The following is a 57,671-nucleotide window of genomic DNA, read 5'->3' as shown; positions in this document are numbered from 1 at the left end:
TAAGAGCAACCTTTCTTATGCTGCAATTAATTTAGCTAATTTATATATTGAATTTAACCCAGATAAGGCCAGAGAATATGCGCAGATAGCCAACAAAGCGAGTCTGGAGACCGGTGATCCTATTCATATTGCTTCTTCTTTTGGGATTTTGGCTGAACTGGCTATACAGGATAAGAATTACGATTTAGCAAAATCATATTTTCTGAAAGCTTCCATGGAAATCGGAAAAAGCCCGGTAAGGGATCATAATATTGAATTGTCTATTCTCGAATCTTTATCCCGAATCAGCGAAGAACAGGGTAATTACAAAGAAGCTCTTACTTATTATAAAAGTTATGTAGATAAATACAAAAGTGTTTACGATCAGGAAAAGCTGGATATTACCAAAAGATTGGAGTCTCAGTTTGAAAAAGAACGACAGGAGCAGAAGTATATAAAACTACAGCTGGAAAGTGATAAAAAAGCACAGCAGATTAAGCTTATCAATATTCTTAGGGCACAGCGTGAACAGGTCTATAATAACCTAAAACTGGTAGAAGAAAACCAGCGTGAACGTTTAAAGTTTTCAGAACTGGAGTCTGAGAAAAAAGAACAGCAGCTTCGTTTAGCTAAATTAGAAACCCGACAAAAGAACAACGATATCAACAGTTATAAAAAGCTATTGGCATTCAAAGAAAAGATCAATACCTATTATATAGTTTTTATTTTCATTTTCATTGTCTTGATTTTCTTATTGCTGTATGCTTATAAACAACGTGTAAAATCTATTAAACAGAGGGATGAACTGCATGCCCTGGCCATGGAAAAAGAGAAACAGAACTCTAAAATATCCACGCTTACGGCATTGCTGGAAGGGCAGGAGCAGGAGCGTGGCCGTCTAGCCCGCGATCTTCATGACGGATTAGGTGGACTGCTTTCAGGAACTAAACTTCAGTTATCTATTTTAGATCCTCATCAGTCTGAAAATATAGAGGAAGGTATTTCAAAATCAATCAGTCAGATTGATGGTGCTGTAGAAGAGTTGAGACGTGTTGCTCATAATTTAATGCCAGATTTATTAATGAAATACGGTTTGGCCGCAGCTATTCAGGAATTTGCTTCCCGTATGTCCAACAGTGCATTAAATATTCATACAGAATTTATCAATTACAGCAATTCCATATCAGAAGAAAAGCAACTGCTTATCTATAGAGTCATTCAGGAACTGGTGAATAATGCCATTAAACATGCTAAAGCCTCTGAAATTATTATTCAGATCAGTGAAGAGGAAAATGTATTAAACCTTACTGTAGAAGATGATGGTAAAGGTTTTGATCTTGCCAACTTAGACTTTAGAAAAACAGCAGGTTTTCATAATATAGAATCAAGAGTCCAGTTTTTAAAAGGGACGATGAATATCACCTCTCAATTAAACATTGGAACCAGTATAGAACTTCAAATTCCTACTCATTAAATATGATAAAAGTAGCCATAACAGACGATCATCCGCTTCTATTGGAAGGGTTGAAAAATATTTTAGGAAATAACGAGAACATAGATGTTGTAGACTGTTTTAAAAATGTTTCAGAAATGAATGCAGGTTTGAAAAAACAGGCTGTCGATATTTTATTATTGGACATCAATTTAGCAGATATCAACAGCATTGAACTCATAAAACCTTTAAAGAAAAAATACGAAAATCTCCAGATTATTATGCTGAGCGTTCATAATGAACTGCCTGTCATCAACAGTACTTTAGCTGAAGGTGCTTTAGGATATATTCAGAAAAATGCTTCCGTTTCCGAAATCTTGGAAGGCATAAATACCGTTTACGCTGGAAATCAGTTTTTATGTTCGCAAACCCGTTCTGTTTTAGAGAAAAAATCACCGTACGGATTGAATCAGGTTCCTAAATTAACCCGTAGAGAAAAGGAAGTTCTTGCTGAAGCTGCAAAAGGATTAACCACGAATCAAATGGCAGAAAAACTTTTTATCAGTCCGCACACCGTAGAAAGTCACCGGAAAAATCTTATTGAAAAATTCCAGACTTCCAATCTTAGTTCAGCGATTAAACTGGCCATAGAATATGGTTTGATTATCGAATAGTATTGATTTGGCACTAACAAAAGAATCAGTTCTGGGTGTTTACTTCCCACAGATCGCGCAGATTTCACAGATGTAAGCATATGTAAAAGTTTTCGCTTCGTCAGAATCGTTGCCTATCGATTTATTTTTTAGCTTCCTTAAAATATCATGCAAAGAAAAATAAAACCTTTGCGTCTAAAATTAAAAGCCTCTAATTTTAATTTAGCCATTAAACTGGCTATAGAATACAGATTGATTATTTGAGTGAACATTCATCCAGCAAAAAGGTCTGCTTACATCGTAAAAGCAGACCTTTTCTATATAAATTTAAAATTAGGTGTTCAATTATTAATCTTTAAATCTCAATGTTGCCTGAAACAGGTTCTTCTTTCCTGTTAAATCATATTCTTCATTGTATGTAGGCTCATACATTAGAAGGTAAACTCTACCATCAACATCTTTTAAATTAAGAGGCTGAGCTACCATCACATCATAAAACCTTGTAATCGTACGTGTAGCTGTCCACTGTTTAGAATTGCCTTTAGGAGTTTTATCAAATCTATGATCCTTAACATCTGTATAATACCAATAAGACGGTGCAGAATCCATTAAAAACATTTCTTTATCCTTGTTATACAGTTCCTCTGCCATACCTGTACTCTGAAACCAGGGAACCTCGGTATTGAAAACTCCTAAAGCTCCTGCATAAATGTCTTTATCCGTTGTTGCTCCTACTAAAAAACCTTCAAGGTTGGCCGCTGTAAACTCAAATACAAAAGGTGATTTTTTAAGATCATAAACATCATTTACAGGCTGAATTACTTTCCCATCCTGTTTAATAACTACCTTTAACGATTGTGCGAAAGCCATAAAACTTAAAATACAAAAAAGGAATGTTAAACTTATCTTTCTCATGGTATATCTTTAAATAACTGCTGCAAAGATATTGTACTTTACCACCATAAACACTGGCTGTTTTCAGGGGTTTTTCATCTTAATTTGTAAGGAAGAAACTTCTATTTCTGAAGCAGATCGGTCTTCAGCTGAATTTTTATGAAAGCTGACTTTTGTTTTTTACCTTGAACCACTGCTGAATTGGTAGGATGCACTTCAGCGTAAAACGTTTTATCATCCTTCCAGAAAGCTTTCGTTTCATCTCCAATTTTGAAGTTGGTAAAATTGATATATAAAAGCGTTCCAAGATTATGGTTCCATGCAGTGTATTGACTGATCACAAAATCACTTCCTACATCATTATTAGAGCTGATATAAGAAATCTGATTTTTGCCAGGAAGAATCTGTGGATAGCTGTCTGTAGATATTTCAAAATTAGCTAAAGATTTTACATTATAAAAAGTATAATAACTAACTGCGGTTTCGTCTGAATTTTCTTTGAAAATCTCCAAATGCAGGGAAGGAGATTGCCCTATATATTCATTGGATAATGTTCCTTCTTCAGTAGATACAGTTTCATGTTGTGTAATCATGGTTTCCTTTCCATTTTCAGTATATATCCAGTTATCATCTTTTAGTTTTATATGTGGATTTTTAACCAGAACTTCATTAATCTTATTGGCAGAAGCTGCTTTAAATTCCTGTTCCGAAACTTCTGTTATAGTACCATATTTACTGAACGATTTATTTTTGAAGTCCTGAGAGCCTTTCCATGTACTGCTTCTGATTTCATACAGATTTACCCCTTTCAAAGTCAAATCAAACGAGGCTGTAAATTCTGATTTTAAAACAAAAGCTTCAATGCTGTTTGAAATATTATTGTTGATGCTGTAATGAATAGAGTAGAAGTCATCAAACTCTTCAAAGCCATAATAATTATCCAGTTTATTATAAGCAATTTTCAGGTGGGCTGCCTCTTTATCAGGGTTCACAAAAAACTGTACAGAATCCAGTTTGGTAAATAACTGAAAAGGAACATCCTGTACATTATCTACACCTTTTACCTTTTTAAAATCTGCAAATGTGATAATTTTCTGGGTAACTTCAGTTGCTACTTTGGGGTTTTCTGATGATTTATTCTGCGGATTACATCCCATCAACACCACTGTAGAAGATATGAGAAATTGATAGATAGGCTTCATTGTTCTTTTTTTCGGGCAAATGTATCAGTATTCATTTCAGTAGCCAACAAATCCCCTGAATATCGGCAATAAATGGCTGAAAACAGGGATATATTGAATCACATATTTTAATCAATTTTACATCCGTTAAAACTAAGTATTGATTGTAGATGAAAAAACTAATAACCAGCTTTTCAGTCGCAGTAGTTTTATTAGCATCCTGTTCAACTTCTGCAGAAAAGAAAGTGAATAATGTGGATTCTACTGCATCAAAAACAGATACAGTTTCAAAACTTTCCCAGCAAAAAGCAGCTATTTCAAAAGTAGATGTGCCGGAAGATTTTTCAGAACTCGTTCCTATTGATGTACTGAATACCAAAAGTAAAAATGTATATGACAAATATGGAATAGAATTCTCTGGAAACTGCTATTCATGTGATTTGGCTAGCTTGTCCATAACAAAGAATAAAATTAAATGGACCAATATCTGTGATGAAAAGGATGCCTTAGAAATTAATGATTTCTCTGTTTTAGGTGAAGGCAACAAAATAATATTAAAAACATCAGACAGAACTTATATTTTAACTCAGATCGATGAAGCACCCATTTATGAACTGGATGTAGAAGGAAAGAAACTCGAATCAGATAAAAAAAGAGTGGCTAAATATTTTACAACCCAAAAAGCTTTACCGCTTTTTAAAGAGCATGATTGTGGTAATTTTGAAGGATAAAAACTACTAAAACCTGTAAGAAAGAGGGGAACAAATACAAATGATGTCTATATAACCCCTCTTTCTTTTTTATGAAACTTTTCACATTAATTTTTTATACAAAAAAAGCCTCAAAGTAATTTGAGGCTTTTATATGTAAAATAATGATTGAATTATTTTGCTGGTTTTTTAGGACTCATCATCATAATCATTCTCTTTCCTTCAAGCTTAGGAAGCTGATCTACTTTACCAACATGCTCCAGTTCCTGAGCCAGTTTTAAAAGCAAGATTTCCCCCTGATCTTTAAAGATAATGGAACGTCCTTTAAAAAATACGTAGGTCTTCAGTTTAGAACCTTCTTCAAGGAATTTCTCAGCATGCTTCTTCTTGAATTCATAATCATGGTCATCAGTCTGAGGTCCGAAACGGATCTCTTTTACTACCACTTTTACCTGCTTAGCTTTAAGTTCCTTCTGTTTTTTCTTTTGCTCGTATAAGAATTTCTTATATTCTAATACTCTTGCAATAAAAGGTTCTGCCTTATCAGAAATTACTACTAAATCCAATTCCTGTTCTGCAGCAATTTGTCTTGCTTTATCAATTGGATAAATTCCTGGCTCTACGTTATCGCCCACCAAACGAAGCTCTCTCACACGAATTTTATCGTTGATCAAGTGTAAGTCCTCCTGTACAGGACGTCTTTGTGGGCCCCTGTTGTTAAATCTTTGTGCTATTGTATTATAATTTTATTGGTTAACTACTCATTTATATTTAAAGTATTGAGAGAGGGTAATTCAACTCTCAATACTTTAATTTTGTTTTTATTAAACAGCTGCTTCTTTTTTGAAGTATGCTGCGAAATCTTCCAGATTCATGACTCCAAGATCTCCTTCGCCACGTCTTCTTACAGAAATTGTTCCTTCTTTCTCTTCATTTTCTCCTACAACAAGCATGAAAGGAATCTTCTTTAATTCAGCATCACGGATCTTTTTACCTGTCTTCTCGTTTCTGTCATCAATCTGACCGCTAATATCGTGATTTTCCAAAAATTGTGAAACTTTTTTTGCATAATCTACATATTTTTCACTGATTGGAAGAATGATAAATTGATCAGGACTCAACCATAGAGGGAAATCTCCTGCAGTATTCTCCAATAAGATCGCGATAAAACGCTCCATAGAACCGAATGGTGCTCTGTGGATCATTACTGGTCTGTGCTTCTCATTATCATTTCCGATATAGTGAAGATCAAATCTTTCCGGTAAGTTGTAATCTACCTGGATGGTTCCAAGCTGCCATTTTCTTCCTAAAGCATCTTTTACCATGAAGTCAAGCTTAGGACCGTAGAATGCAGCTTCACCATATTCTACAACGGTCTTTAATCCTTTCTTCTGTGCAGCATTGATAATTGCATTTTCTGCTTTTTCCCAGTTTTCATCTGTACCGATATACTTTTCTTTGTTATCAGGATCTCTTAATGAAACCTGAGTTACAAAATCTTCAAATCCTAAAGATTTGAACACATAAAGTGTTAAATCAATTACTTTTTCAAACTCTTCAGAAAGCTGATCCGGAGTACAGAATAAGTGAGCATCATCCTGAGTAAATCCACGAACTCTTGTTAATCCGTGAAGCTCTCCACTTTGCTCATATCTGTATACAGTACCGAATTCTGCATATCTTTTCGGAAGATCTCTGTAGCTCCATTGTGATGTTTTATAAATCTCACAGTGGTGCGGGCAGTTCATTGGCTTCAGTAAGAACTCTTCTCCTTCATTTGGCGTTTTGATCGGCTGGAAGCTGTCTGCTCCATATTTATCCCAGTGTCCGGAAGTTACATACAATTCTTTTGCTCCGATGTGTGGAGACATTACGAATTCATAACCACCTTTCTTCTGTGCTTCTGAAAGGAAATTTTCTAATTTTCTTCTTAAAGCAGTTCCTTTTGGCAACCAAAGAGGTAAACCGGCACCTACTTTTTCAGAGAATGCGAAAATTCCAAGCTCTTTACCAAGCTTTCTGTGGTCTCTTCTTTTAGCTTCCTCTACTCTTTCAAGATATTCAGTAAGTTCCTTCTGTTTAGGGAAAGAAATACCGTAAACTCTTGTTAACTGAGGGTTCTTTTCATTTCCTCTCCAATACGCTCCTGCAGCATTTAAAACTTTAAAAGCTTTTACAATTCCTGTGTTAGGAATATGTCCTCCACGGCATAAATCTGTGAAGTTATCGTGTGTTACAAAAGTAATTTCTCCATCATTCAGATTAGAGATCAATTCTACTTTGTAAGGATTGTCTGCATATGTTTTTAAAGCTTCTTCTTTAGAAACCGGATATAAAGAGAATGTAGAACCTTTCTTAGCGTTTTCAAGGACCTTCTTTTCAATCTTTTCAAAATCTTTTTCAGATAAACTTTCATCCCCGAAGTCTACATCATAGTAGAATCCGTTCTCAATTGCCGGACCAATAGTCAGCTTAGCATCAGGATAAAATTCAAGGATAGCCTGCGCCAAAAGGTGAGCAGAAGAATGCCAGAAAGCTTTCTTTCCAAGATCATCATTCCAGGTCAAAAGTTGTACCGTAGAATCCGTGGTTATAGGCGTGGTTACTTCTACTTGTTGATCATTAACAATTGCGGAAATGGTATTTCTAGCCAATCCCTCGCTTATAGATTTTGCCACATCTAGAGCAGTTACTGCTCCTTCGAATTCTTTGACACTATTGTCTGGAAGTGTAATTTTTATCATTGTTTACTAAAAAATTTTAAGATGCAAAAATACGCATTTTTTAGTTAAAATACTATATTAGCCTATATTTAGAATGAGAATTAATATTAACCATGAAAAAGATACTGTTCATTTTAGTTCCACTAAGCTCCACATTGAGTTTTTCACAGAAAAATTCATCTAAATTTTCTGTTCATTACAATAAAAATGTAGAGACCTATTTTCTTGCGGAAATCCTTTCAGCAGAACATCGAAAAAATAATAAAGATTTTGAATTGTATAAAATAAAAGAATGTTCTGTTTACCAACCTATTGTAAGTAAAGCACTGAAAAAATATGAACATCTGAAAAATTCAGAAATTGCCATTCTAACAGCAAAAATAAATGATATTTTAATTGATAAATATGGCGTATTTAATGATATGCTGATGAATCCATTGATGTATCACCAGGAATTTCCAGCTACAGAATGGATCAATGACTATCAGTTTATCAGCAATAATTTAATAAAGGAACAGAACAAAGAAGTTACTGAATTAATAAAAAATTACCTTTCTGAACTTTCAAAATTTTATAAAAAAGAAAATATAGGGCAGTTTTTCATCGAAAATAAAGCCTTTTATAATGGCGGAGAAAACGAGTATAATCAACATATTCCTGCAGGATTTACGAATGCGATGGAGCAGTTTTATGGTGAAGGTTTTAATTCTTATACCATTCTGATTTCTCCTATGATGATGTGGCCTATAGAAGATGGTGAAGGAAGAGGAATTGGTACCAATGTAATTTTGAAATCCGGTAAAACAGATGTTTATGAAATAGCAAGTCCGTTTGTAAGAGTTGAAAAGCCAGGTCAGTTCGGATATGATAACCAGTTTCAGGCAAGATTTTTAAGCGTTCATGAGTTTGGGCATTCCTTTGTGAATAAAGAAGTATATCTGCATAAAAATAAACTTGAAAAATTCAAAGATTTATTTGAAAAATCAAATTTAAAGGACGTGATGATAAAAACCGGTGGTTATGGAGATTATCAAACCTGTGTAGCTGAACATTTGGTGAGATTAGGGGAAATTGAAACCGCGAAAATCCAGAAAGACTTCGAGAGAGCTAAAAAATTGGAAGAATATCATGTAAAAAGTAATTTTATCTTTCTTCCGTTATTGGAAGAGAGACTGAAAGAATATAATTCCAATAGGAAAAAATACAGAAAATTTGGAGATTTTGTTCCTCAATTATTAGAGGTTTTTGAGAATTCAAATATTGAATTTATCAATAATGCATTAGTTCAGAACAAGAAATAAAAGCCATAAATTGCTTCCTACTATGAATACAATAAACATTGATCTACACTGTGACCTGTTATACTATCTGCTAGGGTCAAATTCAACGATTAACGATAAAGAACTGGGCTGTTCTCTGCCTTATCTTCAGGAAGGGAATGTAAAACTGCAGATCATGGCGATGTATGCAGGAACAGGTGAAGGAAGTACCACTTATGGACTGAAGCAAAGCCAATTGTTCTCAGAACTCATCAAAAATGAAAACTTTTTCCTGTTTGAGAATGAAAACTATAAGAATCCCGAGAATGAAAATCGGGTAGGAGTTATTGCTTCCATTGAAAATGCATCTGCATTCTGTGACGAAAACCAAAGTCTGGACTCCGGATTTAAAAATCTTGAAACTATTATTGAAAATACTCAGAAAGTATTTTATATCGGGATTACCCATCATTTAGAAAACCGTTTCGGCGGTGGAAATAATGCGACTGCCGGACTAAAAGAAGACGGGAAAGTTCTGATTGATTATATTGCAGACCGTAAAATTGCCATAGATTTAGCGCACACAAGCGATCAGCTGGCTTATGATATATTCAATTATATAGATCAGAAAAATTACTCAATTCCTATTCTGGCAAGCCACTCCAATTATCGAACTGTATATAAAAATAACCGAAATCTTCCTGATGAACTGGCTAAAGAGGTCATAAAAAGGAATGGTCTTATCGGTTTAAACTTTATCAAAGATTATGTAGATATTGAAGATCCTGAAAGACTTTATGAACATATTCAGTATGGGCTTGATCTGGGTGGAGAAAACAGTATTGCCTATGGAGCAGATTATTTCTATTGGAAAGATCATCCGGATACATCACGCCATCCGTTTTTCTTTGAAGAACATTCTAATGCATCAGTTTATCTGGGGATTAATAAAGAAATTGAAAAAAGATTCTCTTCTGAGCTTGTAGAAAAGATCAGCCATAAGAATGTTTTAAACTTTATAGAACGTATTTATAATTAAAACCTGAATCTTTATAAAAAAAATCTATGTTTCTATGGGGTTGAAAAATAAAACAACATAGAAACATAGATAATTATCTGCAAAATCAGCGAGAGAAAAACCTACATTAACTTTTTCTCTTATACCTCACTTTTTGCTTGATAATTTCAATTACATCCACATTCTGAACCTTAGATTTGATCCATCCGTGAATATCAATATAGAATAGGGATCTTCTGTAATATTCATTTTCAGAGAATTCTTCAAGCTTCTTATCAAAAGCTTCAAATACTTTCTGTCTCTGATCCGGCAGCTGATTATTCACCGTTTTAAAAAACTGAATGCTTTCAAAGTGAAATTCCTCCGGTTTTTTCATTTTCTTAGCAAATTTCAGGGTAGAAGTAATAAATTCATCATAATCTTCATCATTTCCGGATTCATACTTCGACATTAAAATGAGGATTCGTGTATGAAACAATAAATCTTCCTGTACATTACCTTTGGATTCTATAACTCTCATAGAGTATTCAATAGCCTTTTTGTACATCTTACTCCCGAAAAACATTGCCGCCATCTTAAGATAAAGAATCATAAAGTGGTGTTCATCAATTCTTTCCCTAAGCTTTTCCATCTTCAGTTCAATTTCAGGAATAAGCTTGGTTCCTGTAAAAAATTCACCTTTTACAAAATGAATATTCATCAGCGTGTTATAATGCGTAAGGAAAATAAGAGACTGAAGATTCTCATTCTGGGCAAAATTTTCAGCATTAACCCTTGTATTGAATTCTTCAAAATGCTCTTCTAGGATATCAATGTTTCCATATAGGAATAGGATTTTCAACAGGTAAGTATTTCCTTTAATATACCAAACCGGATGGCTGAAGATCATCTCCGGTCTTTTATGAAACAGGTCTACCCATTGATAGGCATATTTCAGCGTGTATTTATAATCCTGCAGCAACTGATTTTTCCAGACATGGGCCTTAAAATACCATAGTTTTTCTGTAAAATTAAGTTTGTCAAACCTGATATTCTTAATTTCTGCGTTAAAAATATCCATAACTTCTTCACGGTCTGCATCATTTTTTACATAGCCATGAGTCAGCATTTCACTGTATAATTTCAGAGAAAGATTAGATAATTTTGTCGTGTAGCGGTTCTGTTTGCTCAGCTCCTGAGATTGTTTGATAAGCTCTTCAGCTCGTCCTTCAAAACTTCGTGTAATGAATTGAGATTCAATTACTTTTTCAAGATCAATAATCTCGGAAGCAATACTCTTTTCATCCAGCTCCAAAGCAGACTGTTTGGTTTTGTCCAGTATTTTTAATGCCTGTTTATAAAGCCCTTTCTGATACAGAATATTGGCAAAATCCAACTGTTCCCGAAGCTGGATTCTATAGTTCTGATGACTTGGGTTCATCCTGAGACTCACCAGAATTTGCTTGTAAAGGTGTGCCTTCAGATTAGAAAGCTGTTGCTTGGTAGAAATTTTCTTTTCAATAATGATGCTTTCATCATATTCCTTCATTTTATCCATTTCAGAAAAAAGGAGTAAAAATTTGGCATCTACATTAATTCCGAGACGGTTTACGTACAACTTAAACTGTCGTTTTTCGGAAGTCGTCAATGACTTTACCAGTACAAACAAAAAATCTTTCTGCAATTCTGCCATTGTAAATTTTTAAAATTTAAATAATTGAATATTAACAACATACTCTTATTTCTTCAACTGTTGAATATTGTAATTTTTTGAAAAAATGAAAATGAAAAAATATAGCAAGCTGTAGTTTTGAGTCAAAATTAAGTAAAAAACTTTTATTTATGAACTCCGAAAAAATTGAAATTTTTGATACCACGTTGCGCGATGGGGAACAGGTTCCTGGATGTAAACTGAATACAAAACAGAAACTGATTATTGCTGAAAAGCTCGATGAACTGGGGGTTGATATCATTGAAGCAGGTTTCCCGATTTCCAGTCCCGGAGATTTTGAATCTGTTTCTGAAATTTCAAAACTCGTAAGAAATGCAAAGGTATGCGGATTAACAAGAGCCAATAAAAAAGATATTGACACTGCTGCTGAAGCTTTACAATTTGCAAAGAAACCTAGAATACATACGGGAATCGGAACTTCTGATTCACACATTAAATACAAATTCAACTCTACAAGGGAAAATATTATTGAACGTGCTGCAGAAGCCGTAAGATATGCCAAAAGATATGTAGAGGATGTAGAATTTTACGCTGAAGATGCAGGAAGAACAGATAATGCTTATCTGGCACAGGTTTGTGAAGCAGTAATTAAAGCAGGAGCCACTGTACTGAACATTCCTGATACTACAGGATATTGCCTGCCGGAAGAATACGGGCAGAAAATAAAATACCTTAGAGAGAATGTAAAAGGAATTGAAAAAGCAGTGTTATCATGCCATTGCCACAATGATTTAGGAATGGCTACTGCCAATTCTATTTCCGGAGCGATTAATGGAGCCCGTCAAATTGAATGTACCATCAATGGATTGGGTGAGAGAGCAGGAAATACGGCGCTGGAAGAAGTCGTCATGATTCTGAAGCAACACAAACACCTGAATTTACATACCAATGTTAATTCCGTTATGCTTAATGAGATGAGCGTTATGGTTTCTGATCTGATGGGAATGGCTGTACAGCCTAATAAAGCCATTGTAGGGGCCAATGCTTTTGCTCATAGTTCAGGAATTCATCAGGATGGGGTCATCAAAAACAGAGAAACCTATGAAATTATTGATCCGGCTGAAGTAGGAGTGAATGCATCATCCATCATTCTTACAGCAAGAAGCGGACGTTCAGCATTAGCTTACCGATTCAAACATATTGGTCATGATGTTACCAAAGATGAACTGGATTATCTGTATCAGGAATTCTTAAAAATAGCAGATCTTAAAAAGGAGATAGGTAACGAGGATCTGGCATTAATCATGGAAACATGCAGCAGAAAAATAGGATAGAGGTTTGATTTAATTCAAGATAAAGTAAAAATGAACAAAGATAAAAAGACACTTTTTGATAAAGTTTGGGATGCTCATGTTGTAGATACGGTTCCTGACGGGCCACAGGTGATTTATATTGACAAACACCTGATCCATGAAGTAACCAGCCCTCAGGCTTTTGCAGAATTGGAATCCAGAAACCTGGAAATATTCAGACCGGAACAGATTGTAGCAACAGCAGATCATAATGTTCCAACACTTCATCAGGAAGAGCCGATTCGTGATGAATTATCAAGAAATCAGGTTCAGCAACTGACTGAAAATTGTGAGAAAAACAATATTGAATTATTCGGTTTGGGCCATCAATACCAGGGAATTGTGCATATTATTGCTCCTGAACTTGGAATTACACAGCCAGGAATGAGCATTGTTTGTGGTGACAGTCATACATCCACTCACGGTGCTTTTGGAACCATTGCCTTTGGAATCGGGACCAGCCAGGTTGCTCAGGTTTTTGCCAGCCAGTGTCTGTTGCTTAACAAACCTAAATCGATGAGAATTACAGTGAATGGTAAGCTTAACGAGAATGTTCAGCCTAAAGATGTTATTCTTTACATTATTTCAAAAACAGGAACAGATGGTGGAACAGGGTATTTCTGTGAATATGCCGGAAACGTTTTCGAGGAAATGTCGATGGAAGGAAGAATGACGGTTTGTAATATGAGTATCGAAATGGGAGCCAGAGGAGGAATGATTGCTCCGGATGAAACCACTTTTGAATACGTTAAAGGAAGAAAATTTGCACCAAAAGGAGAGGAATGGGAAGAAAAAGTAGCCTATTGGAATACTTTAAAAACTGATGAAGGAGCTGTTTTTGATCAGGAATTGTCCTTCAATGCTGAAGACATTTACCCAATGATTACTTACGGAACCAATCCTGGAATGGGAATTTCAATTCATGAAACCATTCCGGCACCTCAAAACGAATCTGAAGCAAAGGCTTTACAGTATATGGGACTGGAAGCAGGGCAGACTCCATCAAGCATAAAAGTCAATTATGTATTTATAGGAAGCTGTACCAATGCAAGGATTGAAGATTTCAGGTCTGCGGCTCAATATATCAAAGGAAAAAGCAAATCTGAAGCCGTAAAAGCTTTAATTGTTCCTGGTTCTCAGCAGGTGGTAAAGCAAATTTATGAAGAAGGTCTGGATAAAATCTTTAATGATGCAGGATTCCAGATCCGCCAGCCGGGATGCTCAGCTTGTCTTGCCATGAATGATGATAAAATTCCGGAAGGAGAATATTGCGTTTCCACTTCCAACAGAAATTTTGAAGGAAGACAAGGACAAGGTTCAAGAACCATTCTGGCAAGTCCACTTACCGCAGCCAAAGCAGCAATAGAAGGCAGAATTTCTGCTTTTGAAAGTTTAAATTAAAGACAACACATGCAAAAATTAGTTATCATAAAATCCACTGCAGTTCCATTGCCTGCAGAAAATATAGATACGGATCAGATTATTCCGGCAAGATTCTTAAAAAGTATTGACAGAAAGGGTTTTGGAGAAAACCTTTTCAGAGACTGGAGATATAATATTCATACCAATGAGCCTAATCCTGATTTTGTTCTTAATAATCCTAAGTTTAATGGTGAAATCTTAGTAGCAGGAAATAATTTTGGCTGTGGAAGCAGCCGTGAGCATGCTGCCTGGGCGTTAACCGATTATGGTTTTAAAGTTATTGTTTCAAGTTATTTTGCCGATATTTTTAAAGGAAATGCTTTAAACAACGGGCTTCTTCCGGTAAAAGTTTCTGAAGAATTTTTGAAAGAGATCTTAGAAGGAATCAATGAAAACCCGGACAATCAAATTGCCATTGATGTAGAATTGCAGTCCATCAGCTTTAAAGACACCACTGAAACTTTTGAGCTTGATTCTTATAAAAAAATATGCCTGATGAACGGGTATGACGATATTGATTTTTTAATCAGCAAAAAACAGGCGATTACAGAATTTGAACTAAAAACACAGACAAAAAATGAGCAACAATTATTTTAAAATCGCAGTTCTTCCCGGAGATGGAATTGGGCCGGAGATTATCAGTGAAAGCATCAAGATTTTAGATGTGATTGCTGAAGCTTTTCAATACAAATTTCAATTTGATTATGGACTGATTGGAGCAGAAGCTATTTTTAAGACAGGAAATCCGCTGCCTGAAGAAACACTGAAGATTTGTAAAGAATCAGATGCTGTGCTTTTTGGAGCGATAGGAGATCCTGCCTTTGATAATAATCCTGAAGCCAAGGTAAGACCAGAGCAAGGATTATTAAAACTTCGTAAGGAATTAGGATTGTTTGCCAATATCCGTCCTTTAAAAACATATGCTTCTCTGATTGAAAAAAGTCCGCTTAAAAGAGAAATTATTGAAGGTGCAGATATTCAGATTTTCAGAGAACTGGTAAGTGGAATTTATTTTGGTGAGAAGTTTACAGATCCTGAAGGTGCTTATGCTTATGATGTATGCAAATACAGCAGAGAGGATATTCTTCCCATTGCCCACATGGCATTTCAGGAAGCTCAGAAGAGAAGTAAAAAGCTGACATTAATTGATAAAGCGAACGTGTTGGATACTTCCAGATTATGGAGAAAGATCTGCCAGGAAATCGCTTCAGAATATCCGGATGTACAGTTAGATTATATGTTTGTAGACAATGCGGCGATGCAGTTAATCCTAAATCCAAAACAGTTTGATGTTATTTTAACAGAGAATATGTTCGGAGATATTATTTCTGATGAAGCCAGTGTGATTGGAGGTTCTATAGGATTGCTTCCTTCAGCTTCAGTAGGAGAGGAAAATGCATTGTTTGAGCCTATTCATGGTTCATATCCACAGGCGAAAGGAAAAGGAATTGCCAACCCTATTGCTTCCATTTTAAGTGTGGCAATGATGTTGGATCACCTTGGATTGCAGCCTGCAGCGAACAAATTGAGACAGTCTGTAGAACACGCCATTGAAAATAAATATGTGACCATTGATCTTAATACAAAGCAATATTATTCTACCAGTGAAGTGGGAAGCTTTATTGCAGATCATATTAAGTATTCTGAAAAGTCATATTATAATTTTGAGAATGTAAAAATCGGAAAATCGACCATTGTTTAGTAAAAAAAAGTTCACTTAGATAGATAGTTAGAAGAAAGGATCTGCCTCGTATGAGACAGATCCTTTCAATTTTTATTTTCTGAAATATGGTAAACCAGTATATTCTGTTTCCTGAATTATTTTCAGAGTCCAAGAATACCGATTTTTCCTGTTTTATCTTCTATGGTATAATTTAAAGCCTTAGCTAACACAAAGATATTGTCCAGATTTTCCATTAGTTGCTTACGTCCTTCAGTTCTCAACTGATTCTGATCGATAGATTTAACGGCCGTTTCTTTAGCTTTTGCCGTTACATTTTTAATATCCTTTTCAGAAATTCTATTAAAAAATGAATCATCCAGAGATTGGATTTCAACGCTAGGGATAATTTTGATCTCTGCATCAGGAAGTTCCGTGATAACCAACTTTTTGTTGATGGAATCCACTTCGATCTTCATTTTATTCAGATCATAGGAAACCTGAGCGTTGGTTTTTGTAAAGGTAATGATACTGTTACTTGAAACTTCTTTACCCATAAACTCATAGCCCATTTTGGTTTTCTGCATGGTAGAACTGTTCTGTTCTATCACCACCATCTTATTCATTTTGGAAATCTGGTTGGTCAGGATATAATAATCTGACTTTTCCGTTTTGTTTCCAAGATTAAGACAGGATTTAAGTCCAAAAAACAGAAGTACCATAACTCCGGCACCGGCTGCAAACGATAAAATTGTTTTATAATTTCTCAAATCTATTTAAAAATTTCTTTAATTACAGATGAGTCATTCTTTTTCAGAATTTCAACTAAATCTCTTTCAATATATCCACTGGTAGGCATTTCTATGATCCTGCCCAGCTCTTTTCCATATTGCTTTACAATAATGGTAGGAACCTTCTGGATGTTGTAAAGAGATTCATCTCCGCTGGGAGATTCTTTTTTACGGTTAACAGCAATAATGGTCATTTTGTTTTCCGGATAACCTACTTCTTCCAATATCTTTGTCAGTCTTGGAAAATCCCTGTGGCTGTCTTCGCACCAGGTTCCCATAAAAACAACAATATCATAAGTTCCCAGTTTTTTCTTTTTCAGTTCACTTATTGCTTTCTGATCCAGAGTATATTCGTCATGTTCCTTTACATACCAGTCTGCATAAGGTGCTTTCAGAAACTGTTCTTTCAACTGATGTCCTAACAGCATTTTACCATCTTTTTCAGTGGTGACTTCGCGGTTAACCACTACTTTCTGAGCACTAAGCTGCTGAGTAGCTAAAAATAAACTTGAAGCGGCAACAATATTTGTAATAAATTTTTTCATATGTTATTTTTCAATAATTGACTTCAGATCAGCAGGAGAGTAGTATTTGTTTTTTAATACTTTATGGTCTGCTTTTCTGTACACATTGAACTTTTCACCAGATTTCTCATAAAAAGATTCTACTTCTTTTTCTTTATAGAATTCAACGGTTTCATTAGCCTGTTCTTCGTTATCACATGCTTTCGACATGTTGGAACGCTGAACTTCGTTGAATAGCTCTACAAATTTGTTGCCAAGTCCAAATTCCAGGACGGCACCACTTAAAACGTACTGTAAGTCACAAAGAGCATCTGCAATTTCTACAATATTGTTGTCAGCAATGGCTTGCTTTAACTCATTAAGTTCTTCCTGTAGAAGTTCTACTCTAAGATTGCATCTTTCTGGAGAAGGAATTTGTGGGGTGTCTAGAATAGGGGCTTTGAAAGTAGTATGGAATTCTGCTACTTGGTTCAAACTATCAATTTTATCCATGAATTTTTTTATTTATTACAAAGATAGAAAACCATTTGATAATAGTGAAATGTAGGGGGAAAATAAGAATCATTATTGAATGTTTTTTAACCACAGATGACACAGATTTTTACAGATGTTTGCGTTTTGTTGTCTATATAATTTGTAAGCGGCTAGTTTAAGAATCACAAAAACCACAACTATAGGGCTGTGGTTTTTGGTTTTAAATATATTGATGATATTCAATTACTCAACTTCTTGATATTCCCAGATCCCTGAGATATTTAATACTTCTAAGCTTGGCTGTTTTTCTCCATAGCTGAATATACAGATATAATTCGCATTGCAGGATGTACAGTTTGTTCCGAAGTATAGGGTAGGCATATCATTTACAGTTAAGGCACCATAATGCTGCATTCTCTGTGAAGTTTCAGTAGTCATCTGATTCTTCAATAACTCGGATCTTGATATTACTTTGTTTTCATTATAGATTTGAAGAATTGGAAATCCCGACTGATACGGAGAAATTTCAACTGTATTTTCCTGACCACATTCACAGCAGGTAAATCGGGTTACTGCTGCTGGAATAGCTTCATCATTAATGAATCTGTCTTTTTGTATCAGGGCTTTTTTACCAATTTTTATTTTTTTTGAAATTGAATACATCTGAGTTTAATTTATTATTGAATAACGGTTCCTTCCAGATTAGGATATTTACCGCTAGGGCTCTTTTTAATCGTAATTTTTATATACCCTTCTTCTGCTAATTTATTCCAAGTTTTTGGATATCCGGTATTAATATCAATAGGAATTTTCCACATGGTCTGCTTTCCGTTTCCTATCTGATTGAACCAGGGAATAATATCTGCTGTCTGAGATTTAAAAGGTAATGCATTAAGGACATCAATCTGATAATAGAAATCGTACTTGTTTTCAGGCTGGTTTAAAGCTCTTTCCGCGAAGGTGTAAACGTACCCATTAATAATAGGGCTGGTAAAGTTACCTCCTAATGTTGGATTTCCAGTTCCATTGTAACTTCCTACAGCACCGCTATATCGGTCATACTTTTGTCCGGCCTGTATTGCAACGTCATCTACAATATTATATCCGCCATTTGCCGGTGGCCATCCACCATTCAGGGTATTAGCCTGAAATAGTTTTTCCAGTTCTTTCCAGTTCCCTTGCTTGTACAGATCAAATGCCTGGTTTCTGATTGTTGAATTTACTTTGTTTCCAGGATCATAAGTTGTAGCAAAATCATCAGCACTTTTGTAGAACACGATTTTAACAGGGCTCGGTTGGATAACAATTTCTTCTTCTCGCTCATCAGAACTACAGGCTACTGAAAAAGATGCAATGGCCAGAAAGAAGAAGTACTTAAATAAATGTTTCATATAAAAAATTTTAAATTATGTGAAATTTAATTAGGTATTGTCAGGGATGCAGACCGAAGCCAGTGTTTACATAGAAAATTTATCTTTTATTTATATACCGATTTTCTTAAACAGAAAATGTTTAATTTATAATGTGATGAATGGTTTTCCAAATTGAAAAAAAACGGAATAACAGAGTAATTCATTGTTAGAAAAGCCATTGAAAGCTTCCCTTAAATACAAACGGGTAACGGTACAATAAGTGAATAATATTGAACGATAAAATTAACCAAAAATATAATAGTGTATAAAATTATTTTAAATAAAACATTATTGTTGAAATTAATTACATGAATGCTAGTGATTTAAATGATAAAATGTAAACATAATTGGAAATTTCAATAAAAAAGACCACTCTTATGAGCGGTCTTTTTTATTTCTATTTAAAATGTCTTATTTTTTAATGAACATTTTTGAAAACTTCTCAATCTGGATCACATAATTTCCTTTTATAAGGCTACTTACATTCACTGTACCATTTTGAAGAGATCCTTCAGTAACCAGTTTCCCGGACATGTCATAGATTTTAAATCGTTCTGATCTGGTGTTTGAAAGGGTTAAAATATCTTTTACAGGGTTTGGATACAACTTGATTTCTGTAGAACCTTTCAGTTGAGTTTCTGCAGTAGACAGTTCACTTGTGGTTACAGAAATATTAGCATTATTTACATCAAAGAAGATATGATTGCTTCCTTTCACCATGATTCTTCCTGAACGGGTTGCAATATTGGGAATTACTACAGCTTCAGAACCGTCATTAGGAGTTCCGGCTAATAGAGTAGTCCAGGTCTCTCCGTTATCTGTTGACCAAAGAATATCTACATTGGCAGCATTGATATTATTAGCAGTGGTTCCTGCTACATCCCAGGTTACAATCTGTGAGCTTCCACCAACATATGATAAAGCAGTGTTCTGAGAAGTAATAAGGAAAGGGCCCGCAAATGCATTCACTGTAATTTTAACATCATCAGAGTTGTTTGCTGCACCACCCAACCTGTTATCTCTAACTGTAAATCTGAAATTCAGATCTCTTGAAACGGAAGATAATGCTTCAACTCTTATTTCCTGACCCATCGTTTCAGTTTCTCCTGCTAAAACAGTAGTCATTCTTGGAAAATATCTTACTGGAGAAGCTGTAGGCACCCATGATCTGAATGTTGGTCCAGCACTTTTTGTAGATGTTGCTGCAGAATTACTTCCTGTTTGAGAGGATGTACCGTTATCCATCTGTTCCCAGATGTAGGTAAGTGAATCTCCATCAGCATCAGTTCCGGCACCTGTCAGTACAAATGGTGTACTTTTAGGAACTGTATAGTCTGCACCGGCATTGGCTGTAGGAATGGTATTTCCTGTAGGTGTATTTACAGAGCAGGGTTTTGTCTTAATATTATTGGTGATCTGTTCAATGCTACGGGCATGAAAAAACGGATTTGAATTTCTCTGCACATCATAAGGTGTAATTCCTGCATATCCCATAATGGTAGATCCTGAACCTGGTTCTACAGGCTGTAATCCTGTTTGTGTAGTATATGAAAATGTGTGGTTTCCACCAAACTGGTGTCCCATTTCGTGCGCTACAAAGTCAATATCAAAAGTATCTCCTGAAGGAATACCGTTAGATGGAGAAGTATATCCGCTTCCTTTATAATTTTCAGGGTAAGTAGTTCCCATATAATTATAAGTAGACATATCATCACTGCATAAACAACCTATACATCCGGCATTTCCACCACCACCAGTAGCACCGAATAAATGACCTATATCAAAATTTGCATTCCCGATTTTTGAACTCAGATCATTCATAAGTTCAAAATTCCATTTTTGCATTTGTCCGGATGGTGAGAAAGGATCATTGTTAGCATCCGTATAAATAATAGAATCATTATTAGGAATCAATACCATTCTTGCAGCAAAATCATTTTCAAAAATACCATTAACACGCGTAAGGGTATTGTTCATAGCTGCCAATGCATCCGCTTTGGTACCACCAAAATAAGCTGCATATTCTCCGGTACAGGATAATGCCAGTCTGAATGTTCTTAAAACAGCATCATCTGCATTTTTAGCTGTAACAATATTAGAAGTACCTTTTTGTGCAGATTCAAGTACTTTACATTCAAAATTGTTCAGATCATTTTTTCTGTCAGATCTTTTATAAACAGCATAAGTAGATAAGTCTTTGGAATAAGGCTCAATAAAAACAGCCGATTTATCACCATAGATTTCCATAGAAGATAATCCTAACGAAGAAATACTGAAATAAACTGTTGATGTTTTGTCTTCTAATCCCTGTCCGATATAAGATTTAATATCCGGATATTTAGAAGCTAATTCAGGATCAAAATTTGAATTTTCCGTTACCGTAAAGCGTTCCATCTTTCCTGCTGAATTAGGGAGAGAAATGATAACGGATGACTTTTCTGTTGCTCTTTTGGGAGTTCTTGCCAATACATTTTTCAATCCATTAATGTCCAGATGAAAAATTCTGGGATCATCAATGTTTTTCATGTTTTCTAAAACTGGCGAAGTTCTTTGTTGGGTTTTTCTGGACCATAGACGGTCTGTTTGCGCAAAAGATACGCCAGATAATACCAGCATCCCCATCATTAATAATTGTTTTTTCATGTTGCCGTGAATTTTTTTGTAAGGATCAAAAGTAGTGAAAATATTAAGAAATAATTATTCTTTTTTAGAATAATTAAAAATAATAAACAGGAAAATATTCAACCCTCTGAATATAAACAAATAAAAAAACTGCCCTATTAAAGGGCAGTTTCACATCGTTTAAATTTTTATGGTGATTAGTTTTTAACAAATCGTTTAGAAACTTCTCCAATTTGGATCATATAAGCCCCTTTAATCAAGTTGCTTACATTCACAGATCCTCTCTGAAGTTTTCCTGAGTCAACCACTTTTCCACCCATATCAAAGATTTTATAGTCTTCAGATGTTGTATTGGAGATATACATGATATCTTTTACCGGGTTAGGGTATAATTTAATATCTGTAATAAGATCTTTCGTATTGGAAAGTTCTCCTCTTCCTGAAGATACAATATTTACTGAATAATCTTCAACCTGTCCATATGTATATGCTTCACAAGATGAAGTAGGAATTGAGCTGTACTTCATCATTACTCTCATTCTTGTTGAACCAAGAGTAGCTGTTGAAGGGATAGTCACTGTTCCTGTAACCGGACTTGTTGTAGAACCTGCTTTTGTCCATACAAGCTCACCGCTGTCTGCAAAACTACCGTTTCCATTGTAATCAATATAAACAGCATAAGCTTCGCTGTACTTCGTAGAAGTCCAAACCGGAGTAATAGAAAGCGTATAAGCAGTTCCTCTTGTTACATTGGTAGAGATCGCTGTAAAGTTTTCATAGCCTGCAGTTCCTGTTGAAGTATTGTTGATGGTACCGAATTTTACATTACCGATTCTTTCATCAGCTGTATTGGATGCTGAAGAAGAACAATAAGTTACTGTTCCGCCTGCAAGTGTTGTAACGTTTACTGTATTACTTGAAGAAGAAGCGTTACCAGCTGCATCTTTCGCTTTTACAGAGAAGCTGTAAGTAGTAGATGGAGTTAAGCTTGTTACGGTATAAGTAGTAGAAGCTGTAGAACCAATTAATGAAGCTCCCATATACACATCATATCCTGTAACTCCTACATTATCTGTAGCTCCGGACCATGAAAGGTTTGTGCTTGTAGAAGTTGTTCCTGAAGCAGCAAGGGTAGGAGCAGTAGGAGCAACTGTATCAGGTGTTCCGGATCCTGCGTTTACAGAAATATTGGCATTATTTACATCAAAGAAAATGTGATTAGCTCCTTTTACCATAATTCTTCCTGTAGTGGTAGTAACGTTAGGAATGGTTACAGCCTGTGAGCCATCATTAGGTGTTGCAGATAATAGAGTAGACCAGGTATTTCCGCTGTCTGTAGACCAAAGAATATCTACATTAGCTGTGTTTACTCCATTCGCGGTAGTTCCTGCAACATCCCAAGTTACAGTTTGTGAACTTCCACCTGTATAAGTTGTTGCTGAATTCTGAGAAGTAACGGCAAAAGGTCCTGCAGTACTGTTTACTGTAATTACAGCATCATCAGAATTATTTCCTGAACCTCCTGCTTTATTATCACGAACAGTAAACCTGAAATTTAATGTTCTGGCTACCGAAGAAAGAGCTTCCACAGTAATTTCGGTACCTGCAGTAGTTGTTGAACCAGCTAAAACAGATGCCATTCTTGGGAAATATCTTGTAGGGACAGTGGTAGGTGTCCATGATCTGAAATTAGGTCCTGAAGCTTTTGTTGCACTTGCGGCAGAACTTGCTCCTGTTTGAGAAGAAGAAGCATTATCCATCTGTTCCCAGATATAAGTTAATGAATCACCGTCTGCATCAGTTCCGCTTCCGGTTAATACAAATGGAGTTCCTTTTGGAATTGTATAGTCTAATCCTGCATTGGCTGTTGGAATTGAGTTTCCAGTATTGGTATTTACAGAGCAGGTTTTAGCTTTAATATTATTAGTAATCTGCTGGATACTTACAGCATGGAAAAATGCATCAGAGTGAGGCTGAACATCCTGGCCTGTAATTCCGGCGTAACCCATGATTGTTGATCCTGATCCAGGTTCCATATTCACCCCTGTTCCTTCGTTACCATGAGAAAAGGTGTGATTTCCACCAAACTGGTGCCCCATTTCATGAGCCACATAATCAATATCGAAATTATCCCCTGATGGAATTGAGTCTGCAGGAGAAGTATAACCACTACCTTTTGATCCATTTGTACAGATACATCCGATACATCCTGCGTTTCCTCCACCTCCGGAAGCTCCGAACAAGTGTCCGATATCATAATTAGCTTCACCAATAACAGAAGTTAATGTACTTTGTAATTGAGAGTTCCAGCTGCTCATTCCTGAAGCAGCGGAATAAGGATCCGTAGATGCATTGGTATAAATAACAGCGTCATTGTTGGCTATAAGAACCATTCTTGCAGCGAAATCTTTTTCAAAAACACCATTTACACGAGTCATTGTAGTGTTCATTGCAGCTAACGCTTGAGCTTTTGTTCCACCAAAATAAGCCGTGTATTCTCCTGTACAGGATAATGCCAGTCTGAATGTTCTTAGTTTAGCATCATCAGCATTAGGTCTTGCGGCAATACCTGCATTAGAAACTCCTTTTTTAGCAACATCTACTACAGTACATTCAAATTTACTTAAATCATCATTTTTGTCAGATTTTTTGTAAACAACATACGTAGAAAGGTCTTTAGTATAAGGCTCAATAAATACAGCTGATTTATCACCGTAAATTTCCATGGATGATAGCCCTAGTGGAGAAACACTGAAATACACTGTTGAATTTGGATCTTCAAGCCCCTGACCTACATAAGATTTAATGTCAGGATATTTTGCAGCTAATTCAGGAGTGAAGTTGGAATTTTCTTTTACTTTGAAGCTTTCCATCTTGCCATCAGAATTCGGAAACGAAATGATGACTTCCGATTTTTCGCCAACTGCCAATCTCTTTGGTGCTTTAGCTAAAGCATTTTTCAATCCATTGATATTCAAACTGAATAGTTTCGGATTTCGGATCCCAACTTTGTTTTCAAAAGTCTCTGAAGAAGTTCTTGATAACTCTTGTGACCAAAGGCGGTCAGTCTGTGCGAATGAAACTCCTGTAATAAGAAGCATCCCAAGTAGGGTTAATTGTCTTTTCATATTAAATATTTGTTTTTATTATGGTAAATCGAAATTAATAAAAATATTATTACGAAAAACAAAAATTTTTAAGATTTTTTTTGATCTTTCATTTAATATATTATGCAATACATTAAATATATTCAAATTGATATTGTCCCAAAATGAAAAAATGGCATACGTAATTTACGTATGCCATTTTTTATTAATTAAAATAATTTTCAGTTACATTTTATCATCGGCAGTAGGGCCATAAAGTCCGGGAACTTTATTTCCGGTTGATCTTAAATAGACAACCAGTTCACCCCTGTGATGGTACAAATGATTATAAAGAAAACCTCTTACTACCTGAATTCTTGGTGAAGCCGGGAAAAGAGCATTTCCATTCATTTCCATCTTCCATTCATTAAAATAAGTGTTTTCATCAGAGTCTTCCAAGACCTTTTGTGCTTTAGCAACGTTTTCTTCAAACTTTGCTACAATATTTTCAGCTTTGGAAATGTCACCTTTATCATACTGATAGGTACCCATGTCAAAGACATCCTGATTAAAGGTAGAGTCATACCAGTTGTAAACTTCTGCAATATGAGACGCTAACTGACCGGTTGTCCAGTTCTTTTCAGAGGGTTTCCAGTCTAAAGCGCTGTCAGGGATTGCTTTTAAAATTTTTCTGGTGTTTTCAGCTTCGTGCAGAAATTCACCTAAAAGTGCCTGTTTAATCATTTGTATGAGGGTTAAAATTATTTTGTAATATCTCTTCCGATCACCAGTCTCTGGATTTCAGAAGTTCCTTCACCAATTGTACAAAGCTTAGAGTCTCTGTAGAATTTTTCAGCAGGGAAATCTTTTGTATATCCGTATCCTCCGAAGATCTGAACAGCATTATTGGCAATTCTTACACAAGCTTCAGAAGCATATAATTTTGCCATTGCCCCTTCTTTTGTCATTTTTTGCTTAGCATTTTTCAATGTTGCTGCTCTTTGAATAAGAAGTTCAGCAGCATCAATTTCTGTAGCCATATCAGCTAACATGAAGTTGATCGCTTGGAATTCAGAGATTGATTTTCCAAACTGATGTCTTTCTTTAGCATATTTTAAAGCAGCCTTATAAGCTCCTCTTGCTGTTCCTAAACTTAAAGCAGCGATAGAAATTCTACCTCCGTCAAGAATTTTCATAGCCTGTTTGAAACCTTCACCCACTTCTCCTAAACGGTGAGAATCCGGTACACGTACATTATCGAAAATTAGCTCTGCCGTTTCAGAAGCACGCATCCCTAATTTATTTTCTTTTTTTCCTGAAGTAAAACCAGGCATTCCTTTTTCCAAAACAAAAGCGGTAGAGTTATTTTTAGCTCCTTTTTCACCTGTTCTGGTCATTACTACAGCAATATCTCCTGAAATAGCGTGAGTAATAAAGTTCTTAGCTCCGTTAATGATCCATTCATCACCGTCTTTTACAGCAGTGGTAGACATTCCTCCTGAATCAGACCCAGTATTATGCTCTGTTAATCCCCAGGCTCCGATTACTTTTCCGGAAGCTAATTGAGGAAGCCACTTATTTCTTTGCTCTTCATTACCAAATTCATAAATATGATTTGTACAAAGAGAGTTGTGTGCTGCTACAGAAAGACCAATAGACGGATCTACTTGAGATATTTCATCCAGGATCGTAACGTATTCATGATAACTTAAGCCGGAACCTCCGTATTGCTCAGGCACTACAATTCCCATAAAGCCCATTTCTCCCAGCTGGTGAAATAAGTCTTTTGGAAAAGTCTGGCTTTCATCCCACTCCATAATATTCGGTCGGATATTCTTCTCTGCAAATTCTCTAGCTGTCTCCGCTATCATTTTGATGTTGTCAATTGTCTCTGTATTCATATTGATAATAGTTAGTTCCCAAAGATAACCAAATTGACGGAATGCTAAAAAAATTATCACATCCATAATATATATCATGTCAATATTTTAATTTCCAATTTTTTATATTTTGAGAATTAATGTATTCTTAATAAAATATTCAATCTTTTGCGTATTTTATTTTACTAATTTAGTCGCCCAATTTTTAAGGTATGAAAAAAATTCTATTTCCTATTATTTTGATTTCTTCTTATATCTCAGCGCAGGCTCCTGCCGGATATTATAACGGAACAGCCGGATTAACAGGGTATGCACTGAAATCTAAGCTGCATGATATCATCTCTGAGAAGAATATCAACTGGCATTATGATGGTATTCAGCTTTTTTATGCACAAACCGATCTTGATAAATATTACGATCATGATGCAACCAATACGGAATTTTTACTGGATATCTATTCTGAGAAACCACTGGAAACAGATGCATATGAATACAAAGTAAATCAATTAGTAGCTGGTACTTCTATGGAAGGAATGGGGTATAATAAAGAACATATGATGCCGCAGAGCACATTTACCACCCTTCTTGTTGATACCAATAAAACAATTAGTGATTATCCCATGTTTTCAGATCTGAATTTTATCATCCCTGCGGATGCCAGAATTAATCAGTTGAGAAGAAATTACCCTTATGGAATAGGAAATAGCACCAATCACTACAATTTCACCAATGGGTCCAGAATATCAAATGCTGCAATTCCCAATTACCCTTATAAAGGAAGGGTTTATGAGCCGATTGATGAGTTTAAAGGAGATATTGCAAGGTCATTATTATATTTTGCAGTAAGATATGAAGGTAAACTAAGTTCATTTAATACTGCGTATAGTACCTCGGCAACCATAACGCCTTTAACAGATCAATGCCCGCTTGATGGTACGGAAGAAAGAGCAATTGATCTTCCTTATATTGAAATGTTGAAACAATGGAGCGCTGCCGATCCTGTTTCACAAAGAGAAATAGATAGAAATAATGCAATATACGCTATACAGAATAACAGGAACCCATTTATAGATCACCCAGAGTGGGTTAATATGATATGGTCTGAAACACCGGACGCAATTGCTCCGTCTGCACCAGGTTCCCTTGCTACCACTCAGCAGAATGCTTATTTTATTAATCTGAACTGGACAGCCTCGCCGGAAACAGATGTACTTGGTTACAAGATTTATGTGAATGGCTCAACTACGCCCATTGCGACTACTAAGAACACTTCTATAAGTATAGATCACCTTAATCCATCCACTACTTATACTTTTACTGTAAAAGCTTACGACAAGGGCTATCTTGAATCTCCTTTAAGTAATACTGTAACAGCAGCTACCATTGCATCAGATTCTTATGCGAAAGATCTGATCATTACAAAATACATTTCAGGAACCAACAATACCATGGTTAATAATAATGCCTTGGAAATCACTAATAAAACAGGCCACGAAGTTAATTTGAATGATTACAGAATCAATATTCAGCTTAAAAATACTCAGGGGAATTATTACCGTGCTGATACTTATGAGCTGGAAGGTAAAGTAGGGAATAATGAAACTTTTGTGATTCTGAATCCTAAATCCACTTTATCCTGTTATTCGAATAGTCAGGCTAAATTTGTAACCTCTTCAGATCCTATGGCCTTTAAAGGAGATAATTATGTAGAGCTTGCTTATAATGAATTTGTGACCGTAGATGCTATCGGAACTAAGTATACAGCTAATACCAATGGCAATGTTTCTTTGTATAGAAAAAGCAATATAAATCACCCAACTACTACATTTAATTTGAGTGAATGGGATTCTTATCCGTCTAATTACTGTCAGACTCTTGGAACTTTATCCACTTCAGAGCTTATTACTTCTGCAGAAAAAACTTTAAAAATATATCCAAATCCGGTATATGATAACCTTTTCATAAGTGGAGAAACGGAAAAAGTGAAAACAGCTCAGATTATTGATCTTTCCGGAAAAGTGATTTATACAGAGAAAGACCCGTTCAGAAATAAAAAGAACATTTCTGTACAGGGAATTCCTACAGGAACTTATCTTCTGAGACTGGATGACAGAGTAGAACAGTTTATTAAAAAATAAATTAAGAGATAGCAGCTGATCAACCTTGACAGGGTTTAAAACCCTGTCAAGGTTAGATCTACTGATTTTTTTGAAGTGATTACTTTGCTCGCAATGACCATTTAGCCCTGATAGTAGCGGTTACCCCACAGCAAGCAATGGGAAAGAATAGGAGCGAGGAGTATGAGCGGATAGCAGGAAACAGCTTCTTACATAAAAAACTATTAAAAAAGTTGAGTTAATATTCAGCTTTTTATTAAAATTTTCAATTCATTTTGTGTTTTTACGTTTTTCTTGTTTTATTCAAATCCTTGAAAACCTTGTGTTTATCATATAATCGATATAAGCAGATTCGCTAATAATCAATATCTATAAGTGTTTGTGCTTATATTTTTTATTTATAAGTAATTATGCTTATATTTGCAGTATGATAGCGGTCATTACCGGTGATATTATAAATTCACAGCATGCAGACACTGAAGTTTGGATTACCAGACTTAAAAATCTTCTCGAAACCTGGGGAAGCGCTCCCGGCACATGGGAAATCTACAGGGGAGATGAGTTTCAGTTTAAATGCAGTATTGACTCTGTTTTCTGGCATTTTCTAGCCATAAAATCCCTTATTAAAAGTCAGGAAAACCTGGATGTAAGAATAGCCATAGGTATTGGTGAAGAAAGTTTTTCTTCTGAAAAGATCACCGAATCTAACGGTACCGCTTACGTAAATTCCGGCCGACTTCTGAATGACCTGAAGAATGACGGGCACACGGTTGCCATTAAAACGTCAAACGATTCCGTAGACAGGGACCTTAATATTCTATTGAAATGGTCATCCAAAGATTTTGATAACTGGACTATGGCAACATCAGAAATTATTCATGAAATGATTATGAATCCGGATATTACCCAGGAAGATCTTGCTAAAAGATTTGCTATTTCACAGTCTTCTATCAGCCAGAGACTGAAACGAGCTAACTATGAGCTCATCGTGGAAACCAATCAGTATTTCAGAAAGAAAATATCCGAACTATAAGCATGATCTTTATCAAACTCATATTGGCACATCTACTCGGAGATTTTATACTTCAGCCAAATTCATGGGTTGCTGATAAGGAGAACTATAAACTGAAAAGCAAGTTTTTATACTTTCACGTTCTGATTCACACTGTTTTAAGCTTCATTTTTCTTTGGAATTTACAGCTTTGGTGGGTAGCCATTTTAATTGGAATTACTCATTTTATCATTGATGCTGCTAAACTTAGTTTTCAAACTATTAAAACAAAGAAAAGATGGTTTTTTATCGATCAACTTTTGCATGTTTTAGTGATTGCAGGAGCCTCTTTTTATTTCGGGGAATTTAACTTCAGCTTTTTACAGAATCAGGATGTTTTAAAGATACTAATGGCGGCTTTGTTTTTGACAACGCCGGCTTCTATTTTTATCAAAATCCTTTTATCATCCTGGACACCCGCTCCGGATGGTGCCAACTCTATTCAAACCGAATCTTTATCAAGTGCCGGAAAATATATCGGAATTTTAGAACGTCTGCTGGTATTTACCTTTATTATGGTGAATCACTGGGAAGGCGTAGGTTTCATGGTAGCTGCCAAATCTGTTTTCAGGTTCAGCGACCTTGCACAGGCAAAACAGAGAAAACTTACGGAATATGTATTAATTGGTACATTGTTAAGTTTTGGACTGGCTGTCTTAACAGGAATAATAATAAAATAAATCAATAAATCTAACTACAATTTAGAAAGTAAAATTATGAGTCAAAAGAAAGAAATGTTGTACGAGGGGAAAGCGAAACAAGTATTTGCTACCGATAATCCTGATGAAGTAGTAGTACGTTTTAAAGACGATGCTACAGCATTTAACGCTCAAAAGAAAGGCCAGGTTGACCTGAAAGGAGAAATGAACAATGCGATCACCACTCTTATTTTTGAATATTTAAATGAAAAAGGGATCAAAACTCATTTCATCCAGAAATTAGACGAAAGAGAGCAGTTGGTAAAAAAAGTATCTATCATTCCTTTGGAAATGGTAGTAAGAAACTACTCTGCAGGAAGTATGGCACAAAGATTAGGAGTGGAAGAAGGAATTAAGTCTCCTGTAACCATCTTCGATATCTGCTATAAAAAAGACGAATTGGGAGATCCGCTTATCAACGATCACCACGCTGTATTCTTAGGAGCTGCTACTTATGAAGAGCTTGATGAAATGTATGAATTATCTTCAGACATCAACGATATCCTTATTGAGCTGTTTGACAAGATCAATATCATCCTTGTAGACTTCAAAATTGAATTAGGAAAAACTTCTACAGGTGAGATCATCCTTGCAGACGAAATTTCTCCTGATACTTGCAGACTTTGGGATAAAGATACCATGAAAAAGCTTGACAAAGACAGATTCAGAAGAGACTTAGGAGAAGTAACTGAGGCATATGTTGAAATCTACAACCGTCTTAAAAACCTTTTGGTAAAATAAGATTGTAGAGAAAGGATATTATTCTGGAAGACAATTTGTTATTTAAAAACTAAAAATTAAAAACTGAAGTTAACTTAGACTAATTCCTGACATCTAATATCTAACTTCTAATTATTAGAAAAAATAGAAATGAAAAGTTTAGACATTCATAAAAGTGAATATTTAAAACAGTTTGAAAACCAGGTTTACGGAAGAAACCTTTTCAGAACTCAGGAGGAGGAGAGATTAGATGCTCCTAATGAGGAATGTGGAATCTTCGGTCTTTATTCAGATGAAGATCTGGATACGTTTTCTCTTTCACAGTTCGGGCTTTTTGCACTACAGCACAGAGGCCAGGAAGCTTGTGGTATTTCCGTTTTAAAAGACGGTAAAATTACCAATATGAAAGATGAAGGACTGGTTTTAGACGTTTATAAAGACATTCAGGAACCTGAAACTTTTATGGGAAATTCTGCAATTGGTCATACCCGTTATACCACAGCAGGAGATAAAAAGAAATATAATTTCCAGCCATTTTTCGCGAAAAACGAATATGACCAGATTATACTTTCTATAGCGCACAACGGTAACCTTACCAATGCGAAGGAATTAAAAGCGGAATTAGAAGCTGAAGGCGTAGTTTTCAGAGCAACTTCCGATTCTGAGGTGATCTTAAGATTGATCCAAAAAAACCTTGATCTTGGTCTTCGTGGAGCTATTAAAGCAACTATGGAGAAGATTGAAGGAGCCTATTCCGTAGTGGGAATGACAAGAAATAAATTCTTTGCGTTCAGAGACTTCAATGGGATTCGTCCACTAGTTTTAGGAGCTATTAATGAGAACTCTTATGTTGTAGCTTCCGAATCTGTAGCATTAGATGCTGTAGGAGCTCAGTATGTACGTGATATTCTTCCTGGAGAAATCATTTATACTAATGAAAACGAGCCTGGAAAACTTCATTCTTATATGATGGATGAAGCGAAAGGAAAACAGAGAATCTGTTCTTTTGAATACATCTACTTCGCAAGACCTGACTCTACTCTTGAAAACATTAATGTATATGAGATCAGAGAAAAGTCCGGTGAAAAGATTTGGGAGCAGGCACCTGTAGAAGCTGATTTGGTAATTGGTGTTCCGGATTCCGGAGTTCCAGCTGCTATCGGTTTCTCAAAAGCTTCAGGAATCCCTTTCCGCCCTGTTTTAATTAAAAACAGATACATCGGTAGAAGTTTCATTGTTCCTACACAGGAAATGAGAGAAAGGGTAGTAAACCTTAAGCTTAACCCGATTATTTCAGAAATGAAAGATAAAAGGGTAGTGATCATTGATGACTCTATCGTTCGTGGAACAACATCCAAGAGATTGGTTAAAATCTTGAAAGATGCAGGAGTAAAAGAGATTCACTTCAGAAGTGTTTCTCCACCAATTATTGCTCCATGTTATCTGGGAATTGATACTCCATCAAAAGATGATCTGATCTCAGCGAATATGACTACAGAAGAGCTTAAAAACTATTTAGGAGTAGATTCTTTAGAGTTTTTAAGCATAGATAATCTAAAAAGCATTTTAGGATCTTCTAATCACTGCTTTGGATGTTTTACAGAAGAATATCCGGTAGGAAAAGGAGAGGAAGCAGTATTATTTAATTAATATTTCTTACATAAAACAGAGAGCCAGGTAGTAAATGCCTGGCTCTTTTTGTATTCTGTCATTCCGAGGAACGAGGAATCTCAAAACACGCTATTAAAAGTTTCCAATACCAACAAAACAAGGTAAAATGTAGCAAAACCTTAATATTCCTGTATTATACAATACACAGGTAAATTTTAATTTTATAAGATTAAAATTAAAAGGATATGAAGAACGCATTTTTATCAGGTATATTTCTTATTGCTACTCAACTCTATTCAGCACAATCTTTCGATAATCAGGCTCACCGCGGTGGAAAATCTCTTTATCCGGAAAATACTGTTCCGGCTATGAAAAACGCCTTAAAAATGAATGTAAGAACCCTGGAAATGGATTTAGCTATCACAAAAGATAAAAAAGTAATTCTTTCGCATGATGCCTTTCTTTCCCCTGAATTAATTACCAAACCGGATGGAACTTATATTCCACAAGATTCTGGTTTTTATTACAAAATTTACGATATGCCTTATTCAAAAATTCGGACATTTGATGTAGGCCAAAAGAAATTGGACAACTATCCCGATCAAAAGAAAGTAAAGGTACAAAAACCTCTTTTCTCAGATATTATAGATGCTTGTGAATCTTATTCCCGTGAGTTGAAAAGACCTTTGCCTTATTATAATATAGAGACTAAAACACGTCCTTTCTCAGATAATATCTTTCATCCGGAACCTAAAGAATTTGTAGACCTGATGATGAAGATTATTGTAGAAAAAGGAATTCAGGACAGGGTTATTATCCAGTCTTTTGATCCCAGAACATTGGAAATTATTCATAAAGAATATCCAAAGATAATGACGGCTCTACTTGTAGAAAAAGTAGATGATAAAAAATTAGAGCAGCAACGGGCTCATTTTAAGAATATTCCGGTAGAAAAGTTCAAATTATATCCAAACCATTTAAATGGAGTAGCAGGAGATATGAAGTTCTTGAGCTACACTCCAACCATTTATAGTCCAGATCATAGATTGGTTACTCCTGAACTTGTACAGGAATGCCATAAATTAGGAATGAAAGTGATCCCATGGACTGTGAATACCAAAGAAAGATTACAGGAGTTAAAAAGTATGGGAATAGACGGGGTAATTAGTGATGATCCAAGAATCTTTGAATAATTAGTTCAGCCTATATCCCAAAAAATAAATAGCCGGAAGAAATTCTTCCGGCTATTTTATGCGATACAGAAATCTGTATCTAAGTTAAAAAATTGGTTTATTTTTTATTAGAACTTATAGTTCAGACCTAATTGGAAAACTCTGTTGTTGTTTTCAGCAGCTGGTCTGCTCTTTTCGATCTTTGTTAAGCTGTTGGTATATCTAGCACTGATTCCGATATTATTAGTAATATCATATCCTAAACCAAGACCTAAACCAAAGTTGAATCTGTTGATATTATCTTTATTGATATCATCAGACTGAGATTGTGATGTAGTAGTAGTTACTCCTCCGGTAGTACTTGCTACAGTAGCTTCTCCTTTAGTTTTCCCGTTGATAAAGTAGCTGAATTCAGGACCTGCTTCAATATAGAACTTGTCCATAGGTCTCATCTGTACCATTAAAGGAACTGAAATATAGTTCATTGTTACTTTGCTTTCTCCTTTAGTTTTTACAGTAGTTGCTCCTGTAGTTGTTTCTGTTGAGTAAGCTACATCTCTTGCCCCCATTTGGTTATATAAAACCTCTGGCTGGAAGCTGAACTGTTTAGAGATAGGAATGTTTACAAAAGCTCCGGCATGGAAACCTAATTTCTGGCTGTTCATTCCGAATGATTGCTCACTGAAATACGCTGAGTTTCCTCCGGCTTTAATACCAAATCTGATAGGTTGAACGTCTTTTTTAAGAGGTGATGTATTTACAGTTGTTGATTCCTGAGCAAAGGCTAATGTACCAGCAGTTAATGCCAGTCCTAAAAATAACTTCTTCATAATTTTATTTTTTAATTTTTACTACTTGATGGTCTTTCAACCATTCGCGGTTTATTTTGCAAAATGCTTGCCAAACTCAAAAAACCTAGATACAAAGCCATTTTCGAGAGATTTTTCAATTAAAAAAAAGAAAGATTATGTTCCGTTTTATATAAAATATTTCAACACATATAGAATATTTGTGATAAATTTTATGTTAAACTTATTCCATATCAATATAAATATTAATTGGTGTTAATTATATACTTTATAAAGATGAAAAACTTTTATTTCCAGACTTACCCCTGAAAATAAAAAGCCAGGCATTAAAAATACCTGGCCTACATCGAAAAATAATAAATATCTATTTGAATTTATATGCTACACCAACCTGAAAGGCATTGTTTCTTGCTTTATAAACGTCAAAATTACTCTTCATAATATTGGTAAGTCCTGCAGTAAATCTTGCTGTTACCCCAAATTGTGGTGTAAAATAATATCCTGCACCAACACCTATTCCAACATTAAACCTGTTAAAACGATCCATATTTATTTTGCTTGAAGATGTTTCACTTTGATAAGATGTGAAATTCCCCTCTCTTTCAGTAATTGTAACATCTCCTTTTGATTTACCACCTAATAGAAATCCGAATTCAGGACCAGCCTCTACATAAAGCTGAGGAAGGATATTATACTGTACCATAACTGGTAGAACAAGATAATTCAAGTTTGTTTTATCGTTTACTTCAACGCTAACCATTCTATTTCCTTGTGTCTCTCTATATCTTGCTTCAGATTTTGATCCTAACTGGCTGAAAAGAAGTTCAGGCTGAATACTAAATTTTTCTGCTACTGGTATATTTACAAATACTCCTGCATTAAAACCTGCTTTCATCTTCTGATCATTATCATAATAACCATCTTTATCATCATTTCTAGAAATAGTGGTTGCATTAAATCCCGCTTTAACCCCAAAGGTAATAGGAGAAGATGACTTAGTTTTTTCCTGTGCATTAATAAAAAGGCTCCCTGTAAATGCCAATCCTATGAATAATTTTTTCATGGTTATTTAATTAAAATTTCAACCCACCTGTAGCAAAACTCCCGCCAAAGAGATAAAAGTTGATAAAAGTCATATAAAAGCGAAAAAGTCAGATTTAACAAGTAAACCTGACTTTTTCTATTGAAATCAAAATGTATTATATTTATGTTGGAAATATTAATCTAATATTCCCATTGTCTATTTTTCAGTCTTTAATCAATATGTAATAAAATTTTCTATACGATTTTAAAATTAATATTTGATATTAAAATCATAAAGTAAAAACTGTAGTATAAATATACTTTAAAAACAGATATAGTTAATACTCTATACGCAAATTTCTTGCCAAAAAATTAAAATAGAGGAGTAGAGATCAAAAAAACCGGATCAAATAAATAATCCGGTTATAATTTTCAATTAAAGCTAAGTGCTAAGCTTAGAATTTATAAGCTAAACCAACTTGGAAAGCTCCATTTTTGTTAGAGTCTGAACCGCTAGGTCTGTTTTTTGCAGTATCAGTTAATCCAGCTACATATCTTACGTTCACACCAATGTTCTGAGTGAAGTAATAACCAGCACCAAGTCCTAAACCAAAGTCAAAACCTTTAGTAGAATCTTTAATATCTACAGAACTAGAATTATATTTTAATTTTGCACCTACTAAGAAACCGAATTGAGGTCCTGCTTCTAAGTATAAGTTAGGAAGTGCGTTATACTGGAACATTACCGGTACAGCAATATAATCTAAATTAGCTTTTACATCGCTATTGGATTTAGCTTTCGCACCCATTCCGCTATATAAAACTTCCGGTTGTACAGAGAAATCCTGAGCTACTGGAATATTAGCGAATGCACCTGCATAGAATCCTGCTTTTGAGTTCCATCCGCTTTCAGTAAAGCTAGAAACGTTAAGACCTGCTTTTAATCCAAATCTAACTGGAGATGAAGCTGTATTTGATGATGTTTTTTGTGCGAAAGAGAAAGTTCCTGCTACTAATGCAAGACCAAAAAGAATCTTTTTCATAAGTTTATATTTAATAGTTTTTAAGTTTTGTTTAACACTTTCTTTATAATCAAATCGCGTGCCAAAAAATAAAAACAACTTTATTTAACTTTATAATAGAGTATTAAGTAGAATATTTAGAAATTTATTTTACAGAATAACACTCATAATCCGTTAACATAATTTAAGATTTATAATAAAAAAAAGACCAGATTAAAAATTTAACCTGATCTTTTATTGAATATAAAATTTGTTACTGAATGTTAAATAGCTTAATTAAATTTATAAGCTAATCCTACCTGGAATACATTATTTCTGATAGCATCAGATCCGTTAGGTCTGTCTTTTGCAATATCCGTTAAACCGGCAACATATCTTGCTGTGATTCCAAAGCTTGGAGTGAAGTAATATCCTGCTCCTATACCAATCCCAAAGTTGAATGTATTCAGGTTGTCTTTATAGTTATCTGTAGTAGACGACTGCCCTGTAGATTCATTTTTAACTTTGTTCTTAGCACTTACCATGAATCCGAACTCTGGTCCAGCTTCTAAATAAAGGTTAGGAAGTGCATTGTACTGGAACATTACCGGTACTGTAATATAATCTAGCTTAGTAGAATTTGAGATGGTTGTGCTGTTGTTTAACTTATAGTTAGACTTCTCTCCATACTGAGAGTACAATACCTCTGGCTGGATGCTAAATGAAGTGGCTACCGGAATGTTGGCAAATACACCTGCATTGAATCCGATTTTAGATTTTTGATCGTCCAGCCCTTCAGTTTTTGAAAGTGAAGAAACGTTCATTCCTCCTTTTACCCCAAATGATACAGGGCTAGAAGAAGTTTTTTGTTGAGCGAACGCTAATGTTCCTGCAGTTACTGCTAATCCTAAAATTAACTTTTTCATAACTTTAAATTTTTAATTTTACTCTTTCTTAATTTTAAATTTTACTACTTGTTCACATTTCTGTTGAACGCTGGAGATCTTTCAAATTGCTTGCCAAAAAATATTTCTCGATATAAAATCAGTAAAAATTTCAATAAAAAAACACTTGTTTTTATTATTTAATAATTTGATTATCAAATCATTCTGTTTTTAAATAAACATTTGTTTAGAAACCGTCTAAATTGACAATTTTGTCAAAATTAATAAGCAGTGCAGTTCGGATTTTGATAAACTCAGGGAGTATTTTCCTGTTTGTTATAAAAAAACCACAGATTCAGAAGTATTTTTTTATTTGCAGTCTGCCTTTATTATATAGAACCAATTTCTTTAAACAGCACAGCTAAAACCTGTTTATCTCATTTTGCTTTATTAATTTTGCAGATCATTATAAAATGATAACCTGATACTCTTACAAAACAGATCATCAAATTTTGTAAGGATTCGCTAATCTCTACAATATGAAAAAGTGCACATTGCTGCTGTTATTTCTTTTCTTTGAAAATACTTTCCAGGCCCAGGTGGGTATTAATACCAGAACACCTAATCCTTCTTCCGTACTTGAGGTTGTTGGTTCTGACAAAGGAATATTAATCCCCCGAATCGCACTGACCGGAAGTTCGGATACCATGACAATACCGTCTCCTGCCCATTCTTTAATGATTTACAATACTTCTTCTACCAACGGAATGGCTCCAGGATATTATTACTGGAGTACAACTGCCGGACGATGGACAAAAGTACTGGATGATTTAACACCTATCGTGATGACTGGATGGAGTCTTACCGGAAACTCAGGTATGGTAAACGGAGTTAACTTTATAGGAACTTCTGATAACGTAGACGTTATTTTTAAAAGGAATAATATCGTATCTGGTGTATTAAATTCAACCAATACTATATTTGGAGTAAACAGTCTGACAGCCAATACAACCGGTCTTAATAATACTGCAGTAGGTGTCAATAATTTAATTTCAAATACCATTGGAAGTATGAACACAGCCATAGGAGCAGAGGTATTAAGCAGTAACAAATCCGGAATGCAGAATACCGGCTACGGATATCGGGCGCTATATTCTAATCTGGATGGAGGTAATAATGTGGCCAATGGTTACTTTTCACTTTTTTCCGCTAAAAGTACTATAGGAAACGTAGGTGTTGGAGCCAGTTCACTCAGGGAGCTGATCTCCGGCGATCACAACATTGGAGTAGGCGGGGATTCTTTCCGGATGCTTCCGGGGGGAAGAGGAAATACAGCGATTGGGGGATTTGCAGGATATAATTTAAATGCAGTTAATAATTATAACACGTTTATCGGTTTCCGGGCAGGTGCAGGACTTGTTTCCGGAAAAGCAAATACCATTATCGGAGCTAACGTAAGCGGATTACCTGCTTCGCTTTCAAATAATATTATCATTGCTGATGGTGATGGAAACAGAAGAATCAATATCGATCAGAACGGAAATATTGGTATTGGAACAGATACTCCTAAATTTCCTTTGGATATCAGGTTAAAGACTGCCTCATGGCCTTTGGCTGTATCAAGTCTTACCTATTATGGAATAAGCCCGGATTTGGGTTCTCCAGACGGGATATTAACTACCTATCCGAATTATACCAACGATATAGGAGCTTTCAATACTAATACGTCTATTTATGCAGATGGAAATATTATATCGGTAGGAAAACTAAGTGTGGCACAAACCTCTCTTTTTTCAGATAAAAGGATCAAAAAGATCATAGGGAAATCAGACTCTTCAAAGGATTTAACAATTTTAAAAAAATTGGATATTACTGATTATCTTATGAAAGATGAGGCTGTGTACGGAAATCAGGAATTTAAAAAGGTCATTGCCCAAGAAGTGGAAGCTGTATATCCACAGGCAGTCAGTAAAAATAGTATAAAAACTTTTATTCCCAATATTTATCAGTCAGCCCAACAAAATAAGTCAGTTTTTACCTTTGAAAGACCTATTGCTATTTCTAAAGAAGATAAATTTCTTAAAATATTTGATGAAACCGGGGAAATTATTCTGAAAATTAAAAACAGTACACCAAAGAGTATTACAGTACATTTGGAAGATAAGAAACTTAAAGGAAAACTATTTGTTTACGGTACTGAAGTATCTGATCTGAGAACAGTAGATTATGATGCCTTATCTATGCTGAATATTTCGGCAACTCAAGAGCTGGTAAAAAAAATAGAAGCATTAGAAAGTGAAAATAAAGCATTAAAAAAATTGAATATGGAAATGCAGCAAGCACAGACCATTTTTGAAGAACGCTTACAACGTCTGGAATCTTCTTTTCGAAAATAGAGTTTTTAAATAGTAAACCCTGCTGGAAAATAGCAGGGTTTGACGTAATATGATGTTCAGATAATACTCTATAAAAAATGGTTATGCATCATTCAGTTTTCTATAGAAAGATAATGATTCAAGAATGTTTTTCTGGCTGCATTGGAAATCATAGTTACATTCACCAATACCGGTAAGGAGAGAGAAATTAATTTTACTGTCTACATTCTTTTTATCATTTAAAAGTAATGCCGTAATGTCTTCATCTTTAAAATCACTGATATCCAAATAAGGATAATATCTCTGTATGTTTTCAATGATTATTTTTGAATCTTCCTCTGAAATAAGATTTTCAAGATGAGCAAGATGGGCTTCACAAATCATTCCCAATGCAACAGCTTCACCATGAAGAATAGGATTTCCCTGCTGTAAACAAAGACTTTCCACTGCGTGACCTATTGTATGCCCGAAGTTCAGGGTTTTTCTGATGTTGCTTTCGTGGAAATCCTTTTCTACAACGTCCTGTTTAATATCCATAGAATTTTGGATATAAGGGGTTACGGCTTCCACATCAAGTTTATGAATCTGAATCAGCTGCTTCCAATGCGCTTTATCTGCAATAAGGCCATGTTTCAGCATTTCTGCAAACCCACTTCTTAATTCTTTAAAAGGTAATGTTTCAAGAAATTTTGGATAAATAAAAATCTGCTCCGGGAAAGCAAATGTTCCCACCATATTTTTATAATGCATCAGATCAATTCCTGTTTTCCCACCAATAGAAGCGTCACACATAGATAAAAGGGTCGTAGGGATATTGATAAACTGTATTCCTCTTTTATAAGTAGAAGCTACAAAACCACCCATATCTGTAATTACACCGCCACCAAGGTTGATAACCAAAGCTTTTCTGTCTGCTTGCATTTCTGTAAGAATTTCCCAAAGCTGGTTGGCAGTCTGGATATTCTTCATTTCTTCTCCTGCTTCAATCTCCAGAATTTCAAACCCAAGATCGGTTTCCATATTGCCTAAAAGAACGGGAAGGCAATATTCATGAGTATTTTCATCCACTAAAATAAAAATTTTACTAAATGTTTTTTCGTGAAGAAAATCGTTAAGCTGTGAGAAATTATCGTTTAATATTGTTATCATCTTCAAAAATAAGTAAGGTTAAAATGTAAACTATAGTGCAAAGTTATGATTCTTAATTTTTAACTCGTAACTAAATTACTATCTTTGCAAAAATTTTTAGAATGAGCAGAGATAATAATAATTCAGACAGATCAAAGAGACCAAGAATTTCAACCAAGAAAAGTTCTGATGATTCTCGTGCTTCCAGATCTGGAAATTCCTCAGGATCAAAACCTTTTAAAAAACCATTCTCTAAAGATGGGGGAAGAAAAGGTCCCGAACATTCAGGATCCAACTCAAGATTTGAAAAGAAACCGTTCAAGAAAAATACAGGAAGTTTTAATAGCTCTAGTGATGATTCTGAATCAAAATCTGAAAGTAGGGCTTATATTACGAATAAAAGTGAGAGCTACGAAAAGAAATCTTTTGGAAAACCTAAGAGAGGTGGAAGAAACTTCGATACCAGAGATAAGTATGAAAGAGGTAGCTTAAAATACGGAAGAAGACCATCTAATGGAGATGACAGAAACGATGATAAAACAAGATCTTTTGTACAAAAGAGAAGATTGAGTAAAATCGAAAAAGATGTTCATAAAGACAGCATCCGTCTTAATAAGTATATTGCAAATTCCGGAATCTGCAGCAGGAGAGAAGCTGATGAGCTTATCACTCAAGGGCTTGTAGAAGTAAACGGAAAGGTAGTAAATGAAATGGGATATCAGGTACAGAAAACGGATAGAGTTGTTTTTGACGGACAAAGCATTACACCGGAAAAACCTGTATATGTACTTCTGAACAAGCCAAAAGGATATATTTCTACCACTAAGGACGATAAAGCAAGAAAAACAGTAATGGATCTTGTTGCTAATGCTTCTCCTTACAGACTGTTCCCGGTTGGAAGATTAGACCGTTCTACTACAGGAGTTATCTTATTAACGAATGACGGCCACATGACGAAAAAACTGACGCATCCATCTTTTGATGCTAAGAAAATTTACCATGTAACGCTGGATAAGAAACTTACTGGTGAAGATTTACGTCTTATTGCAGAAGGAATCCGTCTTGATGAAGGGGTAGCGGTAGTTGATCAGATTTCGTACATTGAAGGGAAGCCTAAAAATGAAATCGGAATTGAGATCCACATCGGATGGAACCGTGTTATCAGAAGAATTTTCCAAAGATTAGGATACGAAGTAGAATCTTTAGACAGAGTAATGTTTGCCGGATTAACGAAGAAGAACATTAAGAGAGGACACTGGAGAATTCTTACAGAACTGGAAGTAAACAACCTTAAAATGCTTTAAAATAAAGTCATTTTATGATTAAAAAATAAAAGGCGCAGAACTAGTTTCTGCGCCTTTTTACATTATTAGTTGATAAAAATAGTATTTCATTTTATATTAAAACAGTCTCATTATTGAGACATTTATCATAGCTTTGAGGGAATAAAACAAATCTAATACTTATTCAATAAAAGTATCAGCATAGAATTAAATAAAAAATGATACATTCCTTTTTAATGATAGGTCAGTCTAACATGGCTGGTCGTGGCTATAGTAAAGAAGTTCCACCTATCTATGATGAACATATTAAAATGCAGCGAAACGGACTATGGCAAATCATGTCTGAACCTATTAATTTTGACCGTCCCAGTGCTGGTGTGGGATTGGCAGCTTCATTTGCTGCATCCTGGAGACTTGATAATCCAAAAGAGGAGATAGGGTTAATTCCTTGTGCTGACGGAGGAACAAGTCTTGATGATTGGGCCGTAGAAGGAGCCTTATTTGAAAATGCAATATCACAGGCCAAACTTGCACAAAGAACAAGTCAGATTTCGGGTATCCTGTGGCATCAAGGCGAAAACGACTGTTCTCCGGAAAAAGCTGAAAAGTATGTTGAAAAATTTTCTATAATAACAGAAACATTACGCAAGGAATTAAATATTCCGAAAGTCCCTCTTATTATAGGTGGCTTGGGAGACTTCTTACCTAATGGGATCTTCGGACAGTATTTTAATTCATACCTTTTAATTAATCAGGCATTAGAAGAATTTGCAAAAACTCATGCAAACTGTTATTTTGTTACCGCAAAAGGGCTTACAGCCAATACTGACAGCATTCATTTCAATGCTCTATCACAAAGAATATTAGGAGTAAGATATTATAAGGCTTTTCATGATTTAAAAAATCTTCTTGATCCTCATCATGATGAAGAAAATATGTTAGCAACAATCTACAACCGTTCTTACACCAAAACAGAACAAATTAAACTATTGGAGCATGAATTTGCAGTTGGAAATATTGAACCTAAAGATTTTCTCTCAACATTAACTCAACTGAACCAGAAATAAAAAAACAGCATCAGTAATGATGCTGTTTTTTATATATTCTAGTATGGTATTACTATCCCAATACTGTTACTCCTTTTTCAATCATTTCATAGATTGCATCTCTGCCATTATCCGGTTTAACGTTTACAGCACGGGTTCCGTTGAAATGAAGACAAGTGACATATCCGTTAGCTACAGCATCCTGAGCAGTGAATTTCACACAATAGTCCATTGCTAATCCAACAATTTCCACTAATTGAATATCATGGTATTTCAGGAAATCATCCAATCCAGTTTTCATGAAATGATTGTTATCCTGGAAACCGCTATAGCTGTCAATTTCAAGATTTTTTCCTTTCTGTATGATGTGAGTAACTTTACTCTGGTTTAAATCTTTATGGAATTCTGCTCCGAAAGTTCCCTGAATACAATGATCCGGCCACATAAACTGAGGTACACCATTCAGGATAATATTTTCTCCTACTTTACGTCCGTTACTGCTTGCAAAGCTTTTATGTCCTACAGGATGCCAGTCCTGTGTTAAAATGATCTGATCATATTCATTTTCTTCCATCAGAAGATTGATATAAGGAATAATCTCATTGGCTCCAGGTACTGCTAATGCTCCACCTTCACAAAAATCATTCTGTACATCGACTATTATTAACGCTTTTTTCATATTTTGAATTCTCGAATTTTTGATAAATTTACAAAACTAATTGGCAAAAATTTATCCAAAACTGAATTATCGGACAAATCGGCCATAAAAAATAAAAGGAGAGAAGTTGGAAGAGAGAAGATGGAGGTTACTTTTAGTTTTACACCGACGAACTGTCACCTTTAAAAGAAAAGGAGTATCATTACTTCCTTCTTACACCACCCAGCTTCCAGCCATTTAGCGTATCTTTGCACAAATAAATAGTTTTTATGTCATTTGAATCGTTAGGATTATCACACAATATTATTCGTTCTGTTAAGAAACTGGGGTATTTAAAACCTTTTCCCATTCAGGAACAGGCTGTCCCTGTTATTTTGCAAGGAAAAGACCTTATGGGAATTGCGCAGACAGGTTCCGGAAAAACGGCTTGTTTTGTAATGCCGATTTTAGAAAAATTACAGAATGCAGATGCCAAAAAAGGGCGTAATATTCAGGTTTTAATATTGGTTCCTACCCGTGAACTGGCTATTCAGATTGACGAAGTTTTCAGAGCATTTACAGAGAATCTGAAACGTGAAATACGTACGATGGCAGTTTATGGTGGAGTTTCTATTAACCCACAGATGAAAGGAATGTTTGGAGTGGAAGTTCTGATTGCAACTCCCGGACGTTTATTGGATTTGATTGATCATAATGCATTGAGTATCTCAGAAATTCAGCATTTGGTTATAGATGAGGCAGATAAGATGTTTCAGTTAGGCTTTGGTGAAGAAATGAATAAGCTTTTCGCTTTAATGCCTGTAGTAAAACAAACCACTTTATTTTCAGCAACTCTAAATGATAAAGTTTCTGAGATGAAAGAACGTTTATCTATTAACCCTACGATTATTGAAATTAAAAAAGAGGAAGTTGAGATTGATAATATCGAGCAGTTTGCCTATCATGTTTCTCCTGAAAATAAGGGACCTTTTTTACGATATTTGATTAAGGAAAAGAAAGTTGAAAAAGCTTTAATCTTTGTTTCGTCTACGAGATCTGCTGATAATTTGGTGGAGAAACTTAAAAAGAATAAGATTAAGGCAGTAGCTATTCACAGTCAGAAATCTCAGGGTGCCCGTAGAAATAACTTAGAAGAATTTAAATCCAACGGAGCTCAAATTCTGGTTGCAACAGACTTAATCGGACGTGGAATTCACATTGACTATCTGCCTTGTGTTATCAATTACGAACTACCGCGTTCTCCTTTAGATTACATTCACAGAATTGGTAGAACAGGCCGTGCTAACGAAAAAGGAATTGCTATTAATATTCTGACGGATGATGAACTGCAGCATTTCAGAGTCATTCAGAAGAAAATGGGTAAAAAAGTACCTTTGGAAAGAACAGAAGGAATTAATCTGCATGGTTACTAAAATATAAATTAAAAGCTCTGATTATCTACAATTGGAGCTTTTTTGTATTTATACATTATGTTTACAATTAACATTTTTTTCATATATAAGTTTCTTTAATTTTAATAAATTTACAGAAGCAGAAAAGGTTTGCCCAAGATTAAAATACCAGACAACCCCCAATAATTAAAAGTTAAAAACCAGAACAATGAGTGATCTTAAAAACAAAAAGTTTCCAATAGGAGAGTTTGAAGTACCGGAAAACATCTGTGACACTACTTTAGATACTTATATTAAAGCAATTAAAGACTTTCCCGGAAAACTGAAAAACCTCATTGAACATTTTACAGACGAACAGCTTGATACTCCTTACAGAGAAGGAGGATGGACGGTAAGACAGCTTGTTAACCATATTGCGGACAGTCATATCAACAGTTTTATCCGTTTCAAATTAGCGCTTACAGAAGATAACCCAACCATTAAGCCTTATGATGAAGCCAAATGGGCAGAACTTCAGGACAGTTTCCATATGCCGATAAAACCCGCGATGAGAATGATAAAAGGGACTCATCAACGATGGACAACACTTCTCAAAAGTCTTACCAATAAACAGTTTGAAAGAACTTTCCATCATCCGGAGCATAACAGAAACTATAATTTAAGGGATAATCTTGCTTTATATGTCTGGCATTGTAACCATCATTTTGCTCATATTGAAAATCTGAAGAAAGAAAAAGGTTGGTAAAAAAGTACCTTAACGATCCCATATATTATAAGGAAATTACAGAAAGAATTTCCAATTTATCTCCAGACAGCCAACGAAAATGGGGAGAAATGGACGTCTGTCAGATGCTAACGCATTGTGATCTAGTACTTCAGGTTGCTTTGCGGAAAATTGCATTACCCCATATTAATACTCTCTTTAGGACCATAGGAATCATGACAAAACTGGAAATGTATGTTTTCAATAACGGAATTCCCAGAAACATGCCTACTTTTCAAAAACTAATCGTTAATTTTGAGTGTGATTTTGATGAATCAAAGACCAATCTACTGAAAACACTGGAGGAATTCCGGGAAGCCTGCGAAAGCAGAAAACTGCCGGACAGCCACAGATTATTCGGAAACATGACTGAAAAAGACTGGGAATTTTTAGAATATAAACATCTTGATCATCACTTAAAACAATTTAATGTATGAGTTTTTTTGATAAAATATTCGGCGGAAATAGTAATGAAACCTCTGATCAAAAGTCTTTCTGGAAAAATATAAAGTCTGAAGAAGACCTGGAAAAAGCCCTTGAAAGTTCTTATCAGGGTAAAATAGCCATATTCAAGCATTCAACAAGCTGTTTTATCAGCAAAACTGTATTGAGGAATTTTGAAAAAGAAGTGGAAAATACAGATCAAAAGGTAGAAGTTTATTACCTTGATCTATTAGCTCACCGACCTATTTCAAATAAAATTGCTGAGGATTTCGGGATCAGGCATGAAAGTCCGCAGCTGATTGTTATTGAAAACGGAAAGCCCGTTAACAGCGCTTCGCACCAGGACATTTCTTTAAGCCAGATCGTATAATGAAGAATATTAATAATTATTTAGCCAAAGTTTTAAATGTTCCCCTTCAAAGTGTGAACACCTGCAGCCTGCATTATGAAGTAAAAAAGATTCCAAAAAATCAATTTCTTCTTCAGTATGGTGAAATATGCAGACATATATTCTTTGTAGAGAAAGGACTTATAAAAATGTATTCCATTGACAAGAACGGAAAGGAACACATTATACAGTTTGCTCCTGAAAGCTGGTTGATTTCTGACCGAAGCAGTCTTTATTTCAATGAAAAATCCAATTATTATATTGAAGCGGTAGAAGACTCAGAAGTATTATTTCTGCACCCTGATTTCTTCAATAAACTGGTAGAACAGTTCCCGAACAGTATTGAACGCAGTGATTTCTTACTTCAGAAGCATATCAGAAGTCTTCAGAACAGAATCAATTCTTTACTGGGAGAGACAGCAGAGGAAAGGTATATGAAATTTATTAAAATGTACCCGGATTTGCTTCTTAGAGTTCCTCAGTGGATGATTGCTTCTTATCTTGGCATTACACCTGAAAGTTTAAGCCGTGTAAGAAAAGAACTGGCAAGAAAGAACTTCGTTCCGGATAATAAATAAAAGGCTGGAAGCTGGAAGCTCTATTGAACACAAAGGAACTTTTTCAGCTATTGTTAAAATATCTTTATCAATAAGAATTGACAAATATTATTCTTAAAATTACAATAACTTCCATCTTCCAGCCTCCATCTTCCTTACTTCAAATAAATTCTTTTAGCAAGCTGCCCAACTTGTTTTAGCTTAGCCTGTGTATCGTCTGACCATGGAAGCCCGATACAGAGTCTCATACAATTTTCAAACTGTTCCTGAAAAGTGAACATTCTTCCCGGTGCAATACTTATATTCTGCTTGATAGCAAGGTCATAAAGTTCTGTGGTACGGATTTTCTTATCAAATTCCACCCATAAGGACAAGCCACCCTGTGGACGGCTGGTTTTTGTTCCTTCCGGAAAATATTCGGCGATGGTCTGTACGTAATTCTGATAGTTACTCTGTAATGTTTTCCTAAGTTGCTGAAGATGTTTTTCATACCTTCCTGATTTCAGGAAATTAGCAACCGCTTCATTCACAATGGATATAGAAGAGGTGGAATGCAAAAGTTTAAGCTTTAAAATCTTGTCTTTATATTTTCCAGGCGCGATCCATCCTACACGGTAGCCTGGGGCTAATGTTTTTGAAATAGAGCTGCAATAGAGCACATTTCCATCCTTATCAAAAGATTTACAGCATTTCGGTCGGGTAGAGCCAAAATAAAGGTCTCCATACACATCATCTTCAATCAATGGAATATTATTTTCTGAAAGGATTTTCACCATTTCTTTCTTATTCTCATCAGGCATACAGCTTCCCAATGGAGAGTTGAAATTAGGAATCAACAGACACAGATCAATTTTGGGGATCAGTTTTTTAAAGGCATCAATTTCTATTCCTGTAGTTGGGTGAGTAGGCAATTCTAAAACTTTCAGTCCTAAGCCGTTGGCCAGCTGAAGAATTCCCGGATAACAAGGACTTTCAATAGCTATGGTATCACCGGGTTTTCCTAGTGCCATTAAACAGAAAGATAAGGCATTCATTCCACCATTGGTTGTAATCAGATCATTCTCATGAAAATTTCCGCCCCATTGCAGTGAGCGTACAGCGATCATCCTTCTTAGCTTCAGGTTACCCTGTAGTTCTTCATATTCTGTTCCGCCTTCCTTTAATTCCCGGATAGCATGTACAATTTCTTTTTTAAGCTTAGCCTGAGGAAGAAGATCACCGGATGGAATTCCAATGGAAAAGAAAGTGATATCCTTTTTACCCATATTTTCATAGACCTTGCTGATGAGCTCATCAGGTTCATCATTATTGGCAATTAAAGACGGGCGACTCACCTCGGGCAGTGGAAGCTTTACAGATAATAGCTGGCTTACAAAATAGCCGGATTGCGGTTTAGATTCTACAAGAGACTGAGATTCAAGCTCAAGAAATACCCGTTTTGCGGTGTTCATGCTTACCTGATGTTCGCTGCATAACATTCTTACGGACGGGAGTTTATCTCCTGCCTTCAGAACTCCCTTTCTGATCTGAGCGGCAATGCCGGATGCAATTTCTGTGTATAAAAATTCTTTACTCATTTTTTTAACTGTGCTCATGCAAATATACAAAACTGATACTGTGTTTGTCTGTTTTTCCTTTTTAATTTTGTCCTCATAATTAAAAACTTATTAAAATGATGACAAATACAATTTCAAAAGACCAGGCTGTAAGCGGATGGATTAATGGGTTTATAGGAGTATTGCTGTTTAGCGGTTCTATGCCTGCTACTAAACTCGCAGTAATGGAAATGGATCCTATCTTTGCAACCATTGCCCGTGCAGTAATTGCAGGAATCTTAGCACTTTCAGTCTTATTGATATACAAAGAAAAACGTCCGGCAAAAAACCAGTTATTTTCTCTGGTTCTGGTTGCTATAGGCTGCGTTATAGGATTTCCTCTGCTTTCCTCATTGGCATTGCAGTATCTTACCTCTGCCCATTCTATTGTATTTCTAGGGATGCTTCCTTTAGCGACTGCAATTTTTGGGGTTTTTCGAGGTGGTGAAAAGCCACATCCTGTGTTCTGGATATTTTCTGTGATTGGAAGTCTTTTAGTTGTTGGGTATGCATTTTCACAAGGGATTTCAGCGTCTCCCATTGGAGATATTCTGATGCTTCTGGCTATTATCCTGTGTGGAATGGGCTATGCAGAAGGAGCAAAGCTTTCTAAAACATTAGGCGGATGGCAGGTTATTTCATGGGCTTTGGTTATATCATTACCCATTATGCTTCCATTGTTTTTTATTTATTTTCCAACCAATATTGAAGCTATAACTTTTAAAGGTTGGTTTGGATTAGGTTATATTTCCCTTTTCAGTATGTTTATCGGATTTATTTTCTGGTATAAAGGATTAGCACAAGGCGGAATTACTACTGTAGGACAACTTCAGTTATTGCAGCCATTTTTCGGACTTGCTTTAGCAGCGTACCTTCTTCATGAGCAGGTAAGCATAGGAATGTTGGGGATTACAGTAGGAGTTATCCTTTGTGTAGCAGGTACAAAAAAGTTCGCAAAATAGGCACTAACATCAATTTTAGTATAAGTTGAAACCCGTTTACAATGATGTAAGCGGGTTTTGCTATTTATACTATTTTTATAATAAAACCTGAGTCAGCCTTTATAGTTTATGTACAACTGGCTCTTTGTTTTTTCAATCAGTACACATCTCACATTGGCGTTTTGCATATATTTTTTGGCAAATTTAATAAAAATGCCAACACTAATTTTGTACAATTAATTTATACCCTGTTCAGAATGAAAAAATATGTTCTTTTTTTATTTTAATCTTACTATTTAATTCCACACAGATTATGGCACAAAATAAAGCTAAAATATTGGTTCTTATCCATTCAGACAATGGCGGAACCTATGAACTGGCCAAAGAGATTGCCAAAGGTATTGAGAGTGAGAACACTGCTACTTCTTATATCAAACTTGTAAAACCATCACAGAATCCAAGTCTGAAAAGCTTACCAGTTGCAACTGTAGACGAACTTACCAACTATGATGGAATTGCTTTTGGATCTCCGGTCTATTTTGGAAATATCAGCACTGGGATGAGCGAGTTTTTATCTAAAACTGTTCAGCTTTGGACTAATCATGCTTTGGAGGGCGTTCCGGCAACAGTATTTATGTCTGCAGGAAGCGGTGCTGGAAAAGAATTAGCTCTTCAGGCATTCTGGAACAGCCTTGCTGTACATGGAATGATTTTAGTTTCTAATGGCATTCGCGGAACGGAAGAACTTAACAAATCGATCCCACAAGGAAATTCGGTACTGGGAATTACAAGTATGGCTTCTCTGAAAGATGTGGAACGCCCTACAAAAGGGGAGAGAACCTTAGCTGAGCTTCAGGGGAAAAATTTTGCAAAAGTATCGTTGGCTTTAAAAGATACTCGCCCGAAAAGAACTGTATTGACTACCGAAAGTCACCCAAATTTTAATGAAGTCTTAAAACAGAAGAATATTGTTCTTCCACAAGTTCCAAAACCCGCAGGAAATTATCAGCCATTTGTTCGTTCCGGAAACCTTGTCTTCATCAATCAGGTTGCCTTAAAGGATGGAAAGATCTTCAACGCCGGAAAATTAGGGGTAGACGTTAATGAACAGCAGGTAAAAGAGGCTACAAGAGTTACCATGCTGAATGTTTTATCGGTTCTTAATGAAGCTGTTGGTGGTGATTTAGGTAAAGTAAAACAATGTGTACAGCTTACAGGAATCTTCAATACAAAAGATGATTACACCAAACATGCTGATCTGATGAATGTAGCTTCTGATCTTACAGCTGAAGTTTTTGGAGATAAAGGAAAACATGCAAGAGCAACATTTGGAGCTTCTTCCATTCCTGTGAATTCTTCGGTAGAAATTCAGGCTGTTTTTGAAGTGGAGTAGTTCTTTCCCACAGATAGCACAGTTTACCGATTATAAGATAAATTGATAGCGCAAATGGATTCATATTTGCGCTATTTTTATGCGTTGTTGGGAGATTATTTTAATATCTCGCAGACCTTGCTGATTGCGCAGATTTTTACCACACATACACTGATCCGCACAGATGATTGTTGAAAAGTAAACTGATAAAATCTGCGAGAACCTTTATCAAGAAAGCTGTTGAAAAACTTCTGCAATAATCTGTATACTATGTTCCAATTGCTCTTCTGAAACGGAGCCATAGCTCAGTCTGAAACCATTGACCGTATTTCTGCTGTATTGTTTCGGATGAATGATTTTAATATTTTTCTCTAATAATAATGAAACCACTTTATCCCAATCCAATATTGTTTTTGGAACAATCCAAAAGGCTAATCCTCCTTCAGGCAGGGTAAAATGAGCAACGTCTTTCATATACTTATTCAAAAGGCTGTATACAAAATCTCTTTTGTGTTTATAGTGGGCCGTTGCTTTTCTGATATGCTTTTTTACTGCTCCTTCTTTGATTAACTGTAAAACGGCCTGTTCCATAATAACATCTCCATGTACATCGATAATTTTTCTTAGGTTTCCTATCTTTTGTAATAAATCCTGGTTTTTAGTGGCCAGATATCCAATCCTAAGAGCCGGAGCAACCACTTTGCTTAAGGTTCCGACATAAACATAATTATTAAGTTCAGGAAAGCTTGAAATAGGCAGAATAGGGCGGTAACCAAAGTGAAATTCATTATCATAATCGTCTTCAATGATCGTGATGTTATGCTGATTGGCCAGTTCAATCAATTTTAAACGCCTCAATAAACTTAAAGTAACCATTGTTGGATACTGTCTGTGAGGGGTAATGTAGATGGCTTTTATGTTTTTATACTGAGATAAAAGCTCCTCAATAGTCTCTATATTAATTCCATCTTCATCTACAGAAACGGGAAGAAGTTGGGCTCCTGAATATTCAAAGGCTTGCCATGCTGGTTGATAACCGGGATCTTCTACAATGACGTAATCTCCGGAAGTTAAAAGAGTCTGAGCTGTAAGAAACATGCCCATCTGGCTTCCTCTTGTAATGGATATTTCCTGTTCATGAATCTGCATTCCTCGCTGATGATTCAACATTTGAGAGATCATCTTTCTGAATTCTAGATCTCCATGTTCATCACCATAGCCCATCATTTGCCATTTGGCTTTAATACCGAAGATCTGACGGTAAGCTCTTGCCAATTCTGTTACGGGAGCAATTTTACTGTCCGGGTGACCATCATCAAAATTAATTATTGTCCCCTGAATTGGTACGGGATTAGCCAATGTATTAGATAACCTTTCCATTCGATTTTCATGTAAAACAGGAAGCTGATCTGAAACAAAAATCCCTTTTCTTTCCTTAGAGATTACCCATTCTTCATTCAGTAGAACCTGATAAGCTTCTACCACAGTATTTCTGTTGATTTTCAGCATTGTTGCCAGATTTCTGCTCCCCGGAAGAGTGTCCCCGGGTTTCAGTCTACCAGAACGGATATCTGCAATAATAGTGTCTGCTATCTGTAAATAAACCGCTTTGTCAAGCTTTTTATCAATTTCAAATTCTAATTTCCAAGGTCTCAACATCTGGACTATCTATTTATATAAAAACTGAATCATTTAAACAGTCCAAATATAAAATAATTTTGTCATGCAATTAAGCACAAAACCCTTAAAATTTTAAAATCATGGACAAAAAACAGTTCAGTTCAAAAGACTTTCACGAAACGTATGCTAGACCAAAGTATGTAAAACCAGACCATTTAATTCATAAAAATGTAGAAAATGCAGGGGAACATAATCAGTTTTCAACAGAGAGAAAGCACCCGGTCTTCTTTGTAGATCTTCCAAGTAAAAACGTAAGCATGACGATTGGGGGACTACTTCCGGGACAACAAACCAACAGACATCGTCACACCTATGAAACCGTATTGTATGTACTTGAAGGAAAAGGCTGGACAGAAGTGGAAGATGAAAGAGTACATTGGGAAGCCGGAGATGCCGTTTATATTCCATCATGGGCGTGGCATAAGCATCAAAACCTGAGTGATACAGAGCCTGCCAAATATATTGCCTGTGAAAATGCACCACAGCTTCAGAACTTAGGAGTAGCCCTGAGAGAAGAAGAAGGCAGAGATCTTTAAACATTAATTGGTAGAAAGTAGTAAGAATTTGGGTGTAAGTTCTTTCATTTTAAAAAAACACCCTGCTTACTACTTTTTTATTCATCTTCAAATTATTACAACAATTTTAAACCAAAAACCTATGAAAAACATTCCATTTAAAGGAATTATCGCATATCCCATCACTCCGTTTCATGAAAATAACACCATTAATCTTCCTCTTTTTAAAGATATGGTTGAAAAGCTGGTAATTTCCGGAAGCCACGGAGTCGCATCTCTGGGAAGCGCCGGTGTAATGCCTTATCTATCTGACGAAGAAAAAGAAGCGGTCACTGAAGCTACTATACAACAGGTGAAAGGAAGAATTCCAACGTTGATAGGCGTTTCTAACCTTACTACAGAGAAAACGATCCATCATGCACAGTTTGCAGAAAAAGCAGGAGCAAATGCTGTTATGATTATTCCTATGAGCTACTGGAAACTGACTGATGAAGAAATTGTAGCTCATTATGATGCTGTAGCTAGCAAAATTTCCATTCCGATTATGGCCTACAATAATCCGGCAACGGGTGGAGTAGATATGTCTCCGGCTCTTCTGAAAAGACTGCTTGAAATTCCGAATGTAACCATGATTAAAGAAAGTACAGGAGATATCCAACGAATGCATTATTTACGAAAGGAACTGGGAGAAGATGTAGCTTTTTATAATGGCTCGAATCCTTTAGCATTGGCAGCATTTTCTGCCGGAGCAACAGGCTGGTGTACCGCAGCGCCAAATCTTATTCCTGAGTTGAATCTTAAGCTTTACCAGGCGATTCAGAACAACCAGCTTCATGAAGCACAGGATGTGTTTTACAAGCAAGTTGAGTTATTGAAGTTTATTGTGGTTAAAGGACTTCCCAGAGCCGTTAAAGCAGGATTGGATATTTTGGGTGAAGAAAGTGGTTATTTGAGAAATCCTTTAAAACCACTTACTGAACATGAGACTGAGGAGATGAGAAAAATTCTCAATGAAATAAAAGCCTGATGATTGTTGAGAAATGCAAAGGCGCAAGTTTTTTTCTTAATAGGATCCTTATTATGGCGCAAGGATTTTATCTTCGATAAAATTGAATGAGATATTTTCTCTCGCAGATTATACTGATTACGCAGATTTAACCACCACGAATGCATGAATGACTTTTATTCGTGCATTCGTGGCAAATAAGAAACATTTAAAAATCTGTGAAGATCCGTGTGATCTGTGGTAAAAAATTAAGTACATTTGACCATGCAGATTTCGCCGCCAAAGCATCTGGCACCTTTTATCCGGCATTATATCTTTTTGGAAAACAATGAAAAGGATATAAAGAACGTCAGATTATTTACTGATGGCAGCAGTGGATTGATTTTATCGCCCAAAACAAATCTGTTTCCTCATCATTCTGAAGAGCATATTCCTACTTCATTTTTTTATGGAACCTTGAACAGCTATAAAGATTTTTATACCAAAGGCAACTTTTCTTTTATAGCAGTCGTTTTTCAGCCTTACTTTTTAAATATACTTCTGAAAACTTCTGCAAAAGAGGTTAAAAATCAGATTATTTCTGTGGAAGATGTAGTAAAGGACAAGTTCACACCTTTTCAGGAAAAGCTTTTTTATAAAACGGATCCATTAATGATTATTGATGATCTGAATGTTTTTTTACCAAATTTATATCTAAGGAAATTGGAACTGATTATCAACTCATAGCAGCTATTCAGAAACATATTCTTCAGCATAAAGGCACTGTTTCGTCCAAAGATCTTGAAAATTTTTCAGGATACTCTGAGCGGCATCTGGAAAGAAAATTTGAAGATTATCTGGGAATTTCACCTAAAAAATATACTAATATCATCCGTCTTCACTACTTTTTAAGTCTTATGAATCAGGGAATCAGTAAAGAAAATCTGACGACGCTTTCTTATCGTGCCGGATATTCGGATCAATCTCATCTGATCAGAGAATTTAAAAAGAATATAGGACTCACTCCGAAACAGTATGTAAAAACAGAAAATAAAATGGCAGTCAACTTTATTGAGCTGTAATTTTCATGTCGGCTTTGTACAATTTTTCTTTAGCAGGTTGAAATAGATTTGCTGAAAAAACAATGAATATTAAAATTTCAACCGCACAATTTGAAAACAAAAGTGGAGACAAAGAGTATAATTTATCCATCATAGAAAAATTGGCTCAAAAGGCAGCTTCTGAAGGCTCTCATGTTATTGCTTTTCATGAATGTTCCATCACCGGATACACTTTTGCCCGGAACCTTTCTAAAGATCAGATGCTGGATATTGCCGAACTTATTCCTGATGGAGAAAGCATTAAAAGACTAAAACACATTGCTAAACAAAACAATATCGTTATTCTGGCCGGGCTTTTTGAAAAAGATGAAAATAACAATCTCTTCAAGGCTTATGTATGTGTAGATCAAACAGGATTGAAAGCCAAATACAGAAAACTTCACCCTTTTATCAATCCCCATCTTACGCCAGGTAATGAATATTGTGTATTTGAAATTCTGGGCTGGAAATGTGGTATTCTGATCTGTTATGATAACAATATTATTGAAAATGTAAGAGCAACAAAGCTTTTGGGCGCAGATATTATTTTTATGCCTCATGTTACAATGTGTACGCCTTCAACAAGGCCAGGTGCAGGTTTTGTTGATCCTCAGTTTTGGGAAAACAGAGTAGAAGATCCTACTTCTTTACGACTGGAATTTAATGGCATGAAAGGGAGAGATTGGCTCATGAAATGGCTTCCGGCAAGGGCTTATGACAATGGAGTTTATATTGTTTTCTCAAATCCTATCGGAATGGATGATGATCAGCTTAAAAATGGCTGCTCCATGATTATTGATCCTTTTGGAGATATCATTGCAGAATGCCGTTCATTTGAAGACAGCTTTGAATCGGCTGTTATTGTTCCTAAAAAGCTCACTCAGGCAGGAGGTTACCGATATCTGAATGCAAGACGGCCGGAACTCTATAGAGATATTATCGGAAAAGAGCATTTGTCCACGCAAAAAGTGGTATGGCTGAATGAGAAATAAAATTAAAATATTATTATTCTGATAATTTAATACAATTTAAATAATTTTTATAATACAATTATTCATCGGAAATTTGCATTGTCAACATCAACAAAATTACAATGCAATGAATTATCAAAAAGAAATACAGATCAATACTGCAGCAGGAAGTGTAAAAAGTAAAGGGCTTCCTGCAGCTTTATGGGCACTTACCATCAGTGCTTTTGGAATCGGAACTACAGAATTTGTGATTGTAGGTCTTCTTCCTACGGTTGCCGGAGATCTTGGGATTACAATTCCCTCAGCAGGTTTACTGGTAAGCCTTTATGCAATAGGAGTGGCTATCGGAGCTCCTATTTTAACGGCATTAACAGGAAAAGTTCCGCGTAAAATGCTTTTGGTTTCTATTATGTTATTATTTGTAATCGGAAACGGATTAGCTTCTATAGCTCCGGGATTTATTACCCTTGTTCTGGCCAGAATATTAACAGGATTCGCTCATGGGGTATATTTTTCCATTGGTTCTACTATAGCAGCCTCATTGGTCCCTGAAGAGAAAAGAGCCACAGCCATTTCCATTATGTTTGCAGGACTTACGTTAGCTATTGTAACAGGAGTACCATTGGGAACTTTTATAGGACAGCATTTTGGATGGAGAGCCACTTTCATC

At 35.5% G+C, this 57,671-nt stretch carries 53 protein-coding genes (2 of these 53 running past the window's edge); 31 read left to right on the top strand and 22 right to left on the bottom strand.

The window, feature by feature from the left end; translation table 11 throughout:
* A protein-coding gene (locus BOQ64_RS14990; protein ID WP_228448398.1) for an ATP-binding protein crosses the window boundary here: on the top strand, positions 1-1,453 show its 3' portion. 824 nt of this gene lie to the left of the window's left edge; only the last 1,453 of its 2,277 coding nucleotides appear in the window; its start codon lies beyond the left edge, outside the window; its stop codon occupies positions 1,451-1,453.
* Positions 1,454-1,455: 2 nt separating this feature from the next.
* On the top strand, positions 1,456-2,085 hold the full coding sequence (locus tag BOQ64_RS14985) for a response regulator transcription factor (protein WP_129057622.1): 630 nt from the start codon (positions 1,456-1,458) through the stop codon (positions 2,083-2,085).
* Between the two features lie 327 nt (positions 2,086-2,412).
* Here BOQ64_RS14985 and BOQ64_RS14980 read toward each other — a convergent pair whose 3' ends face one another.
* Positions 2,413-2,979 (bottom strand): hypothetical protein, encoded by a 567-nt coding sequence (locus tag BOQ64_RS14980; RefSeq protein ID WP_129057621.1) that lies wholly within the window; start codon positions 2,977-2,979, stop codon positions 2,413-2,415.
* Positions 2,980-3,080: 101 nt separating this feature from the next.
* Positions 3,081-4,160 (bottom strand): resolvase, encoded by a 1,080-nt coding sequence (locus BOQ64_RS14975; protein ID WP_129057620.1) that lies wholly within the window; start codon positions 4,158-4,160, stop codon positions 3,081-3,083.
* Between the two features lie 149 nt (positions 4,161-4,309).
* Here BOQ64_RS14975 and BOQ64_RS14970 point away from each other — a divergent pair, with 149 nt between their 5' ends.
* Positions 4,310-4,870 (top strand): hypothetical protein, encoded by a 561-nt coding sequence (locus BOQ64_RS14970; protein ID WP_129057619.1) that lies wholly within the window; start codon positions 4,310-4,312, stop codon positions 4,868-4,870.
* A gap of 152 nt (positions 4,871-5,022) precedes the next feature.
* Here BOQ64_RS14970 and infC read toward each other — a convergent pair whose 3' ends face one another.
* The gene (gene infC / locus BOQ64_RS14965) at positions 5,023-5,523 is read right to left on the bottom strand and encodes a translation initiation factor IF-3 (RefSeq protein ID WP_027372223.1); all 501 of its coding nucleotides are present in this window, start codon (positions 5,521-5,523) and stop codon (positions 5,023-5,025) included.
* Positions 5,524-5,673: 150 nt separating this feature from the next.
* Positions 5,674-7,593: a threonine--tRNA ligase gene (thrS, locus tag BOQ64_RS14960; RefSeq protein WP_129057618.1), complete on the bottom strand. Its 1,920-nt coding sequence runs from the start codon at positions 7,591-7,593 to the stop codon at positions 5,674-5,676.
* A gap of 92 nt (positions 7,594-7,685) precedes the next feature.
* Between thrS and BOQ64_RS14955 the strand changes: the two genes are divergently transcribed.
* Together BOQ64_RS14955 and BOQ64_RS14950 are read left to right on the top strand one after the other, a co-directional pair.
* The gene (locus tag BOQ64_RS14955) at positions 7,686-8,873 is read left to right on the top strand and encodes a DUF4932 domain-containing protein (RefSeq protein WP_129057617.1); all 1,188 of its coding nucleotides are present in this window, start codon (positions 7,686-7,688) and stop codon (positions 8,871-8,873) included.
* Between the two features lie 22 nt (positions 8,874-8,895).
* Positions 8,896-9,870 (top strand): dipeptidase, encoded by a 975-nt coding sequence (locus BOQ64_RS14950; protein WP_129057616.1) that lies wholly within the window; start codon positions 8,896-8,898, stop codon positions 9,868-9,870.
* A gap of 106 nt (positions 9,871-9,976) precedes the next feature.
* On the opposite strand, the gene BOQ64_RS14945 is transcribed toward BOQ64_RS14950, so the two are convergent.
* On the bottom strand, positions 9,977-11,521 hold the full coding sequence (locus BOQ64_RS14945) for a hypothetical protein (protein ID WP_129057615.1): 1,545 nt from the start codon (positions 11,519-11,521) through the stop codon (positions 9,977-9,979).
* A 149-nt stretch (positions 11,522-11,670) separates the two neighbouring features.
* Here BOQ64_RS14945 and BOQ64_RS14940 point away from each other — a divergent pair, with 149 nt between their 5' ends.
* The 4 genes from BOQ64_RS14940 to leuB are packed head-to-tail and all read left to right on the top strand — an operon-like array spanning position 11,671 to position 15,976.
* Positions 11,671-12,834 carry a 2-isopropylmalate synthase gene (locus BOQ64_RS14940; RefSeq protein WP_129057614.1) on the top strand — a complete coding sequence of 388 codons (1,164 nt, stop codon included), beginning with the start codon at positions 11,671-11,673 and terminating at the stop codon, positions 12,832-12,834.
* Between the two features lie 30 nt (positions 12,835-12,864).
* Positions 12,865-14,253: a 3-isopropylmalate dehydratase large subunit gene (leuC, locus tag BOQ64_RS14935; protein ID WP_129057613.1), complete on the top strand. Its 1,389-nt coding sequence runs from the start codon at positions 12,865-12,867 to the stop codon at positions 14,251-14,253.
* Positions 14,254-14,262: 9 nt separating this feature from the next.
* A complete protein-coding gene (gene leuD / locus BOQ64_RS14930; RefSeq protein ID WP_129057612.1) occupies positions 14,263-14,871 on the top strand; it encodes a 3-isopropylmalate dehydratase small subunit in 609 nt (202 codons plus the stop codon).
* Positions 14,852-15,976, top strand: coding sequence for a 3-isopropylmalate dehydrogenase (gene leuB, locus BOQ64_RS14925; RefSeq protein ID WP_129057611.1), 1,125 nt, complete (start codon positions 14,852-14,854; stop codon positions 15,974-15,976). Before leuD ends, leuB begins: the two co-directional genes overlap by 20 nt.
* 122 nt (positions 15,977-16,098) lie before the next feature.
* Here the strand turns inward: leuB and BOQ64_RS14920 are convergent, their stop codons facing one another.
* The 9 genes from BOQ64_RS14920 to BOQ64_RS14880 form a co-directional block, all read right to left on the bottom strand.
* Positions 16,099-16,704: a DUF4230 domain-containing protein gene (locus BOQ64_RS14920; protein ID WP_129057610.1), complete on the bottom strand. Its 606-nt coding sequence runs from the start codon at positions 16,702-16,704 to the stop codon at positions 16,099-16,101.
* A 2-nt stretch (positions 16,705-16,706) separates the two neighbouring features.
* A complete protein-coding gene (locus BOQ64_RS14915; protein ID WP_129057609.1) occupies positions 16,707-17,270 on the bottom strand; it encodes a TlpA family protein disulfide reductase in 564 nt (187 codons plus the stop codon).
* A 3-nt stretch (positions 17,271-17,273) separates the two neighbouring features.
* Positions 17,274-17,741, bottom strand: a complete 468-nt coding sequence (locus BOQ64_RS14910; protein WP_065394492.1) for a nucleoside triphosphate pyrophosphohydrolase family protein — start codon at positions 17,739-17,741, stop codon at positions 17,274-17,276.
* 225 nt (positions 17,742-17,966) lie between these two features.
* Positions 17,967-18,386 (bottom strand): hypothetical protein, encoded by a 420-nt coding sequence (locus BOQ64_RS14905; protein ID WP_129057608.1) that lies wholly within the window; start codon positions 18,384-18,386, stop codon positions 17,967-17,969.
* Between the two features lie 14 nt (positions 18,387-18,400).
* A complete protein-coding gene (locus BOQ64_RS14900; RefSeq protein WP_129057607.1) occupies positions 18,401-19,114 on the bottom strand; it encodes a glycohydrolase toxin TNT-related protein in 714 nt (237 codons plus the stop codon).
* A gap of 432 nt (positions 19,115-19,546) precedes the next feature.
* Complete coding sequence (locus BOQ64_RS14895; protein WP_129057606.1) at positions 19,547-21,778, bottom strand: zinc-dependent metalloprotease; 2,232 nt, start codon at positions 21,776-21,778, stop codon at positions 19,547-19,549.
* A 176-nt stretch (positions 21,779-21,954) separates the two neighbouring features.
* On the bottom strand, positions 21,955-24,885 hold the full coding sequence (locus BOQ64_RS14890; protein WP_129057605.1) for a reprolysin-like metallopeptidase: 2,931 nt from the start codon (positions 24,883-24,885) through the stop codon (positions 21,955-21,957).
* 204 nt (positions 24,886-25,089) lie between these two features.
* The gene (locus BOQ64_RS14885; RefSeq protein ID WP_129057604.1) at positions 25,090-25,587 is read right to left on the bottom strand and encodes a DinB family protein; all 498 of its coding nucleotides are present in this window, start codon (positions 25,585-25,587) and stop codon (positions 25,090-25,092) included.
* A 17-nt stretch (positions 25,588-25,604) separates the two neighbouring features.
* Positions 25,605-26,744, bottom strand: coding sequence for an acyl-CoA dehydrogenase family protein (locus BOQ64_RS14880; protein WP_129057603.1), 1,140 nt, complete (start codon positions 26,742-26,744; stop codon positions 25,605-25,607).
* A gap of 191 nt (positions 26,745-26,935) precedes the next feature.
* Between BOQ64_RS14880 and BOQ64_RS14875 the strand changes: the two genes are divergently transcribed.
* The 6 genes from BOQ64_RS14875 (at position 26,936) to BOQ64_RS14850 (ending at position 34,113) form a co-directional block, all read left to right on the top strand.
* Positions 26,936-28,861, top strand: coding sequence for an endonuclease (locus BOQ64_RS14875; RefSeq protein ID WP_129057602.1), 1,926 nt, complete (start codon positions 26,936-26,938; stop codon positions 28,859-28,861).
* Positions 28,862-29,267: 406 nt separating this feature from the next.
* Positions 29,268-29,873 (top strand): SatD family protein, encoded by a 606-nt coding sequence (locus BOQ64_RS14870; protein ID WP_129057601.1) that lies wholly within the window; start codon positions 29,268-29,270, stop codon positions 29,871-29,873.
* Positions 29,874-29,875: 2 nt separating this feature from the next.
* Complete coding sequence (locus BOQ64_RS14865) at positions 29,876-30,571, top strand: DUF3307 domain-containing protein (protein ID WP_129057600.1); 696 nt, start codon at positions 29,876-29,878, stop codon at positions 30,569-30,571.
* A gap of 36 nt (positions 30,572-30,607) precedes the next feature.
* Positions 30,608-31,330, top strand: coding sequence for a phosphoribosylaminoimidazolesuccinocarboxamide synthase (purC, locus tag BOQ64_RS14860; protein WP_129057599.1), 723 nt, complete (start codon positions 30,608-30,610; stop codon positions 31,328-31,330).
* Between the two features lie 129 nt (positions 31,331-31,459).
* Positions 31,460-32,959: an amidophosphoribosyltransferase gene (purF, locus tag BOQ64_RS14855; protein WP_129059745.1), complete on the top strand. Its 1,500-nt coding sequence runs from the start codon at positions 31,460-31,462 to the stop codon at positions 32,957-32,959.
* 206 nt (positions 32,960-33,165) lie between these two features.
* Positions 33,166-34,113, top strand: coding sequence for a glycerophosphodiester phosphodiesterase family protein (locus tag BOQ64_RS14850; RefSeq protein WP_129057598.1), 948 nt, complete (start codon positions 33,166-33,168; stop codon positions 34,111-34,113).
* A 107-nt stretch (positions 34,114-34,220) separates the two neighbouring features.
* Here the strand turns inward: BOQ64_RS14850 and BOQ64_RS14845 are convergent, their stop codons facing one another.
* From BOQ64_RS14845 to BOQ64_RS14830, 4 genes are all read right to left on the bottom strand, one after another.
* Positions 34,221-34,922, bottom strand: coding sequence for a porin family protein (locus tag BOQ64_RS14845; RefSeq protein WP_129057597.1), 702 nt, complete (start codon positions 34,920-34,922; stop codon positions 34,221-34,223).
* Positions 34,923-35,265: 343 nt separating this feature from the next.
* Positions 35,266-35,964 carry a porin family protein gene (locus tag BOQ64_RS14840; RefSeq protein WP_129057596.1) on the bottom strand — a complete coding sequence of 233 codons (699 nt, stop codon included), beginning with the start codon at positions 35,962-35,964 and terminating at the stop codon, positions 35,266-35,268.
* Between the two features lie 415 nt (positions 35,965-36,379).
* Positions 36,380-36,967: a porin family protein gene (locus BOQ64_RS14835; protein WP_129057595.1), complete on the bottom strand. Its 588-nt coding sequence runs from the start codon at positions 36,965-36,967 to the stop codon at positions 36,380-36,382.
* A 251-nt stretch (positions 36,968-37,218) separates the two neighbouring features.
* On the bottom strand, positions 37,219-37,851 hold the full coding sequence (locus BOQ64_RS14830) for a porin family protein (RefSeq protein WP_129057594.1): 633 nt from the start codon (positions 37,849-37,851) through the stop codon (positions 37,219-37,221).
* A gap of 497 nt (positions 37,852-38,348) precedes the next feature.
* On the opposite strand from BOQ64_RS14830, the gene BOQ64_RS14825 reads away from it, so the two are divergent.
* Entirely contained in the window at positions 38,349-40,205 is a 1,857-nt protein-coding gene (locus BOQ64_RS14825; protein WP_129057593.1) for a tail fiber domain-containing protein, read from the top strand.
* A gap of 81 nt (positions 40,206-40,286) precedes the next feature.
* Here the strand turns inward: BOQ64_RS14825 and aroB are convergent, their stop codons facing one another.
* Positions 40,287-41,333 carry a 3-dehydroquinate synthase gene (gene aroB / locus BOQ64_RS14820; RefSeq protein WP_129057592.1) on the bottom strand — a complete coding sequence of 349 codons (1,047 nt, stop codon included), beginning with the start codon at positions 41,331-41,333 and terminating at the stop codon, positions 40,287-40,289.
* Between the two features lie 101 nt (positions 41,334-41,434).
* On the opposite strand from aroB, the gene BOQ64_RS14815 reads away from it, so the two are divergent.
* Positions 41,435-42,616, top strand: coding sequence for a pseudouridine synthase (locus BOQ64_RS14815; protein ID WP_129057591.1), 1,182 nt, complete (start codon positions 41,435-41,437; stop codon positions 42,614-42,616).
* A 197-nt stretch (positions 42,617-42,813) separates the two neighbouring features.
* Positions 42,814-43,662 (top strand): sialate O-acetylesterase, encoded by an 849-nt coding sequence (locus tag BOQ64_RS14810; RefSeq protein WP_129057590.1) that lies wholly within the window; start codon positions 42,814-42,816, stop codon positions 43,660-43,662.
* A gap of 52 nt (positions 43,663-43,714) precedes the next feature.
* Here BOQ64_RS14810 and pncA read toward each other — a convergent pair whose 3' ends face one another.
* Positions 43,715-44,320 (bottom strand): bifunctional nicotinamidase/pyrazinamidase, encoded by a 606-nt coding sequence (gene pncA, locus BOQ64_RS14805; RefSeq protein ID WP_129057589.1) that lies wholly within the window; start codon positions 44,318-44,320, stop codon positions 43,715-43,717.
* Positions 44,321-44,568: 248 nt separating this feature from the next.
* Here pncA and BOQ64_RS14800 point away from each other — a divergent pair, with 248 nt between their 5' ends.
* The 5 genes from BOQ64_RS14800 to BOQ64_RS14780 all read left to right on the top strand — a co-directional run bounded on the left by BOQ64_RS14800 (position 44,569) and on the right by BOQ64_RS14780 (position 47,863).
* The gene (locus tag BOQ64_RS14800) at positions 44,569-45,711 is read left to right on the top strand and encodes a DEAD/DEAH box helicase (RefSeq protein ID WP_129057588.1); all 1,143 of its coding nucleotides are present in this window, start codon (positions 44,569-44,571) and stop codon (positions 45,709-45,711) included.
* Between the two features lie 187 nt (positions 45,712-45,898).
* Positions 45,899-46,435, top strand: coding sequence for a YfiT family bacillithiol transferase (locus BOQ64_RS14795; RefSeq protein ID WP_129057587.1), 537 nt, complete (start codon positions 45,899-45,901; stop codon positions 46,433-46,435).
* Positions 46,429-46,890 carry a DUF1569 domain-containing protein gene (locus BOQ64_RS14790; protein WP_228448397.1) on the top strand — a complete coding sequence of 154 codons (462 nt, stop codon included), beginning with the start codon at positions 46,429-46,431 and terminating at the stop codon, positions 46,888-46,890. Before BOQ64_RS14795 ends, BOQ64_RS14790 begins: the two co-directional genes overlap by 7 nt.
* Positions 46,887-47,267 carry a bacillithiol system redox-active protein YtxJ gene (gene ytxJ / locus BOQ64_RS14785; protein WP_129057586.1) on the top strand — a complete coding sequence of 127 codons (381 nt, stop codon included), beginning with the start codon at positions 46,887-46,889 and terminating at the stop codon, positions 47,265-47,267. The genes BOQ64_RS14790 and ytxJ overlap by 4 nt, the downstream gene beginning before the upstream one ends.
* On the top strand, positions 47,267-47,863 hold the full coding sequence (locus BOQ64_RS14780) for a Crp/Fnr family transcriptional regulator (protein WP_129057585.1): 597 nt from the start codon (positions 47,267-47,269) through the stop codon (positions 47,861-47,863). The genes ytxJ and BOQ64_RS14780 overlap by 1 nt, the downstream gene beginning before the upstream one ends.
* Before the next feature lie 134 nt (positions 47,864-47,997).
* Here BOQ64_RS14780 and BOQ64_RS14775 read toward each other — a convergent pair whose 3' ends face one another.
* The gene (locus BOQ64_RS14775) at positions 47,998-49,419 is read right to left on the bottom strand and encodes a PLP-dependent aminotransferase family protein (protein WP_129057584.1); all 1,422 of its coding nucleotides are present in this window, start codon (positions 49,417-49,419) and stop codon (positions 47,998-48,000) included.
* Positions 49,420-49,514: 95 nt separating this feature from the next.
* On the opposite strand from BOQ64_RS14775, the gene BOQ64_RS14770 reads away from it, so the two are divergent.
* Together BOQ64_RS14770 and BOQ64_RS14765 are read left to right on the top strand one after the other, a co-directional pair.
* The gene (locus BOQ64_RS14770) at positions 49,515-50,399 is read left to right on the top strand and encodes a DMT family transporter (protein ID WP_129057583.1); all 885 of its coding nucleotides are present in this window, start codon (positions 49,515-49,517) and stop codon (positions 50,397-50,399) included.
* A 292-nt stretch (positions 50,400-50,691) separates the two neighbouring features.
* The gene (locus BOQ64_RS14765; protein WP_129059744.1) at positions 50,692-51,771 is read left to right on the top strand and encodes an Atu1372/SO_1960 family protein; all 1,080 of its coding nucleotides are present in this window, start codon (positions 50,692-50,694) and stop codon (positions 51,769-51,771) included.
* A gap of 207 nt (positions 51,772-51,978) precedes the next feature.
* Here the strand turns inward: BOQ64_RS14765 and BOQ64_RS14760 are convergent, their stop codons facing one another.
* Positions 51,979-53,409: a PLP-dependent aminotransferase family protein gene (locus BOQ64_RS14760; RefSeq protein WP_129057581.1), complete on the bottom strand. Its 1,431-nt coding sequence runs from the start codon at positions 53,407-53,409 to the stop codon at positions 51,979-51,981.
* Positions 53,410-53,510: 101 nt separating this feature from the next.
* Between BOQ64_RS14760 and BOQ64_RS14755 the strand changes: the two genes are divergently transcribed.
* From BOQ64_RS14755 to BOQ64_RS14730, 6 genes are all read left to right on the top strand, one after another.
* Positions 53,511-53,966 carry a cupin domain-containing protein gene (locus tag BOQ64_RS14755; protein WP_129057580.1) on the top strand — a complete coding sequence of 152 codons (456 nt, stop codon included), beginning with the start codon at positions 53,511-53,513 and terminating at the stop codon, positions 53,964-53,966.
* 121 nt (positions 53,967-54,087) lie between these two features.
* A complete protein-coding gene (locus BOQ64_RS14750) occupies positions 54,088-54,972 on the top strand; it encodes a dihydrodipicolinate synthase family protein (RefSeq protein ID WP_129057579.1) in 885 nt (294 codons plus the stop codon).
* 243 nt (positions 54,973-55,215) lie between these two features.
* Positions 55,216-55,677: a DUF6597 domain-containing transcriptional factor gene (locus tag BOQ64_RS14745; protein WP_129057578.1), complete on the top strand. Its 462-nt coding sequence runs from the start codon at positions 55,216-55,218 to the stop codon at positions 55,675-55,677.
* Positions 55,641-56,012 (top strand): helix-turn-helix transcriptional regulator, encoded by a 372-nt coding sequence (locus BOQ64_RS14740; protein ID WP_129057577.1) that lies wholly within the window; start codon positions 55,641-55,643, stop codon positions 56,010-56,012. Before BOQ64_RS14745 ends, BOQ64_RS14740 begins: the two co-directional genes overlap by 37 nt.
* A gap of 62 nt (positions 56,013-56,074) precedes the next feature.
* Positions 56,075-57,022, top strand: a complete 948-nt coding sequence (locus BOQ64_RS14735; protein WP_129057576.1) for a nitrilase family protein — start codon at positions 56,075-56,077, stop codon at positions 57,020-57,022.
* A 106-nt stretch (positions 57,023-57,128) separates the two neighbouring features.
* A protein-coding gene (locus tag BOQ64_RS14730) for an MFS transporter (RefSeq protein WP_129057575.1) crosses the window boundary here: on the top strand, positions 57,129-57,671 show its start. It continues 681 nt past the right edge of the window; the window shows 543 of its 1,224 coding nt (coding positions 1-543); it begins with the start codon at positions 57,129-57,131; the stop codon falls past the right edge of the window.

This window comes from Chryseobacterium sp. CH25 (genome assembly GCF_004119455.1).
Classification (GTDB): Bacteria; Bacteroidota; Bacteroidia; order Flavobacteriales; family Weeksellaceae; genus Chryseobacterium.
The sequence above is the reverse complement of the archived record's forward strand: the minus strand, read 5'-3'. Positions and strand labels throughout refer to the sequence as shown.

Excerpts from the sequence above, each read along its gene's own strand:
- BOQ64_RS14985 (WP_129057622.1), top strand. The coding sequence starts at position 1,456 with ATGATAAAAGTAGCCATAACAGACGATCATCCGCTTCTATTGGAAGGG.
- BOQ64_RS14980 (WP_129057621.1), bottom strand. The coding sequence starts at position 2,979 with ATGAGAAAGATAAGTTTAACATTCCTTTTTTGTATTTTAAGTTTTATG.
- BOQ64_RS14975 (WP_129057620.1), bottom strand. The coding sequence starts at position 4,160 with ATGAAGCCTATCTATCAATTTCTCATATCTTCTACAGTGGTGTTGATG.
- BOQ64_RS14970 (WP_129057619.1), top strand. The coding sequence starts at position 4,310 with ATGAAAAAACTAATAACCAGCTTTTCAGTCGCAGTAGTTTTATTAGCA.
- thrS (WP_129057618.1), bottom strand. The coding sequence starts at position 7,593 with ATGATAAAAATTACACTTCCAGACAATAGTGTCAAAGAATTCGAAGGA.
- BOQ64_RS14955 (WP_129057617.1), top strand. The coding sequence starts at position 7,686 with ATGAAAAAGATACTGTTCATTTTAGTTCCACTAAGCTCCACATTGAGT.
- BOQ64_RS14950 (WP_129057616.1), top strand. The coding sequence starts at position 8,896 with ATGAATACAATAAACATTGATCTACACTGTGACCTGTTATACTATCTG.
- BOQ64_RS14945 (WP_129057615.1), bottom strand. The coding sequence starts at position 11,521 with ATGGCAGAATTGCAGAAAGATTTTTTGTTTGTACTGGTAAAGTCATTG.
- BOQ64_RS14940 (WP_129057614.1), top strand. The coding sequence starts at position 11,671 with ATGAACTCCGAAAAAATTGAAATTTTTGATACCACGTTGCGCGATGGG.
- leuC (WP_129057613.1), top strand. The coding sequence starts at position 12,865 with ATGAACAAAGATAAAAAGACACTTTTTGATAAAGTTTGGGATGCTCAT.
- leuD (WP_129057612.1), top strand. The coding sequence starts at position 14,263 with ATGCAAAAATTAGTTATCATAAAATCCACTGCAGTTCCATTGCCTGCA.
- leuB (WP_129057611.1), top strand. The coding sequence starts at position 14,852 with ATGAGCAACAATTATTTTAAAATCGCAGTTCTTCCCGGAGATGGAATT.
- BOQ64_RS14915 (WP_129057609.1), bottom strand. The coding sequence starts at position 17,270 with ATGAAAAAATTTATTACAAATATTGTTGCCGCTTCAAGTTTATTTTTA.
- BOQ64_RS14910 (WP_065394492.1), bottom strand. The coding sequence starts at position 17,741 with ATGGATAAAATTGATAGTTTGAACCAAGTAGCAGAATTCCATACTACT.
- BOQ64_RS14905 (WP_129057608.1), bottom strand. The coding sequence starts at position 18,386 with ATGTATTCAATTTCAAAAAAAATAAAAATTGGTAAAAAAGCCCTGATA.
- BOQ64_RS14900 (WP_129057607.1), bottom strand. The coding sequence starts at position 19,114 with ATGAAACATTTATTTAAGTACTTCTTCTTTCTGGCCATTGCATCTTTT.
- BOQ64_RS14895 (WP_129057606.1), bottom strand. The coding sequence starts at position 21,778 with ATGAAAAAACAATTATTAATGATGGGGATGCTGGTATTATCTGGCGTA.
- BOQ64_RS14890 (WP_129057605.1), bottom strand. The coding sequence starts at position 24,885 with ATGAAAAGACAATTAACCCTACTTGGGATGCTTCTTATTACAGGAGTT.
- BOQ64_RS14885 (WP_129057604.1), bottom strand. The coding sequence starts at position 25,587 with ATGATTAAACAGGCACTTTTAGGTGAATTTCTGCACGAAGCTGAAAAC.
- BOQ64_RS14880 (WP_129057603.1), bottom strand. The coding sequence starts at position 26,744 with ATGAATACAGAGACAATTGACAACATCAAAATGATAGCGGAGACAGCT.
- BOQ64_RS14875 (WP_129057602.1), top strand. The coding sequence starts at position 26,936 with ATGAAAAAAATTCTATTTCCTATTATTTTGATTTCTTCTTATATCTCA.
- BOQ64_RS14870 (WP_129057601.1), top strand. The coding sequence starts at position 29,268 with ATGATAGCGGTCATTACCGGTGATATTATAAATTCACAGCATGCAGAC.
- BOQ64_RS14865 (WP_129057600.1), top strand. The coding sequence starts at position 29,876 with ATGATCTTTATCAAACTCATATTGGCACATCTACTCGGAGATTTTATA.
- purC (WP_129057599.1), top strand. The coding sequence starts at position 30,608 with ATGAGTCAAAAGAAAGAAATGTTGTACGAGGGGAAAGCGAAACAAGTA.
- purF (WP_129059745.1), top strand. The coding sequence starts at position 31,460 with ATGAAAAGTTTAGACATTCATAAAAGTGAATATTTAAAACAGTTTGAA.
- BOQ64_RS14850 (WP_129057598.1), top strand. The coding sequence starts at position 33,166 with ATGAAGAACGCATTTTTATCAGGTATATTTCTTATTGCTACTCAACTC.
- BOQ64_RS14845 (WP_129057597.1), bottom strand. The coding sequence starts at position 34,922 with ATGAAGAAGTTATTTTTAGGACTGGCATTAACTGCTGGTACATTAGCC.
- BOQ64_RS14840 (WP_129057596.1), bottom strand. The coding sequence starts at position 35,964 with ATGAAAAAATTATTCATAGGATTGGCATTTACAGGGAGCCTTTTTATT.
- BOQ64_RS14835 (WP_129057595.1), bottom strand. The coding sequence starts at position 36,967 with ATGAAAAAGATTCTTTTTGGTCTTGCATTAGTAGCAGGAACTTTCTCT.
- BOQ64_RS14830 (WP_129057594.1), bottom strand. The coding sequence starts at position 37,851 with ATGAAAAAGTTAATTTTAGGATTAGCAGTAACTGCAGGAACATTAGCG.
- BOQ64_RS14825 (WP_129057593.1), top strand. The coding sequence starts at position 38,349 with ATGAAAAAGTGCACATTGCTGCTGTTATTTCTTTTCTTTGAAAATACT.
- aroB (WP_129057592.1), bottom strand. The coding sequence starts at position 41,333 with ATGATAACAATATTAAACGATAATTTCTCACAGCTTAACGATTTTCTT.
- BOQ64_RS14815 (WP_129057591.1), top strand. The coding sequence starts at position 41,435 with ATGAGCAGAGATAATAATAATTCAGACAGATCAAAGAGACCAAGAATT.
- BOQ64_RS14810 (WP_129057590.1), top strand. The coding sequence starts at position 42,814 with ATGATACATTCCTTTTTAATGATAGGTCAGTCTAACATGGCTGGTCGT.
- pncA (WP_129057589.1), bottom strand. The coding sequence starts at position 44,320 with ATGAAAAAAGCGTTAATAATAGTCGATGTACAGAATGATTTTTGTGAA.
- BOQ64_RS14800 (WP_129057588.1), top strand. The coding sequence starts at position 44,569 with ATGTCATTTGAATCGTTAGGATTATCACACAATATTATTCGTTCTGTT.
- BOQ64_RS14795 (WP_129057587.1), top strand. The coding sequence starts at position 45,899 with ATGAGTGATCTTAAAAACAAAAAGTTTCCAATAGGAGAGTTTGAAGTA.
- ytxJ (WP_129057586.1), top strand. The coding sequence starts at position 46,887 with ATGAGTTTTTTTGATAAAATATTCGGCGGAAATAGTAATGAAACCTCT.
- BOQ64_RS14780 (WP_129057585.1), top strand. The coding sequence starts at position 47,267 with ATGAAGAATATTAATAATTATTTAGCCAAAGTTTTAAATGTTCCCCTT.
- BOQ64_RS14775 (WP_129057584.1), bottom strand. The coding sequence starts at position 49,419 with ATGAGTAAAGAATTTTTATACACAGAAATTGCATCCGGCATTGCCGCT.
- BOQ64_RS14770 (WP_129057583.1), top strand. The coding sequence starts at position 49,515 with ATGATGACAAATACAATTTCAAAAGACCAGGCTGTAAGCGGATGGATT.
- BOQ64_RS14765 (WP_129059744.1), top strand. The coding sequence starts at position 50,692 with ATGGCACAAAATAAAGCTAAAATATTGGTTCTTATCCATTCAGACAAT.
- BOQ64_RS14760 (WP_129057581.1), bottom strand. The coding sequence starts at position 53,409 with ATGTTGAGACCTTGGAAATTAGAATTTGAAATTGATAAAAAGCTTGAC.
- BOQ64_RS14755 (WP_129057580.1), top strand. The coding sequence starts at position 53,511 with ATGGACAAAAAACAGTTCAGTTCAAAAGACTTTCACGAAACGTATGCT.
- BOQ64_RS14750 (WP_129057579.1), top strand. The coding sequence starts at position 54,088 with ATGAAAAACATTCCATTTAAAGGAATTATCGCATATCCCATCACTCCG.
- BOQ64_RS14745 (WP_129057578.1), top strand. The coding sequence starts at position 55,216 with ATGCAGATTTCGCCGCCAAAGCATCTGGCACCTTTTATCCGGCATTAT.
- BOQ64_RS14735 (WP_129057576.1), top strand. The coding sequence starts at position 56,075 with ATGAATATTAAAATTTCAACCGCACAATTTGAAAACAAAAGTGGAGAC.